We start from the raw sequence: 56,264 nt of genomic DNA, 5'->3' as shown, positions 1-56,264 counted from the left end.
GACGGCTGGGCGGTCGCGGGACCCGGCCCCTGGGCCGTACGGAACGAGGGCGTACTCGCCGGGCACGCGGAGCCCGAGCCGCTCACCGACGGCGAGGCCGTCCGGATCGCCACCGGAGCCCGCATCCCCCTCGACACCACAGCCGTCCTGCGCAGCGAGCACGGCCGCGCCGACGACAAGGGTCACCTCCATCCGACCCGCGAGATGGCGCACGGCCAGGACATCCGCCCGCGCGGGCAGGAGTGCCGCAGCGGCGACCAGCTTCTCCCGGCCGGCACCCTCGTCACCCCCGCAGTGCTCGGCCTCGCCGCGGCCGCCGGATACGACACCCTCGCCGCCGTACCCCGCCCCCGCGTCGAAGTCCTCGTCCTGGGCGACGAGTTGCTCACCGAGGGCAAGCCGCACGACGGCATGATCCGGGACGCGCTCGGCCCGATGCTCCCGCCCTGGCTGCACGCGCTCGGCGCCGAGGTCACCGGCGTACGTCGGCTCGGCGACGACGCCAAGGCTCTCCACAAGGCGCTCACCACATCCAAGGCCGATCTGATCGTCACCACCGGAGGCACCGCCTCCGGCCCCGTCGACCACGTCCACCCCACCCTTCAACGTCTCGGCGCCGAACTCCTGGTCGACGGCGTCAAAGTGCGCCCCGGCCACCCCATGCTGCTGGCCCGAACCAAGGAGAACCAGCACCTCGTCGGCCTGCCCGGCAACCCCCTCGCGGCCGTCTCCGGTCTGCTCACGCTCGCCGAACCACTGCTGCGCACCCTCGCGGCACGCCCCGCCCCGGAGCCGTACACGCTGCCCCTGCGGGACGAGGCGCACGGGCATCCGCACGACACCCGGCTCATCCCCGTGGTCCTGCGCGGCGACCATGCCGTGCCGCTGCACTACAACGGCCCGGCGATGCTGCGGGGCATCGCCGCGGCCGACGCCCTGGCCGTCGTACCACCAGGCGGTGCGCGGCCCGGGGAGGAGGCGGAGCTGCTCGACCTGCCCTGGGCCGCAGCCGGGATCGGGGTGTGTTTCACGTGAAACTTCCGGGCCATGACGCGATCGCCCGCCAGGCGGACGAACATCTCGTGACCCATCGGGTGCTGCTCCCCCGGAAGGTGGTGGAGCATCCGTTCCGGCAGGTCGCCAAGAGGGTGCTCATGGCCTTGTTCCTGCTCATGGCCACCGCGGTGATCGTCTACGCCGAGCACGACGGCTACAACGACAACTCCGACGGCTCCGTCGACTTCCTCGACGCCTGCTACTACGCGACCGTCACCCTCTCCACCACCGGCTACGGCGACATCACCCCGGTCAGTGACGCCGCCCGGCTCACCAACATCTTCGTCATCACGCCGATGCGCGTGCTGTTCCTGATCATCCTGGTCGGCACCACGCTCGAGGTCCTCACCGAACGCACGCGTGAGGAGTGGCGACTCAACCGCTGGAGGTCCACCTTGCGCGACCACACCGTCGTCATCGGCTTCGGCACCAAGGGACGCTCGGCGATCCAGACCGTCATCGCGACGGGCCTGGAGAAGGAGCAGGTCGTCGTGGTCGATCCCAGTTCCAAGGTGATCGACGCGGCGACCGCGGACGGGTACGCGGGGGTCGTCGGGGACGCGACGCGCAGCGACGTCCTGATGCGGGCCGAGGTGCACCGGGCCCGGAAGATCATCATCGCCACCCAGCGCGACGACACGGCCGTCCTCGTGACGCTGACGGCCCGGCAGCTCAACAAGGGCGCGAAGATCGTGGCCGCGGTGCGGGAGGAGGAGAACGCCCCGCTGCTGAAGCAGTCCGGCGCCGACGCGGTGATCACCAGCGCCAGCGCCGCCGGGCGGCTCCTCGGCCTGTCCGTGCTGAGCCCGGCGGCCGGCATGGTGATGGAGGACCTGATCCAGCAGGGCAGCGGCCTCGACATCATCGAACGGCCGGTCATAAAGGCCGAGGTGGGCAAGAGCCCGAGGGAGACGCACGACCTGGTGGTGAGCGTCGTACGCGGGCACCGGGTGCTCGGATACGACGATCCGGCCGTCGGCACGCTGGAGCTGACGGACCGGCTGATCACGATCGTGCGGGCGACGCCGGGCTCGCAGATCGCGCCCGACGTCCGCCCGCTGCCCCAGAATTGATCTCGGCAACGGGTCCGGTCACTTGCGGTTGTACAGCCGCATCGTGATCGGCCCGAAGACCAGCACGAACAAGCCCGCCCAACCCAGCGACCAGGCGACCTCGTCGGTCGGCCAGTCGCCCGCCATCAGGCCGCGCACCGCCGACGCCAGATGGGTCACCGGGCTGTTGTTGACGAACGCCTGCAGCCAGCCCGGCATGGTCTTCGGGTCGACGAAGACGTTGGACAGGAAGGTCAGCGGGAAGATCACCATCATGCTGACGCCCATCACCGACTTCTCGGTGCGCAGCATCAGCCCGAACATGGTCCAGATCCACGAGAACGCGAACGAGAACACGACGAGCAGCGCGATCCCCGCGAGCACGCCGCCGACCCCGCCGTCCGGGCGGTAGCCGAGGATCATGCCGACCGTGAGCATCACGACGGACGCGATCGTGTAGCGCAGCGCGTCGCCGAGCAGATAGCCGACCATGGTCGACGGCCGCCAGATCGGCAGGCTGCGGAACCGGTCGAAGACGCCCTTCTCGATGTCGGTGTTCACCGAGACGCCGGTGTACATCGTGATCATCACGACCGACATCACCAGGATGCCCGGCAGCAGGAACTGGATGTACTCCTTCGGGGACCCGGCCAGAGCGCCCCCGAACAGGTACGTGTACATCAGCACCATCATGATCGGGAACGCCGTGACGTCGAAGAGCTGCTCCGGCACGTGCTTGATCTTGAGGACGGCCCGCCAGCCGAAGGTCAGCGAGGCCGACAGGGCGCTCGGGCGCGGCGGCCGCTCCCCGGTGACGAGCAGCGCGGCGAGCGATTCGGCGCTGACGGGGGCGAAGTCCTTGGGCTCCGTGGTCGTCGCGGTGCTCATGCCGCCACCTCGTCCTTCGAGTCGTCAGAGTCGTTGGAGTCATTCGAGTCGTTGGAGTTCTTCGCGTCGTGGGTGTCATGTCCAGTGAGGGCGAGGAAGACCTCGTCCAGGCTGGGCTGGCCCAGGGAGAAGTTGTCGACGACGACGCCGGTGCGAGCCAGCTCGGCGAGCGCGCGGGCCGCCTGCTCGGCAGCGCCCTGCCCGTTCGCCGCCCCGCCCCCGACGCGGGCCGTCAGCGCCACCGGGTCGGGCTCCAGCTGCACGTCCGCGTCCAGAGTCAGCCGCAGCACCTCCTCGGCCTGCGGCCGCTGCTCGGGGTCCCGCAGTCGCAGATGTACGGAACCGGCGCCCACGGACGCCTTCAGCTCGCCCTTGGTGCCCTCGGCGATCACCTTGCCCTGGTCGATGACCGCGATCCGGGACGCCAGCTGGTCGGCCTCGTCCAGATACTGCGTGGTCAGCAGCACGGTGGTGCCCTGGGCGACGACCGCGCGCACGATGTCCCAGACCTGGTTGCGGCTGCGCGGGTCCAGGCCGGTCGTCGGTTCGTCCAGGAACAGCAGCTCGGGTGTGTTGAGGATGGAGGCGGCGATGTCGATACGGCGCCGCATGCCGCCCGAGTAGTGCTTGACCTGCTTTCCGGCAGCGTCGGTGAGGCCGAAGGCCTCCAGCAGCTGCGCGGCACGCTCCCGCGCGGCCTTCTTGTGGTGACCGAGCAGCCTGCCCAGCAGGACCAGGTTCTCGGTGCCGGTGAGGTCCTCGTCCACGGACGCGTACTGGCCGGTGAGGCTGACCCGGCCACGCACCTCGTCGGCGTCCCGTACGACGTCGTGCCCGAAGACATGGGCCTCCCCGCCATCCGGCCGGAGCAGCGTGGCGAGGATCTTCACCGTGGTCGTCTTTCCGGCGCCGTTCGGGCCGAGGACTCCGTAGACGGTGCCGGCCGGCACCGCGAGGTCGACTCCGTCGACGGCCCGGGTCTCGCCGAACGTCTTCACCAGGCCTGCGGTCTCAATGGCCAGGCCGGACGTGTGCTGGCTCATGGTCGGGTGTCCTTCCGCGCACTTGGGTTACGCATGAGAAGACCTTTACGGTCGCGCGAACTCATCGGTCGCGCACAGCGAATTTCCGGGGGATCGGTCGAAGGACCGACGAAGGTCAGCCCACGGACCGATGAGGATCCGCCCAGGGACCGAAGCGGGTCCGTGCAAGGACTGAACTGGGTCCGTGCAAGGACCGAAGGGGGCCGTCCAAGGACCGACCGAAGACCGACGAGGGTCCAACCGAGGACCGGCGGGTAGCGTCCCCCTCATGCATGCGATCACGATTCCCGAACCTGGTGGGCCCGAGGCGCTGGTGTGGGACGAGGTCCCGGATCCCGTGCCCGGCGAGGGCGAGGTGCTGGTCGAGGTGGTGGCCAGTGCCGTCAACCGCGCCGACATCCTGCAGCGGCAGGGCTTCTACGACCCGCCGCCCGGCGCCTCCCCCTACCCCGGCCTGGAATGTTCCGGACGGATCGCCGAGATCGGCCCCGGCGTCTCCGGCTGGGCTGTCGGCGACGAGGTGTGCGCGTTGCTCGGGGGTGGTGGTTACGCCGAGAAGGTCGCCGTCCCGGCCGGCCAGGTGCTGACCGTGCCCAAGGGCATGGACCTCAAGCAGGCCGCGGCGCTTCCCGAGGTGGTGTCCACGGTCTGGTCGAACGTCTTCATGATCGCTCACCTCCGCCCCGGCGAGACCCTGCTCGTGCACGGCGGTTCCAGCGGCATCGGCACCATGGCGATCCAGCTCGCCAAGGCCGTCGGCGCCAAGGTCGCCGTCACGGCCGGTACCAAGGAGAAGCTGGAGCGCTGTGCCGAGCTGGGCGCCGACATCCTGGTCAACTACCGCGAGCAGGACTTCGTCGCGGAGGTGGAGGAGGCCACCGACGGGGCCGGCGCCGACGTCATCCTCGACAACATGGGCGCCAAATACCTCGACCGCAACGTCAGGGCCCTCGCCGTCAACGGCCGGCTCGCGATCATCGGCATGCAGGGCGGCATCAAGGCCGAGTTGAACATCGGCGCGCTCCTGCGCAAGCGCGCCGCGATCAGCGCGACCTCCCTGCGCGCTCGCCCGCGGGAGGAGAAGGCGGCGATCGTCGCGGCCGTACGCGAGCACGTGTGGCCGCTGCTCGACGCCGGTCACGTACGCCCGATCGTCGACCGCGAGCTCCCCATGAGCGACGCCGCCGCCGCGCACCGGGTCGTGGAGGAGAGCGGTCACATCGGAAAGGTCCTGCTCGTCACGCCGTAGGACCTCAGGAGGCTGCCCGCCGCACCCGGAGCGCCACGAAGGCGAGCCCCAGCCCGAGCCCGACGAGGATCAGCCCGCCGCCGAGGAGCATGATCCGCAGTCTGGGATCGGCGGGGCGGGCGACGGTCTCCTTCGCGTGCCGCGGCGGGTTCGCTCGGGGTACGACCGCGGTCTTCCGCGGCGGTTCCGGTACGACGGTGAGGTCGCCGTCAGTCCCGCCGTCGAGGTCGGTGTCCGCGCCCTCGTCGGTGTCCGCGCCCTCGTCGGCGTCCGCCGCGCCCTCGTCCTGCGGCACCGCCGCTTCCGTGTCCACCGGTTCCGCCTCCTCCGCTTCCTCCCGCCGCCCCGGCCGCTGTCGCCCCTCGCCCGGGCGGCTCCCGGCCCGGGAGGGCTCGGTGGAGGCGGAGGCAGAGGCAGAGGCGGACCTGGGGGCGGAGGCGGACTCAGGGGCGGAGGCGGAGGCGGACGCAGGGGCGGACGCGGCCCTGGAGGCGGAAGGGGAGGGGGCCACCGCGTACGCCCACTCACCCCCGTACGACCGTCCACCACCCCCGTACGGCAGCACGACCACCCCCGCGCCCACGACGATCAGCACCCCCGTCACGCGCAGCGATCGCAGCCATGAAGTCACGGAACGAGCCTGACATTCTCTAATAATCCCGGCATTTCAGGTTGCTCCAGAGGATCGATGTCAAGGCCGATGCGTCCTAAACGGTGGATCAGCCTTTTCCGGGGGCACCACGCTGATGAGGTGTACGGGTACGAGAGAATGGCGGCATGGAGATGCCGAGGAACGAACGGTCGCCGGAGAATCCCCAGATCCTGGTCGTTGGCCAGGACGGGATGGCTCTCGGCGGTGGAGGAGACGAGGACTCCCGCGAGGTTCCCGTGACGGAGATGGTCGAGCAGCCGGCGAAGGTCATGCGGATCGGAAGCATGATCAAGCAGCTCCTCGAAGAGGTGCGCGCGGCTCCCCTGGACGAGGCGAGCCGGGTCCGGCTCAAGGAGATCCACTCCAGCTCGGTGAAGGAGCTGGAGGACGGTCTGGCCCCGGAACTCGTCGAGGAGCTGGAGCGGCTGTCCCTGCCCTTCGCGGACGAAGCCACCCCGAGCGACGCGGAACTGCGGATCGCGCAGGCCCAGTTGGTCGGCTGGCTGGAGGGGCTCTTCCACGGGATCCAGACCACCCTGTTCGCCCAGCAGATGGCCGCGCGCGCCCAGTTGGAGCAGATGCGCCGCGCCCTCCCGCCGGGCGTCGGTGGCCACGAGGAGGGCGACGACCTGCGTACGGGTGGCCGTTCGGCCGGCCGTTCGGGCGGCCCGTACCTGTAAGCCCGAACCGGACCACGGCCGAAACGGGCCCGGCAGCCCAAGCTGCCGGGCCTTTTCACGTCACGCCGGCGGGATGCCCGTGGAGACGGTCTTCAGGGCCTTGTCGGCGGATATCGCGCCGTACTGCCGTACGTCCGCGTTCAGCACCCAGCCGAGCGGCCGGCCCTCGACGTGCTCCATGACGATGTACGGCATCGTCGAGCCGTCCAGCTCGTCCTCGCCGGTGTCGAAGACGGAGACGATGTTGGTGTGCGTGAGCTTGGCCACGGTCTGGGTCTCACGAAGGAGCGCTCGCGGAAGGCCTGTTCGCGGCCCAGCACGGTGTGCAGGGTCTTGACCGCGACCTGCCGGTCGAGCACGGCGTCGTAGGCGAGGTGCACCGAGGCCATGCCGCCTTCGCCGAGCTGGTCGCGCAGCTGATGGCGGCCGCCGGCGAGTGCTCGCTCCGCGTACCGGCCCAGTGCGCCGACCTGGCGCATGTCTCTGCGTCCCCCGTAGGCCTTCAGGCGCCGTGCGTGCCATCGATCCAGAGCGCTGTTCCCGGCCAAGTCTGCCGGAGGGCACTGACACGTCCAGCGCGGTGCCCGTTCCGTGGCCGTACGCGAAAGAAAGGTCCCGCAAGCGTTACAGCGGGCGTACGGCCGGTACACAGAATTTGCACGCCTGCACGGATTCGAGGTTTGATGGCCGGTCCGTCTCGGGCCGGTTCCCGGGGTATTCCCGGATCGGCGGCTTGCGCTGAGGCTGTAGCGTGGCCGACGGAGACCGTAACAACACCGCGCGCACCGCGGGCAGAAACGACGGCGAGGACTGATGGCACAGCAGCAGCGCGCTCAGGGCCCGTCCGACCCCGAGGCGACTGGCGGCGGAATGTCAGATGCGCCGGAACTGTGGGGTAACGGCGGACTGGTCGGGGACGGCCGATATCGGCTGACCCGCAGACTCGGCCGGGGCGGCATGGCCGAGGTCTTCGCGGCCGAGGACGTGCGCCTCGGACGCACCGTGGCGGTCAAGCTGCTGCGCGCCGATCTTGCCGAGGACCCGGTCTCCAAGGCGCGCTTCACGCGCGAGGCCCAGTCGGTCGCCGGGCTCAACCACCACGCGATCGTCGCCGTGTACGACTCCGGCGAGGACTTCGTGGGCGGCCAGTCCGTGCCGTACATCGTGATGGAGATCGTCGAGGGGCGCACGATCCGCGACCTGCTCCTCAACGCCGAGGCGCCGGGCCCCGAACAGGCCCTGATCATCGTCTCCGGCGTCCTGGAAGCGCTTGCCTATTCGCACCAGCACGGCATCGTGCACCGCGACATCAAGCCGGCCAACGTCATCATCACCGAGAACGGTGCCGTGAAGGTGATGGACTTCGGCATCGCCCGCGCCCTGCACGGCGCGTCCACGACGATGACTCAAACCGGCATGGTCATGGGCACCCCGCAGTACCTCTCCCCGGAGCAGGCCCTCGGCAAGGCCGTCGACCACCGTTCCGACCTGTACGCCACGGGCTGCCTCCTCTACGAACTCCTCGCGCTGCGCCCGCCGTTCACCGGCGAGACCCCGCTGTCGGTCGTCTACCAGCACGTCCAGGACATCCCGACGCCTCCGTCCGAGGTCTCCGACGCGGTCCCGCCGGAGCTCGACGGTCTTGTCATGCGCTCGCTCGCCAAGGAGCCGGACGACCGGTTCCAGACGGCCGAGGAGATGCGCGGGCTGATCCAGTACGGCCTGCAGATGCTGTACGAGCAGGGCGGCCATACCGGCACCTGGAACACCGGGCCCGTCAATGTGCACGACGGCCGGCAGACCCCGGCGGCGGGCTTCGCGAGCACCAGCGTGCTGCCGCACCCCGGCGACTCCTCCGGCACCACGCAGATCCCGCAGCCGATCCTGCCCGGCGGCTACGGCGGCGGGGACGACGGCGGCTTCGAGGGGCACGGCAACAGGGGCAGCGGCCGCGGCAAGCTGTGGATCCTCGCCGTCCTCGCGGTGATCGCCATCGCGGCGGGCGTCGCGCTCGCGCTCAACGGCGGTGACGGGAACGGTGACGGCACCGGCACCACGAAGTCGCCGACCACCTCGCAGACCACCGACGACCGGACGACCAGCGAGACGCCGAGCGACGACACGAGCGAGCAGCCCACGGACACGTCGACGGACGACGGCACGAGTTCGGGCGGTTCGGGTTACACGCCGTCGTACACACCGTCGTACACGCCCTCGTACACGCCTTCGCCATCGGCGACGCAGCCCACCGAGACGGCGACGGAGCCGACGGACTCGGCCGAGCCGACCGAGACGGCGCCGCAGCCCTCGGACACGCCTGAACCGACGGACACCGCTGGGGGCGACACTGTGGGTGGCGTAGACGGCACCTGATCGACCTGCACCGACCGCACACCCCGCACGCGCGCCTGGGACCCGGAAACGGGCTCCACGCGCGCGTGCCTGTCGGGGACCCCAAAGCGGCTCAGTCCGCGAACGCGTCGCACACCGCGTCGTACTCCCGCGTCCACCACACCGCGAGTGCCGAGGCCGCCGGGAACTGGGGGTCGGCGCGGGTGTCGCCGCGCTCGTAGTGCCAGCGCAGCATCCAGAAGTCGTTGAGGCGCTCCCACCACACGCGGTGCACGGCCGCCGCCAGTTCGGACGGCGTGGCGCCGGCCGTACGCCGGTACGCGCGCGCGTAGGACCGTACCTTCGGCAGGTCGAGCGCCCCCGCGGGCCGTACGAAGAAGATCGCGGCGGCGCGTACGGCCTCTTCCGCACGAGGCTTCACGCCGAGCCGGTCCCAGTCGACGATCGCGGCGGGGGCGTCCCCCTTGTAGAGCAGGTTGAACGGGTGGAAGTCGCCGTGCACCCAGCCCACCGAACCGCCGCGCGGCGGACGCCGGTCGGCATGCTGCTCGAGGAGCGCGCGCCGTTCCAGGAGTCGGTGGCGGGCCAGTTCGTCGAAGGAGTCGGCGGGGCGATGGCGGCGTACGCGCGCGAGCAGGTCGTCGATGAGGGCGAAGGTGTCGGCGGGGTCGGGACTGGTGGCCGATCCCGCCGGCTCCACGGTCTCGGCCGCCTCCGACGATTGCGCGCGTGCCCGCGCCTGCGTCTGCATCACGCGCTCCAGGCTCGCGTGCACCATCCCCAGAAGCGCTCCGAGCCGTCCGCACTGGGCGCTGGTGAGCTGGCCGCCATGGCGGTGCCGGCCGTCGATCCAGGGGTGCAGGGCGTAGGCGTGGCCGCCGACGACGGCGACCGTGCGCCCGTCGCGGCCGGTCAGCGGGGGTGCGACCGGGACGCCCAGGTCCGCCAGGCGCTGGGTCGCCCGATGCTGGCGGGCGATCGCGGCGGGGTCGGCGGTCTCGGGGTCGAAGTGGTGCTTGAGGAAGTAGCGGCCGCGGGTCGTGCAGAGCCGGTAGCCGCGGTTGAGCAGCCCCTGGTCGACGGGCACGCAGGTGAGGGCGGACCCGGCGGCGTACTGGCGGAGAAGGGCGCCCAGCGGGGGCGCGTGGGGCATGCGGGGTGGTACACAAGAGCGCGGCACGCTGCCCGATGCTAGGGCACGAATCAGGCCGCCTGATCTGGGAGTTGTCACAGATAGTCGCTTTCGATCACGGCATGTGCCCGAAGCGGCTTCCAGGTCACCGTCCAGGAGTCGTACGTCGAGGAACGCGACGTTGGGCCGGATGGCTGGCATCCGCATGAGGGCGTCAGCTCTTCCCGTGACCTGGGTCACCGAGATAACGTGCCGTTGTTCCGGCCCCCTGCAAGGCTGTGACCAGGCACTGTTCCCGAATTCTCGGTTTTACTTGGAAATCCAAGCAAAATCGCAGGTCAGAAGGGGTTTCACAGAAATGTGGAGCACTGGGTAACGTGCCTACTGCAGGGCGCTCGCCGGGGCACCTGTCACGCCTGTCCCGAACGAGCCGCACCCACCCCGTGCGTCCGGAGGGCACAGGTGAGCCGTACTGGCACCCGGCGAACCCGGGTAGCCGGACCGACGGAGGAGCACACGTGACCGTGGAGAGCACTGCCCCGCGCACACCGCGACGCAGCGCAGGTACGACCGGTGCGAAAAGCACGGCCGGTAAGCGCCCGACCGCAAAGAAATCGCCAAGCGGCGAGCCCGAACTCGTTCAGTTGCTGACGCCCGAGGGCAAGCGCGTCAAGAGCGCCGCGTACGACAAGTTCGTCGCCGGCATCACCCCCGACGAGCTCCGTGGTCTGTACCGCGACATGGTGCTCACCCGCCGCTTCGACGCCGAGGCCACCTCCCTGCAGCGCCAGGGCGAGCTGGGCCTGTGGGCGTCGCTGCTCGGCCAGGAGGCCGCACAGATCGGCTCCGGCCGTGCCCTGCGCGACGACGACTACGTCTTCCCCACCTACCGCGAGCACGGCGTCGCCTGGTGCCGCGGGGTGGACCCGGCCAACCTGCTCGGCATGTTCCGCGGCGTGAACAACGGCGGCTGGGACCCGAACAGCAACAACTTCCACCTCTACACGATCGTCATCGGCTCGCAGACCCTGCACGCCACCGGCTACGCGATGGGCGTGGCCAAGGACGGCGCGGACTCGGCGGTCATCGCCTACTTCGGCGACGGCGCCTCCAGCCAGGGCGACGTCGCGGAGTCCTTCACCTTCTCCGCGGTCTACAACGCCCCCGTGGTGTTCTTCTGCCAGAACAACCAGTGGGCGATCTCCGAGCCCACCGAGAAGCAGACCCGCGTCCCGCTCTATCAGCGGGCACAGGGCTACGGCTTCCCGGGCGTCCGCGTCGACGGCAACGACGTACTGGCGTGCCTGGCCGTCACCAAGTGGGCGCTGGAGCGCGCCCGCAGCGGCGAGGGCCCGACGCTCGTCGAGGCGTACACCTACCGCATGGGCGCCCACACCACCTCCGACGACCCCACCCGTTACCGGCACGACGACGAGCGGGCCGCCTGGGAGGCGAAGGACCCGATCCTGCGCCTTCGCCGTTTCCTGGAAGCCTCAAACCACGCGGACGAGGGATTCTTCGCGGAACTCGAGGACGAGAGCGAGGCGTTGGGCAGGCGAGTGCGCGAAGCGGTCCGTGGCATGCCGGACCCGGACCACTTCGCCATGTTCGAGCACGCGTACGCGGACGGACATGCGCTGGTGGACGAGGAGCGGGCGCAGTTCGCCGCCTACCAGGCGTCGTTCGCCGACGAAGAGGGGGGTAACTGAGATGGCCGAGACGATGGCTTCGCAGCCGGTCAAGAGCATGGCGCTGGCGAAGGCGATCAACGAATCGCTGCGCACGGCCCTGGACACGGACCCCAAGGTCCTCGTCATGGGCGAGGACGTCGGCAAGCTCGGCGGCGTCTTCCGCGTGACGGACGGCCTGCAGAAGGACTTCGGCGAGAGCCGGGTCATCGACACCCCGCTCGCCGAGTCGGGCATCGTCGGCACGGCGATCGGCCTCGCCCTGCGCGGCTACCGCCCGGTGGTGGAGATCCAGTTCGACGGCTTCGTCTTCCCGGCCTACGACCAGATCGTCACGCAGCTCGCGAAGATGCACGCGCGCTCGCTGGGCAAGGTCAAGATGCCGGTCGTCGTCCGGATCCCGTACGGCGGCGGCATCGGCGCGGTGGAGCACCACTCGGAGTCCCCGGAGGCGCTGTTCGCGCACGTGGCGGGCCTGAAGGTGGTCTCCCCGTCGAACCCGTCGGACGCCTACTGGATGATGCAGCAGGCCATCCAGAGCGACGACCCGGTGATCTTCTTCGAGCCCAAGCGCCGCTACTGGGACAAGGGCGAGGTGAACACGGAGGCGATCCCCGGCCCGCTGCACAAGGCACAGGTCGTCCGCGAGGGCACGGACCTCACCCTCGCCGCCTACGGCCCGATGGTGAAGCTCTGCAAGGAGGTCGCCGACGCGGCCGCCGAGGAGGGCAGGTCCCTGGAGGTGCTGGACCTGCGCTCGGTGTCCCCCCTGGACTTCGACTCCATCCAGACCTCGGTGGAGAAGACCCGCCGCCTGGTGGTGGTCCATGAGGCGCCGGTGTTCTTCGGCTCGGGCGCGGAGATCGCCGCCCGGATCACCGAGCGCTGCTTCTACCACCTGGAAGCCCCGGTGCTGAGGGTCGGCGGCTACCACGCCCCGTATCCGCCGGCCCGCCTGGAGGAGGAGTACCTGCCGGGCCTGGACCGGGTACTCGACGCCGTCGACCGTGCCCTGGCGTACTGAGGAGAGGGTCGTGACGACGATGACGGAAGCTTCCGTACGCGAGTTCAAGATGCCGGACGTGGGCGAAGGGCTCACCGAGGCCGAGATCCTCAAGTGGTACGTCCAGCCCGGCGACACGGTCACCGACGGCCAGGTGGTGTGCGAGGTCGAGACGGCGAAGGCGGCGGTGGAACTGCCGATCCCCTACGACGGAGTCGTACGGGAACTGCATTTCGCCGAAGGCACCACGGTGGACGTGGGCACGTCGATCATCGCGGTGGACGTGTCGGGCGGGGGCGCGACTCCCGCGGAGGCGTCGGCGCCGACCCCCGCGGAGACGAAGCCCGAGGAGGCGAAGTCGGTGGGCTCCGGCCGCCAGCCGGTCCTCGTCGGGTACGGCGTGGCGACCTCCTCCACCAAGCGCCGCCCACGCAAGGGCCCGGAGATCCCGGCCCAGGAGGCGTCGACGGCGATCCAGGCGGAGCTGAACGGGCACGGTGCCGACACCGGGACCGGTGCCGCCGTCAAGTCCCGCCCTCTCGCCAAGCCGCCGGTGCGCAAGCTGGCGAAGGACCTGGGCGTGGATCTGGCGACCGTCGTACCGTCCGGCCCGGACGGCATCATCACGCGGGAGGACGTGCACGCGGCGGCGGCACCGGCGTCCGAGCCGACGATCCAGGCCCCGGTCACGGCACCGGCAACCGCGCCCACCGCGCTCTCCGCGCTCGCGGCAGCGCCCGCCCCTGTGGGTGTGGCGACGTACGACGCGGCCCGTGAGACCCGCATCCCGGTGAAGGGCGTCCGCAAGGCCACGGCCGCGGCGATGATCGGCTCGGCCTTCACCGCCCCGCATGTCACGGAGTTCGTGACGGTCGACGTGACCCGCACGATGAAGCTGGTCGAGGAGATCAAGCGGGCTCCCGAGAAACACGAGATGCAGGGCCTGCGCGTCAACCCGCTGCTCCTGGTTGCCAAGGCCCTGCTGGTCGCGATCAGGCGCAACCCGGACATCAACGCGTCCTGGGACGAGGCCAACCAGGAGATCGTGCTCAAGCACTACGTCAACCTGGGCATCGCGGCCGCGACCCCGCGCGGCCTGCTCGTGCCGAACATCAAGGACGCCCACGCCAAGACCCTGCCGCAACTGGCCGAGTCCCTGGGCGAGCTGGTGTCGACGGCGAGAGAAGGCAAGACGTCCCCCGCCGATATGCAGGGCGGCACCGTGACCATCACCAACGTCGGCGTCTTCGGCGTCGACACGGGCACGCCGATCCTCAACCCGGGCGAGTCCGCGATCCTCGCGGTCGGCGCGATCAAGCTCCAGCCATGGGTCCACAAGGGCAAGGTGAAGCCCCGCCAGGTCACCACATTGGCGCTGTCCTTCGACCACCGTCTGGTGGACGGGGAGTTGGGCTCGAAGGTGCTGGCGGACGTGGCCGCGATCCTGGAACAGCCGAAGCGGCTGATCACCTGGGCGTAGGGGGCGAAGGCCGGTCCCCGGACCTGTCACGGCCGACATGGTGAAGGGCCCTCCGCCGTCCGGCGGAGGGCCCTTCACTCACAGGTGCCGGCTGGTCGACGAAGGTCGGATCAGCCGAGCCTGGCGAAGCCGTAGTTGAGCAGCTTCGTCGCGTCCGTCGCGCGCTGGCTGGCGCTCGTGGAGGCTAGGACGGTGCCGATGACTGTCTTGCCGTTACGGGTGGCGGCGAAGACGAGGCAGTACCCGGCCTCGGAGCCTGAGCCGGTCTTGACACCGATCGTGCCGCTGTAGCTGCTGAGGAGGGTGTTGGTGTTCGTCCACGTCGGCATGGTGCGGGTGCTGCCGGTCTTGGTGATCGTCTTGGCGGTGTACGACTTGGTCTTGACGACCGTGCGGAACGTGGAGTTCTTCATCGCGCTGCTGGCGAGCTTCGTCAGGTCCTTCGGCGTCGAGTAGTTGGCGCCGTTGCCGATGCCGTCGAACGAGTCGAAGTGCGTGTTCGTCAGGCCGAGGTTCTTCGCCTGGGTGTTCATCTTGCTGATGAACGACTTCACGCGCGCCGAACGCGTCGTGCCCGAGCCGAACTTGTCGGCGAGCGCGTACGCGGCGTCGCAACCGGACGGCAGCATCAGCCCGTACAGCAGCTGGCGGACGGTGACCTTGTCGCCGACGATCAGGCGGGCCGAGGAGGCGCCCTTCGACACGATGTAGTCGCTGTACGCCTTCTGGATCGTGACCTTGGCGTCGAGGTTGAGGTTCGACTGCGCCAGCACGACCTTGGCGGTCATGATCTTCGTGGTGGAGCCGGTGGAGCGCTTGGTGTTCGCGTACTTGCCGTACAGCCCCGCGCCGTTCGCGTTGTTCATCACGTAGCCGCCCTTGGCGACGATCGTGGGCGCGGTGACGGCCTGCGCGGGTGCCGCGGCGAGGGCTCCGGACGCGAGCATGGCGCCTGCGGTCACGGTGACGGCGGCGGCTCGGCGGAAGCGGACAACCTGGAAGCCGTCCTTGATGACGGTTATCAACTGAGATACCCCGATTGTGTCGAATGCCCCTGAAGGTGCGGCCGAGTTGGGTGTGCGAAGAAGGTGGGGCCGCAGGTGTGTGACTCGTAACTAGCACAGATGGTTGTGCGGTTACTGAGGCAGGTTCCCGTTCTTTGCCGGCAGATGGCGTCCCGGCCGGCCCGACGTCCGCATGGTGGACGGTCGCCATCATGCGTACGTGTTGTATCTAAGCTGTGGGCATGAGCCTGGCCGTCAAGCACCCGCCCGCCGCCGACCGCGTGTATTCCCACGTCAAGCAGGGCGTCCTGGACCGCCGTTACGAGGGCGGCACCCTCCTGACCGAGGGTGAGCTCGCCGAGGCCGTGGGGGTCTCCCGCACGCCCGTGCGAGAGGCGCTGCTGCGGCTGGAGGTGGAAGGGCTGATCAAGCTCTACCCGAAGAAGGGAGCCCTCGTCCTGCCCGTCTCCGCCCAGGAGATCAAGGACGTGGTCGAGACCCGGCTGCTGGTCGAGGAGCACGCGGCGCGCAAGGCCGTACCGGCCCCCGCGAGGCTCATCGAACGGCTCGAGGAACTGCTCGCCCGGCAGAAGGAACAAGCCGCCGCCGGAGACCTCGCCGCGGCCGCCGTCACCGACCGCTGCTTCCATGCCGAGATCGTCCGCAGCGGCGGCAACGACATCCTCTCCCGCCTCTACGACCAACTCCGCGACCGCCAGCTGCGCATGGGCGTCGCCGTCCTGCACTCCCACCCCGACCGCATCGCCAAGACCCTCGTCGAGCACGAGGAGATCCTCGAGGCCCTGCGCTCCGGGGACGCGGAGGCCGCCGTCGGGATCGTCCACCGGCACGTCGACTGGTTCTCCCATCTGGCGCGGGGGGAGGTCCGATGAGCTCGTCGTCGGTCACCCTGCCGGGTGACCCTCCCCCAGAGGGGGCACCCCCAGGCGGGCGGCGCGCCATGGCCGTCTGGGGCATAGGCGTCTCGGTCTACTTCGTCGCCGTCATCTTCCGTACGTCCCTCGGTGTCGCCGGCCTCGACGCCGCCGACCGCTTCCACGTGGGCGCGTCCGCGCTGTCGACCTTCTCGATCCTCCAGCTCCTCGTCTACGCGGGCATGCAGATCCCCGTCGGCCTGCTGGTGGACCGGCTCGGCACGAAGAAGGTGCTGGGCCTGGGGGCCGTCCTCTTCACGGCCGGACAGCTCGGCTTCGCCTTCTCGCCGTCGTACGGCATGGCCCTCGCCTCGCGCGCACTGCTCGGCTGCGGGGACGCGATGACCTTCATCAGCGTGCTGCGCCTCGGCACCCGCTGGTTCCCCGCCCGGCGCGGCCCCATGGTCGCGCAGTTCGCCGGGCTCGCCGGCATGGCGGGCAACCTGGTCTCCACCCTCGTACTGGCACGGCTGCTGCACGGCGTCGGCTGGACGGCGGCCTTCGCGGGCAGCGCGCTCGCCGGTGTCGTCGTGTTCGTGCTGCTCCTGCTGTTCCTGAAGGACCACCCCGAGGGGCACGAGCCGGAGCCGTTCCCGCACCAGGGGGCGGCCTATGTACGGCGGCAGATCGCCGCGTCCTGGCGGGAGCCGGGGACGCGGCTCGGGCTGTGGGTGCACTTCACGACCCAGTTCCCGGCGATGGTGTTCCTGCTGCTGTGGGGCATGCCGTTCCTGGTCGAGGCGCAGGGGCTGTCGCGGGCCGTGGCGGGGGAGCTGCTGACGCTCGTCGTGCTGTCCAACATGGTCGTCGGGCTGGTGTACGGGCAGGTCGTCGCCCGGCATCACGGGGCGCGGCTGCCGCTCGCGCTGGGGACCGTGGGGGCGACGGCGCTGATGTGGGCCGTGACGCTGGGCTATCCCGGCGAGCGGGCGCCGATGTGGCTGTTGGTCGTGCTGTGCGCGGTGCTCGGTGCGTGCGGGCCGGCGTCGATGCTCGGCTTCGACTTCGCCCGGCCGGCGAATCCGCCGGAGCGACAGGGGACCGCGTCCGGGATCACGAACATGGGGGGTTTTGTCGCCTCGATGACGACGCTGTTCGCGATCGGGGTGCTGTTGGACGCGACCGGGGACGACTATCGCGTCGCGCTCTCCTCGGTGTTCGTGCTCCAGGCGGTCGGGGTGAGTCAGATTCTGCGGTTGCGGAAGCGGGCGGCCCGGCGGGAGCGGGAGCGGTTGGTTGCCAGTCGGGTGGAGACAGTGCACGTGCCTGCCTAGGCACCCGGCGTGCCGGAGTGCTTCTGGGGGCTCCGCCCCAGACCTCCGGGCCTACGCCCACCCACCACCCGACTCGGTTGGACAAAAGGTCCTCTTACGACGTCACCGTGAAGTTCCGCAGGATCGCCCCCGTCAGGGCCGGGTCCCCCTCCGCCTTCACCCGGTCCGCGACCGCCTCCGGCGTCACCCGGCCGCAGGCGAGGCGGACGTATGTCTCCCAGTCCAGGCTGAGCGTGGCGGCGGGGCCGAGGGCGGGGACCGTTTCGAGCGTGCCGCGGCCCTGGATGTCGACGCGGATCGTGCGCAGGAACTCTATGGGGCCGTGCACGTCGAAGACGATCGCCGAGCTGCGGGGGGCGTCGGCCTTGACCGCCACGATGTCGGGGAGCGCGGCGAGCAGCACGTCACGGGCGATGTGCGCGCCGGGGGAGTCCAGGTTGCCGGGGCGGCCGAGGGCGGTGCGCAGGTCCTGCTCGTGCACCCACACGTTGAACGCGTGGCCGCGCATGGCCTCTTCGAGGGTGACCTCGGTGCTGACGTGGCCGCGCACCTTCTTGCCGGGGTCGCGCGACTCGTTGCGCAGCTGGCGGTTGCGGCGGATGATCACGTACTCCAGCTCCGACGTCATCTCCGGCCCCGTGTGGTGACGGCGGACGTCGACCTGCATCTCCATGTAGCGCTGGTATTCGTTGGTGACGTGGAACAGGTCGCGCGGCAGCGTATGGATGGGGCGCGGATCGCCGAGCATCTCGCAGTCCAGGCCGATGACATGGGAGACGACGTCACGGACCGACCAGCCGGGGCAAGGGGTGCGTCGGTTCCACTCGCCCTCCACAAGCGGCTGCACCAGCTCGGATATCGCTTCGATGGAGTGGGTCCAGGCGTCGGCGTAGGGCTGGAGAGTGGGATGCAGACTCACGGAACGGGACCCCTCGGCGTTCGGTACTCGGGCGGTGGTGGCGGCGGCGTTGCCTGCGGGAGGTGGCTGTCGGCGGGTGTCTTGGGACGCTAAGTTACGCTGCTCTGAGGCACCCCGGCAGTGCTTTCGTGTGACGATCGTAGGCCCGTGTGGACGGCTCGAATGCCAGGACGGTGGTAGTGTGCGCGCCTCTCTGATCCAGATCGCCGTGGACGAGGGCGAATCCGTCGAGGCCCGTCGGCGGCGCGTGGCGTCGCTGGTACGGGATCAGGCCGGTGCCGGCCTGGTCGTACTGCCCGAATTGTGGACCACCGGGGCCTTCGCGTTCGAGGAGTTCGGGCGCGAGGCGGAGCCGCTTCAGGGGCCGACGTACGAGGCCATGGCGAAGGCGGCGAGCGACACGGGCGTGTGGCTGCACGCGGGTTCGATTCCGGAGCGCGCCCCGGACGGGACGCTCTACAACACCTCCCTCGTCTTCTCTCCCTCCGGCGACCTGGCCGCCTCCTACCGCAAGATCCACCGCTTCGGCTTCGACAAGGGCGAGGCCGTGCTGATGGGTGCGGGCGAGGAACTGGTGACGGTGCGTCTGCCGGATACGACCGTCGGCGTGGCGACCTGCTACGACCTCCGTTTCCCCGAACTCTTCCGCGGTCTCGTCGACGCGGGCGCCGAGACCCTTGTCGTCCCGGCGGGCTGGCCGGAGCGCCGCCGGGGGCACTGGACACTGCTGGCTCAGGCCCGGGCGGTGGAGAACCAGGCGTTCCTGCTCGCGTGTGGAACGGCTGGGACGCACGCCGGAGTTCCGCAGGCGGGTCACTCGATCGTGGTCGATCCGTGGGGTGATGTGCTGGGGGAGGCGGGTGCGGACGAGGAGGTCCTGACCGTGGAGTTCGATGCCGGGAAGGTCGCGGCGACCCGGCGGCAGTTCCCGGCGCTGAAGGACCGGGTGCTGGGGGTGGCGGCGCCGCGTCGGTGAAGGGGGCTGTGGTCCGCGCCCCTGGGTTTCGCCCCTGCCGCCCCTTCCCGCCCCTTCCCGTCCCGTCCCTGGGGGCTGCGCCCCCAGACCCCCGCTTTCGGCCCGAAGGGCCTCGTCCTCGAACGCCGGACGGGCTGAGTGGTCAGTCCTCCCGTTCCTTTTCCGCCAGGTGGATCACGCATACCGCCACCGCGATGAGCAGGGCCGGGTCCGCGTCCTCGCGGACGACGTCGACTCCGTACGTCTCCCGCACGTGCAGCCAACGGCGGGAGATGACGGCGAGTAGTTCGCCGTCGTACTCGATGGCGAACTCGCGGTCGAGGATCTTGCCGCTGACGTCGAGTTCGGTGCTGCCGTCCGCCAGGGCCACCCGGTAGTGGTTGCGCAGCAGGGAGAGCCGCTTGCGCCGGATCGTCGCGAGGGGCTCGCCCTCCCGTTCGATCACCATCGTGTCGCGCAGGGCGAACATCTTCTGGCGGATGTCGATGAGGACGCGCCCGTGCGGGTCCTTCAGCTCGAAGGTGTCGCGCAGGCGCATGGCCTTGCCGTCGACGAGGAAGACCTTGTTGCCGTGGTCGTCCTCGATCCAGTAGTCGTCACCGATGCCGAGGAGCCGGTCGCGTACGAGGAATCTCATACCGTCCTCATACCCTCACCGCTTCCCCGGGGGCCGGTCCGAAACGCCGTCGGTAGGCCGACGGGCTGAGGCCGGTCTCGCGCCGCACGCGCGCGCGTAGGTTGGCGGCTGTGCCCAGCCCGCTCCGGGCGGCCACCACGTCGAGCCGTTCCTCCCCACGTTCGATCAGCCGGCAGGCCAGCGCCACGCGCTCCCCCGTCAGCCAGGTCAGCGGTGTCGTGCCGAGCTGGGTGCGGAAGCGCCGGTGCAGCGTCGCGGGGCTGACCGCCGCCCGTGCCGCCAGGTCCGCCACCGTCACCGGCTCCCCCAGCCGCTCCTGCGCCCAGGCCAGCAGCGGGCCCAGCGACTCGTCGGGCACGTCCGGCACCGGCCGCTCCACGAACTGCCGCTGCCCGCCGTCCCGGTGCGCGGCGAAGACCAGCCGCCGGGACACCGCGTTGGCGATCTCGGCGCCGTGATCCCGGCGCCAGATGTGCAGCCCGAGATCGAGCGCGGCGGCGCTGCCCGCGGCCGTGAGGATGTCGCCCTCGTCCACGAACAGCACGTCGGGCTCCAGCAGGACCTTCGGGTGCAGGTCCCGGAAGGAGTCCGCCCACAGCCAGTGTGTGGTGGCCCGCCGCCCGTCCAGCAGCCCGGCCTCGGCGAGCGCGAAGCTGCCGGTGCACAGGCTGATGACGCGGGCTCCACGCGCGTGCGTGCGCCGGATCGCGTCGAGTACGGCGGCGCCGCGCGGTACGACGTTGTCCGGGCGCCCGGGCACGACGAGCGTGTCGGCGTCGTCCACGGCGTCCAGACCGGGCACCCGGGTCAGCGTGAAGAACCCGTGGTTCATCCGCACCTCGGACGCGGGCGCGCACAGCGTCACCTCGTACGGCGGGCGCTCCATCCCCAGTTCGGGCCGCGGCAGCCCGAAGATCTCGGTGGCCACCCCGACCTCGAACGGGTTCGTGCCCGCGTCGACGATCACGGCCACCCGGTGAGGGCGTTGAGAGGATCCTTGCGACATGTGCGATTTCTAGCACTCGTGCGGCGGTTCCACCACGCTCGACGATGAGCCCATGGATCCCATCTCGCTGTCCGCCGCCCTCGCCTCCTTCACCGACCAGTGGAGCCCCCGCATCGTCACCACCGTCAACGACTACGACGTCCGCGTCGCGAAGGTCGAGGGTGAGCACCTGTGGCACGTTCACGACCACACCGACGAGTTCTTCCTCGTCCTGGAGGGCGAACTCCACATCTCCCTGCGGGAGCCGGAGGGCGAACGTAAGGTCGTCCTGCCCAAGGGCTCGGTCTTCACGGTCCCGCGCGGAACGGAACACAAGCCGTACGCTCCGCGGGCCACCGAGATCCTCGTCCTCGAACCGGCCGGCACGTCCACGGTCGGCGACCGCCATGACGAGGTACCGGCCCATGTGGACGCGACGACGGGGCACGCGCTGGCGTGAGCCTTCATCGACGGGACGTCGCGGCGCGTTTCACCGCAGCGAGGAGGGCGGTCAGGGCGGTGGGGTGGGCGAGAGGATCGTGGCCGGGGTGCGCTTTCGCGGAGGCGGAGGGCGGCGGGGGTGGCGGCCATCTCCAGGCGGTCTCCGCCGCCCTCCCCGGTGGCGGGCCTGAAGCGCCGTCGGCATGGCCGCAGACCGGGGAGAGGTATCAACAGGCCTCGTACGACAGCCCCGCGCACCCGTGTCGGTCACCCGGAGACGGCACTCCTGGACCTGGCCCTTCCATTGGCCATGCGGCGGTCCATGCGGCGTCGCCTGATGGATGCCATGTACGTGACGAGGGATACGGCGACGATCGTGAGGGTGATGCCGAGCACGAGCTGGTCGACGGTCGCCACCTTGGTCACCGCGTAGGCGATGCCCGCGAGCACCGCCAAAGCCCCGAGGCCCCGGAGGGTGTTCATCTCTCTCCCTGCTCTACTTCCACGCGGACACGCGGGTCACGTAGGACTTGACGATGGACGAAATGAGCCAGTATGTCCGCACTACGGTGTATACGAGCTCGGGAATCAGTACGGCCTCGACGAGCATCGCCTTCCAGCCGAGACGCCGTACCCGGAGCGCCGGGTAGATGACCCAGAAGGCGAAGAGCGCCCAGAGGAGGGGCTGGTGGGAGAAGCCGTACATCGCGAGCAGGACGAGCTGCTTTGAACCCCAGCCCAGGATGTAGGCGAAGCCCAGGAGTCCCATGGCGATGGTGGTGATGGAGTGCCAGGTGAACTTCGTCCAGCCACGGCGGCGCAGGGTGTCCACGGTCCCGCGGCTCCAGCGCTCCCGCTGCTGGATCAGCTCACGCAGCGTGGGCATGAGGTCGGTGTAGGCGATGCAGAGCTGGTTGGCCGTCACCTTCCAGCCGGACTCCTTGAGGGCCAGAGTGGTCTCGTAGTCCTCGACCAGGTTCCTGTGGTCCTCCCAGAAGACCTCGCCCCGCCAGTCGATCAGACCCTGCAGAGCCTCGGCGCGGTAGAAGGAGCCGGCCCCGGACATGGTGTGGACGTCCCGGCGGTACCGCGCGTTGGCGGCCCTGCCGTACTCGATGATCTGCATGCCGAGGAGGAAGCGCTGCCAGGGGCTGCGCCACAGGTCGGTGCGGCCGAAGCAGGCGGCGCTGACCCCTCCGAGTTGCGGGTCGGACGCGATGACGTTCGCGGCCCGCTCGATGAACCTCGGGTGGAGCTCGGTGTCGGCGTCCATGACGAGGACGTGCCGTACCCGGTTGTTCAGCCGTCCTCCGACGGACTCCCGGAGCCAGCGGAGGCCGAAGTTGAGGGCGCCGGCCTTTTTGTGCGGGTTGTCGTCGAAGGTCAGGACGACCGTCGGCGGTGTGCTCTCGTCCTCGGCGAACCGGCGCGCGTATTCCTCGGTGCGGTCGGTCGAGTTGTTGACCACGACGACGATGAGGTCGGGCCGCCGGGTCTGCCCGGCCAGGGACTCCAGTGACGTGAGGACACCCACCTCCTCGTTCCGTGCAGGAACGAGGACCACGGTCCCGTAGGCCACCGCGCTCCGCGTCTCGACGTGCGGCGTCTCGACGTAGGAGGCACGGCCTCTTCGGTGTCTGCTGCGCGATGCGCGCTGCGGTTCGACGCGCTCACCGCGCGCCGTAGTACCGGCCAATGCCAGCTACCCCCACCAGTTCTTCACACAACACCCAAAGATGTGTGCGAGGCGTGAAAGCGCCCCCTAAAAAATACCGCACTGATATCCCATCAGCCCATACCGGGCCACCAGTCACCTGCGGCACAGTGCTCACGCAGGTGCATCAAATGGAGATGCGAGGCGACCTGTTTGTGTGACGAAGAGATGATAATTCGGGTGTTGGGGCCCATAAGTCGTGTCGGGCGACAGTAAGGGATAGTGAGGAAGACCACACCGGACTGGAGTGTCTGGTGGAGTATGCCTACGATGCTCGGCGATGATCAGCCATAACTCCGGGGAGATTTCGTGAGCCGCCGCCGCGACTCCCCTCGCCGTGCACGGAAAGCGCTCATATTCGTCCTGCTCGTCGGCGTTCTCGCCGCGGGTGGCACCGTGCTCTGGTTCAAGTGGTGGCCCGCCGATTCCGAGCCCCCCATGCTGACGGTCCGCTACCGGACCGGTGCCCCGGCCACGACCGCCGTGGCGAAGCCATGGTTGGAAGTCATCAACACGTCCGACAGGACCGTGGACCTGAGTGACGTGACGCTGCGGTACTACTACACGGCGGACGGCGACTCCGCGTACGGTTCCAACTGCGTCCAGTCCGCCCTCGGCTGCTCGAACGTCACCCAGAAGGCCGTCCCGGCGGACGATCCGGCCCCGAACGCCGACCACTACCTGCGGATCGGCTTCACGGCGGCGGCGGGCAGCCTGGCGCCCGGAAAGACCAGTCAGGGGATCGGGCTTCAGCTCTACCGCGGCGACCACAAGACGCTGAACCAGGCGGACGACCGCTCGTTCGACGCCGAGGACACCACGTACACGCCGTCGAAGCTCGTGACCGCGTACCTCGACGGCGCACTCGTCTGGGGTCAGGAGCCGAACGGCGCCACCCCCTCACCCCGGCCGAGCACGTCCTCCCCCCCACCGAACCGTGCCGGGGCCGAGCTGCCCGACGGGGTTCTCTTCGACAACTTCGACTACAGCGGTCCCGACGACCCCGCGCTCGCCGCGAACGGCTGGGAGGTCCGCAGCGGCGCAGGCGGCCCGGGAGTCAAGGGCACCTGGACGACGGACGGCGTCAGCTTCCCCGCCGGGGAGGACGACAAGGGGAGTGCCCTCCAACTACGGGCGGGCACCGACGGGACCCGGAAGGGCACGCAGCAGTCCGAGTTCCACAGCACCCGGCCGGCCTTCTTCACCGGCACCCTCGTCGCCCGGGTGTACCTCAGCGACGAGCCTGCGAGCGGCAGCGACGGCGACCACATCTCGGAGTCCTTCTTCACCATCTCGCCCGACCACGACTCGCCTAAGTACAGCGAACTCGACTACGAGTACATGCCCAACGGCGGATGGGGCAGGTACGGGCCGCGGCTGGACACCACGAGCTGGCGCAGCAGCGTGGAGGGGGACCGGGTCACCAGCTCCCGCACGACGAAGCTCGGTGGCTGGCACACCATGGTGATCACTGCGGTGGACGGCAAGGCCACCTACTCCGTGGACGGCGACAAGCTGTTCACCAGCGACAGCCGTTACTTCCCGCGTGAGCCCATGAGCGTCAACTTCAGCACGTGGTTCATCGACCTTCCCTTCAAGGGCGCGTCGCGCACCTGGGACATGAAGGTCGACTGGCTCTACTACCAGGCCGGCAAGTCCGTCTCCGCGAAGACCGCCCGGAAGGCCGTGGCCGGCTTCACCGCCGACGGGACCCAGTACCTCGACACGCTGCCGAGTTCCTGAGCCGGACGGCGCTGAAGCCGACCCGCCGTGCGCTACACGCCGTAGCCGTCGCTGTATCCGTCGCGCCCGCTGTGGTGCCGTTCCCCTTCGACGACCGGCGTGTTGGGCGGCATCACGACACGCCTGCGCCGCGCGATGCTGCTGAAGGTGCTGACGCCGATCAGTCCGACGACCATCAGGATGATGCCGACGAGGTCGAGGTTGACCCCCTGCATGTCCCAGTCGGTCGCGAACGTGAGGATGGCTCCCGCGGCGATGAGGATGATGCACCCGCCGAGGCCCATGAGTGTCGCCTCCCTGTCCCGGTCCGGTCCGGTTGATCCGGTCCGTGGCTGCGGGTACCCCGGCTGTCAACCCCCATGCCGCAAGGAACCGTTCGAGGCCGGAGGCTAGCCCGCCAGGAACGCCACCAGCGAGTTCGCCAGCAGGTGCGGGTCGTCGGCGCCGCACAGCTCCCGTGCGCTGTGCATCGACAGGATCGCCACGCCGATGTCGACGGTCATGATGCCGTGGCGGGCCGCGGTGATCGGGCCGATCGTCGTGCCGCACGGCATGGAGTTGTTGGAGACGAAGGACTGGAACGGCACGTCCGCCTTCTCGCAGGCGGCGGCGAACAGGGCACGCCCCGAACCGTCCGTGGCGTAGCGGTTGTTGACGTTGACCTTCAGGATCGGGCCGCCGTTGACGCGCGGGTGATGTGTCGGGTCGTGCCGCTCCGCGTAGTTGGGGTGGACCGCGTGGCCCGTGTCGGAGGACAGACAGACGGTCCCCGCGAAGGCCCTCGCCCGGTCCTCGTACGATCCTCCGCGCGCGAACACCGAACGCTCCAGCACGCTGCCGAGCAGCGGCCCGTCCGCGCCGGTGTCCGACTGCGAGCCGTTCTCCTCGTGGTCGAAGGCGGCGAGGACGGGGATGTACGGCAGGTCGCCCCCGGCGAGCGCGGCCAGCGCTGCTACGCCGGAGTGCACGGACAGCAGGTTGTCCATGCGCGGCCCGGCGAGCAGCTCGTTGTCCCTGCCCAGGTAGGCGGGCGGTTCCACGGAGTGCGTCATCAGGTCCCAGCCGGTGACCTCGCCCGCGCCGATCCCGGTCTCCTCCTCCAGGAAGGCGATGAGATCGCCGTCCCGGACGTCGTTGCCCAGCCCCCAGATGGGCTGCAGGTGGCGCTGCTTGTCGAGCTTGAGTCCCTCGGCCGACACCGAACGGTCCAGGTGGATGGCGAGTTGGGGCACCCGCAGCAGCGGCCGGTCGACGTTCACCAGCCGCGTCGAACCGTCCCGCAGCGTCAGCCGGCCCGCCAGGCCCAGATCGCGGTCCAGCCAGGAGTTCAGCAGCGGCCCGCCGTAGATCTCCACGGCGACCTGCCGCCACCCGTGCGCCCCGGTGTCGGGCCGCGGCTTGACCCGCAGGTTCGGCGAGTCGGTGTGCGCGCCGACGATCCGGAAGGGGGTGTGCGGCTCGGCGCCCTCGGGCACGTACCAGGCCACGATTGCCCCACCGCGCAGCACGTACCTGCCGCCGGTCGTCCCGTCCCACGCGTCCGTCTCCGCGACCTGTCGGAATCCGGCCTTCTCCAGGCGCTCGGCCGCGTTGGCCACCGCGTGGTACGGCGAGGGGCTCGCCGTGAGGAAGGACATCAGGTCGTCGGTGTGGCCGCGATCGAAGCGGGAGGGTGCGCTCATGGGGTTCACCTTAACGACGTACGAAGGCCCGCTCCCGACGATGGGGAGCGGGCCTTCGTGTGGACGATGTGGAGCTGCGTACGGCTCGTCTGATGTGTCCTAGAACGCGGCCTCGTCCAGCTCCATCAGGTCCAGCTCGACGCCCTCGGCGATCTTGCGGGCCAGGGTGACGCCCGGCAGGACGTTGACCGCGAAGAACTTCGCCGCCGCGATCTTGCCGGTGTAGAAGGCCACGTCCTTGGAAGAGGCCGTCTCCAGCTTCTCGGCGGCGATCGCGGCGCCCTTCAGGAGCAGGTAGCCGACGACCACGTCACCGGAGGCCATGAGCAGGCGGGTGGTGTTGAGGCCCACCTTGTAGATGTTCTTGACGTCCTGCTCGGTCGCCGCGAGGTCGGTCAGCATCAGGCCGACGATCGCCTCCAGCTCGACGGCCGCCTTGGCGAGGTGCTCGCGGGCGCCGGCCAGCTCCTCGCCGCCCGTGCCCAGCGCCAGGAACTTCTTGATGTCCTCGGCGAGCGAGTTCAGCGCGGCGCCCTGGTTGCGGACGATCTTCCGGAAGAAGAAGTCCTGGCCCTGGATCGCGGTCGTGCCCTCGTAGAGGGTGTCGATCTTGGCGTCGCGGATGTACTGCTCGATCGGGTACTCCTGCAGGAAGCCGGAGCCGCCGAAGGTCTGCAGGGACTGGGCGAGCTGCTCGTAGCCCTTCTCGGAGCCGTAGCCCTTGACTATCGGCAGGAGCAGGTCGTTGAGCGCGTGCTCGGTCGAGCTGTCCTCGCCGTTCGCCTCCTTGACCGCGATCGCGTCCTGGATCGAGGCGGTGTAGAGAACGAGGGCCCGCATGCCCTCGGCGTACGCCTTCTGCGTGATCAGCGCGCGGCGTACGTCCGGGTGGTGCGTGATGGTGACCTTGGGCGCGGTCTTGTCCATGAAGTTCGCGAGGTCGGGACCCTGGACGCGCTCCTTGGCGTACTCCAGCGCGTTCAGGTAGCCCGTCGACAGCGTGGAGATCGCCTTCGTGCCGACCATCATCCGCGCGAACTCGATGATCCGGAACATCTGGCGGATGCCGTCGTGCTTGTCGCCGATCAGCCAGCCCTTGGCGGGGTGCCGGTCGCCGAAGGTCATCTCGCAGGTGTTGGAGGCCTTCAGGCCCATCTTGTGCTCGACGTTGGTCGCGTACACGCCGTTGCGCTCGCCCAGCTCGCCGGTCTCGAAGTCGAAGAGGTACTTCGGGACGAGGAAGAGGGACAGGCCCTTGGTGCCGGGGCCGTGGCCCTCGGGGCGGGCGAGGACGTAGTGGAAGATGTTCTCCGACATGTCGTGCTCGCCGGACGTGATGAAGCGCTTGACGCCCTCGATGTGCCAGGTGCCGTCCTCCTGCTGGACCGCCTTGGTGCGGCCGGCGCCGACGTCCGAGCCGGCGTCCGGCTCGGTGAGGACCATGGTGGAGCCCCACTGCTTGTCGACGGCGATCTGCGCGATCTTCTTCTGCGTCTCGTTGCCCTCGTCGAAGAGGATGCCCGCGAAGGCGGGACCGGACGAGTACATCCACACGGCCGGGTTGGCGCCGAGGATCAGTTCCGCGTACGACCAGATCAGCGACGGCGGGGCGGTCGTGCCGCCGATCTCCTCGGGCAGGCCGAGCCGCCAGTACTCGGAGTCCATGAAGGCCTGGTAGCTCTTCTTGAAGGACTCCGGGACGGGAGCGGTGTTCGTCTCGGGGTCGAAGACCGGCGGGTTGCGGTCGGCGTCCGCGAAGGACTCCGCCAGCTCGTTCTCCGAGAGGCGGGTCAGCTCCTCGAGGATGCTCTTGGCGGTCTCGACGTCCATCTCCGCGAACGGGCCGGTGCCGTACAGCTTGTCGCGCCCGAGCACCTCGAAGAGGTTGAACTCGATGTCGCGGAGATTCGACTTGTAGTGCCCCATGGCGACGGCTCCGTAGAGAGATCGGCGAGGGACTTGCTCCTCGCACCTAGTTCGTTCACGTACCAACAAGTAGCTACGATGATGCTACCCGTCGGTAATAAGAAGCAACCCCGATCCGACATCTGTGACAGGTCACACCGGGACCGTCAGCGTCGCCGTGTAGCCCTTCTCGACACTGCCCGTCACGGTCGCCAGCTGCTGTTCGTGGCCGTCGCCGAAGACGAGGTCGTCCTCCAGGGAGAGCCGTCCGAGGTTCGGGACGCTCTGACCGTAGCCGTCCGTTGTGTACACCGTGTCGCAGACGTCCTGAGGAAGGGCGAGCTGCGAGGTGTTCGTGATGGACGTGGCCGCCGTGGCGTCGTCCAGGCTGCCGTACACCTCGAAGTGGATGTGCGGCCAGCGGCCCGGGTAGCAGCCCGGGAAGACGCTCCTGAAGGTGACCTGGCCCTTGTCGTCGGTCTCCTGGACGCCACGCAGGTAGTTCTCCTCGGTGACGCCCTCCGAGTACAGGGAGTAGTTGCCCTCCCGGTCGCACTGCCAGACGTAGACGGCGGCGCCCGCCTTCGGGGTGCCGCAGCCGGAGGCCGCGTCCACGACGGTGAGCGTGATGGTCAGCGGCACGCCGTCGGCGGTGCCGCCCGCGAAGTCGCCGAAGCTGGAGGTGATGTCGCCGCGGACGACACCGCTCTCCTTCAGGACGTTCACGCCGTTCGAGCCGTCGCCGGGGAAGGGGCCGGCGGTCTCGTCGGGGATGGTCGCGCACTCGGCGGAGGACGAGGAGGAGGCGCCGGTGGAGCTTCCGGAGGGGGAGGCCGCCGAGGATGACGGGGACGCGGACGAGGACTCGTCGGAGCTGCAGCCCACCAAGGGGACCAGGCTCGCCCCGGCCATCAACCGGATCATCCGGCGGCGGGCGAGGACCGGCAGGTCGTAGGAGAGACCTCTGTCGTGCTCGTGGATCCCGCCGTCGTGGTGGTGTCCGCTCATGGCCTGTCCGTCTCCTTGCGAGGGCAACCCTGTGAACTGCTCAGGGAAGTGTGCACCCACTACTGCCCCGCCCGGCCCGGTCCTCTCGGTACGCTTGCGTCCATGTACGGCTACGACCAGAACGTCGGTGCACAGCAGGGGTACGCCCCGCCGCAGCAGCCCATGTCCGGCGGCGGCTACGGCCAGCAGCCGCCGCTCTACCCCGAGCCGTCCCCGCCCTCGCTCGCCGACGCGGTGCGGGCCTTCACCACCGGCCAGCTGTCCGCCGAGGATTTCCAGCAGGTCTTCGCGACCTCCAAGGTCTACTGCCCGCGCGGTGACAACCCGGGCTTCCTCGCCCTGCACAACACCCAGCAGCCGGTGATCCCCATGTTCACCTCGCTCAAGGAACTGCGCCGGTACGCGGGCAAGGAGTCCAAGTACTTCGTCATCACCGGCGCCGAGGTCATCGACCTGCTCCCCACCGGCTACGGCTTCGTCCTCGACATGGAGGGCGAGCACCGCATGGTCTTCGACGCGAAGGCCGTGGAGCAGATGGTCGAGTTCGCGATGCGCCGGATGTACGGCTGAGTGCGCAGGGTGTACGGCTGACGCCTACCGACCAGAGCCCGGAGGGAATGCCCTCCGGGCTTTCTCTGTTCTGGGTGGCAGAAAGTTCAACACTCAACTAAACTGGACGCACCAAGGAGGTACCGACATGCCTGCAGTGACCGTCGAGAACCCGCTGACGCTGCCCCGCGTCGCCGCGCCCGCCGACGCCGTGGCCCGTCCCGTGCTCGCCGTCACGACCGCGCCGAGCGGTTTCGAGGGCGAGGGCTTCCCGGTGCGCCGAGCGTTCGCCGGGATCAACTACCGCCATCTGGATCCGTTCATCATGATGGACCAGATGGGTGAGGTGGAGTACGCGCCGGGCGAGCCCAAGGGCACGCCCTGGCACCCGCACCGTGGCTTCGAGACCGTCACCTACATCGTCGACGGCATCTTCGACCACCAGGACTCCAACGGCGGTGGCGGCACCATCACCAACGGCGACACCCAGTGGATGACGGCCGGCTCGGGCCTCCTCCACATCGAAGCGCCGCCGGAGTCGCTGGTCATGTCCGGCGGACTCTTCCACGGCCTCCAGCTGTGGGTGAACCTCCCGGCCAAGGACAAGATGATGGCGCCGAGGTACCAGGACATCCGCGGCGGCAACGTCCAGCTGCTCACGTCCCACGACGGCGGTGCCCTGATGCGCGTGATCGCCGGTGAGCTGGACGGCCACGCCGGTCCCGGCATCACGCACACGCCGATCACCATGATCCACGCGACGCTGGCGCCGGGTGCGGAGATCACGCTGCCGTGGCGCGAGGACTTCAACGGTCTGGCGTACGTGATGGCGGGGCGGGGCGCGGTGGGCGCGGAGCGCCGTCCGATCCACCTGGGGCAGACGGCGGTCTTCGGTGCGGGTTCCTCGCTGACGGTCCGCGCGGACGAGAAGCAGGACTCCCACACGCCGGACCTGGAGATCGTCCTCCTCGGCGGCCAGCCGATCCGCGAACCGATGGCGCACTACGGGCCGTTCGTGATGAACACCCGTGAGGAACTGCAGCAGGCGTTCGACGACTTCCAGAAGGGACGGCTGGGAACGATCCCCGCCGTGCACGGGATGTCCGAGGGCGGCCTGTAGGGGCCGAGGAGACGGATACGGTACGACGAGGCCCGAAGCCGCAAGTTTGGGTTGCGGCTTCGGGCCTGTCTCATTGCGTGGGTGCTACGGCAGTACGTAGATGGGCGCTCCGTCCGCAGCGCAGCCCGTCTGCCGCATGCAGCCGCGCTTCAGCAGCGTGCGTAGGCAGTCGTGGACGCGGGTGTGGGAGAGCCCCGTACGAGTGGCGATCTCCTCCATGCGGTAACTGGCCTCGCCCCGAACGAGTGCGGGCGCCAAGTAGGCGGCCACTGCGTGGATGTCATCGGTGAAGACGAGGTTCTCCGCCTTCCAGGTGGCGAGGAGTTGCTGGGGCGTCAGCTCCGGATATGGGTGGCGGTGCCTGAGAGCCTGGGCGATGTCCTGCAGCGCCTCGGCGATCATGCGTTGGCTGCGGGCCATCGTGGTCTGATCGCGGGCGATCGTGCTCTGGCTGCGGCTCATCTCTCGTAGGAGCTCGGTTTGCTCCCTCTGGAAGGCCACCATCATTTCGTCGGCCTGGATGTTCCTCACTTCGAGCCGGACGATCGCGTCAGCTACCTGTTTGGGCATGACGTAGGTGGCTGCGCCGGTGGCGGGGGTTGGTGCGGGCGACGGTTCCAGAGAGTAGGAGCCGTCGCGCTGGATAGTGGCGATGACGTCGGAGACCCACGCCTTGAAGGGCTGGGACTCCGGCTTTGTTCAGCCGTTCACCAACCGGATCAGGCCTTGGAGGTTGACGAGGTTCATGTCTCGTCGCCACTCTCGACCTGCGGGAATGCCGAGAGTGTGCTTCTGAAGCACACTCTCGGCACTTGCGAAGTTGGTCGCGTCCGCGACGTTTCGCAGCGCGGATCCCACATGTGCGTACCCCAGTTGCTTGCAGACGTCGACGGCCGGGAACCAGTGCGTCCCGTCCGGCGTGGTCAGCCTCCGTACCCGCGCCCCCGTCGCCGCATACACGAAGTCACTGATCTCGATCGCGTCCTGCTTCTGTCCCGCCGGCTGCTCCGGCGCAGTGTTCTTCTGCTCGTACATCGAGCATCACCTCCGCCTCGGAAACTAGGCAGACGTGGGACCAACACGCGTGAATAGCAAGGACGTTCATCCGAACGTGGACAGATGCATCGATTCTGCACACCGACCTTCTCTAGGACGTCCCGTCCGCAGACGCCTCCCCCGTCGGTTCGCACAGCTCGAACCAGATGCTCTTCCCCTCGCCCCTCGGATCCACTCCCCACACATCCGCGAGCAGCTCCATCAGCACCAGTCCGCGGCCGGACGAGGCCAGCTCCCCCGGTCTGCGCTTGTGCGGGAGGTCGTCGCTGGTGTCCGTGACCTCGATGCGTATCCGGCGTCCGCCGGGCTCGCCGTGCACCTCGGCCAGCAGCAGCGCGTCGGCGTCGGTGTGGACGAGGACGTTGGTCAGCATCTCGGAGAGGAGCAGTACCGCCGAGTCCACCTGGTCCGCCGAGGCCCAATCGTGCAGGAGCTCGCGCAGGTGCTGACGGGCCACCGCCACCCGTTCCGGTTCGGCCTGGGCCACCGAGAGCATCGTGCGGCGGACGCGGGGGCGTACGACGACGGGGCCGCCGGCGCCCTCGCCCTGCCGGGACAGCAGCAGAACGGCGATGTCGTCCTCGCGGCGGTCGGCCAGCGGGCCGGTGGTGTGGTGGGAGGAGGGTCCGTGCACGGCCTGGACCAGGGCGTCGGCGAGGCCCTCCAGGTCGCCTTCGTGGTCCTCCAGGATGGTGCGGATGCGCTTCCAGCCGGTCTCCATGTCGTGGCCGCCGGTCTCGATGAGGCCGTCGGTGCACAGCAGCAGGGTCTCGCCGGGTTCGAGGACGATCCGGGTGGTGGGGTAGTCGGCGTCGGGGTCGATGCCCAGGGGGAGGCCGCCGGCCGTGGGCCGGGTCAGCACCGTGCCGTCCGCCATGCGGATCGCGGGGTCGGGGTGGCCGGCGCGGGCGACGTCCAGGATGCCGGTCGTGGGGTCGGCCTCCACGTAGAGGCAGGTCGCGAAGCGGGGGTCGGCCGCGTCGGTGTCGCCGTACGTCATGCCGTGCAGGAAGCGGGATGCGCGGGAGAGGACCGCGTCGGGGCGGTGGCCCTCAGAGGCGTACGCCCTGAGCGCTATGCGGAGCTGGCCCATCAGGCCCGCCGCGCGCACGTCGTGGCCCTGGACGTCGCCGATGACCAGGGCGAAGCGGCCGTTGGGCAGGGGGATCATGTCGTACCAGTCGCCGCCCACCTGGAGGCCGCCGCCGGTGGGGACGTACCGCGCGGCGATGCTCATGCCGGGTATCTGAGGGCCGAGGGTGGGGAGCATCGAGCGCTGGAGGCCGTCCGTGAGCTCACGCTCCGACTCCGCCACCCCCGCCCGGGAGAGGGCCTGCGCGAGCATGCGGGCCACCGTCGTGAGGACCGACCGTTCGTCCGGCGTGAACGCCACCGGATACGCGAAGGCCGCCATCCACGCGCCCATCGTGTGGCCGGCCACCGTCAACGGCAGGAACGCCCAGGACTGGCGGCCGAAGCGCTGGGCGAGCGGCCAGGTGACGGGGTAGCGGGCCTTGTAGTCGCCGGGGGAGGAGAGGTAGACGGCGCGTCCGGTGCGGACGACCTCGGCGGCCGGGTAGTCCGTGGCGAGGGCCATGTGGGAGAAGGGGCCCTCGTCGCCGGGCTGGTGGCCGTGGTGGCCGATGATCGTCAGGCGGTCGCCGTCCACGCCGAACACGGCCAGGCCGTCCGGGGAGAACCCGGGCATGGACAGGCCGGCGGCGACCCGCAGGACCTCGGCGGTGGAGCGGGCCTCGGCCAGGGCGCGGCCCGCGTCCAGCAGGAAGGCCTCGCGGGAGCGGCGCCAGTCGCCTGTGACGGCGGTGCGTCCGGCGGGCGTGCCGGGCCTGGGCTCGGTGACCTCCTGGAGGGTGCCGATCAGCTCGTAGACCTTCTTCGCCGGGTCGAAGGACGGCTTGGAGCGGCTGCGGGCGACGCGGACGACCTGCCCCTGGTCGTCCATGATCCGGACGCGCACTTCGGCGAGGGTGTCCTCGGCGACGGCGAGCTGGATCACTCCGGTGATCTCGTTCCAGTCGACGGGGTGCAGTCGGGCCCGGGTCTGGGCTTCCGTGAGGACGGTCCCCTCGGCGGGCAGCCCGAGCAGCCGGGCTGCCTCGGCGTCGACCGTGACCAGTCCGGTGGCGGTGTTCCAGTGCCACAGGCCGGTCGCGAGGGCGGCGAGAACCTCCCCCACGGCGGGCAGAGGCTCGCCAGTGCGCATTGACCCACTCTAAGAAGAGGAGGACGCAGAGTGCCACTGATCACCCCGGCTGCCGGTCGGTCTTAATGGTGGGGAGGCGATCCCGGGGTGGCCGGTACCCTTGGGAGGTCCGGGCACCGGGCCCCGGAGATCCCCGATCAGCGAAGGCTGGATGAACGACGATGCATCGGTACAGGTCCCACACCTGCGGCGAGCTCCGCGCCTCTGACGTCGGCACCGACGTCCGGCTGAGCGGCTGGCTGCACAATCGGCGCGACCTGGGCGGCATCCTCTTCATCGATCTGCGCGACCACTACGGCATCACGCAGCTGGTCGCCCGCCCTGGCACCCCCGCGTACGAGGCCCTGGACAAGGTCTCCAAGGAGTCGACGGTACGTGTAGACGGCAAGGTTGTTTCACGTGGAACCGAGAACGTGAACCCGGACCTTCCGACCGGCGAGATCGAGGTCGAGGTCGGCGAGGTCGAGCTGCTCGGCGCGGCCGCCCCACTGCCCTTCACGATCAACGCCGAGGACGGCGTGAACGAGGAGCGGCGCCTGGAGTACCGCTTCCTGGACCTGCGCCGCGAGCGCATGCACCGCAACATCCTGCTGCGTACGTCGGTCATCTCCGCGATCCGCCACAAGATGACGGCCCTGGGCTTCAACGAGATGGCGACCCCGATCCTGTCCGCCACCTCCCCCGAGGGCGCCCGCGACTTCGTGGTCCCCTCCCGGCTGAACCCCGGCAAGTTCTACGCCCTCCCTCAGGCGCCGCAGCAGTTCAAGCAGCTGCTGATGATCTCCGGCTTCGACCGCTACTTCCAGATCGCGCCCTGCTTCCGTGACGAGGACGCCCGCGCGGACCGCTCGCCGGGCGAGTTCTACCAGCTCGACGTCGAGATGAGCTTCGTCGAGCAGGAGGACGTGTTCCAGCCGATCGAGAAGCTCATGACGGAGCTGTTCGAGGAGTTCGGGAACGGCCGTCATGTGACGTCCCCCTTCCCGCGCATCCCGTTCCGCGAGGCGATGCTGAGGTACGGCTCCGACAAGCCGGACCTGCGGGCCCAGCTGGAGCTGGTGGACATCACCGACATCTTCGAGGGCTCGGAGTTCAAGGCCTTCGCGGGCAAGCACGTACGCGCGCTGCCGGTGCCGGACGTCTCCGCGCAGCCCCGCAAGTTCTTCGACCAGCTCGGTGACTTCGCCGTTTCTCAGGGCGCCAAGGGCCTGGCCTGGGTGCGCGTGGCGGAGGACGGCTCGCTGACCGGCCCGATCGCCAAGTTCCTCACCGAGGACAACGTCGCCGAGCTGACCAAGCGGCTGTCGCTGGCCGCCGGTCACGCCGTGTTCTTCGGCGCGGGCGAGTTCGACGAGGTCTCGAAGATCATGGGCGCGGTGCGGGTCGAGGCCGCCAAGCGCGCCGGGCACTTCGAGGAGAACGTCTTCCGGTTCTGCTGGATCGTCGACTTCCCGATGTACGAGAAGGACGAGGAGAGCGGCGCGATCGACTTCTCGCACAACCCGTTCTCCATGCCACAGGGCGGCCTCGAGGCCCTGGAGACCCAGGACCCGCTGGACATCCTGGGCTGGCAGTACGACATCGTCTGCAACGGCGTCGAGCTGTCCTCCGGCGCGATCCGGAACCACGAGCCGGAGATCATGCTCAAGGCCTTCGAGATCGCGGGCTACGACCGGGAGACCGTCGAGGAGAAGTTCGCCGGCATGCTGCGCGCCTTCCGCTTCGGCGCCCCGCCGCACGGCGGCATCGCCCCCGGCGTCGACCGCATCGTCATGCTGCTCGCCGACGAGCCGAACATCCGCGAGACGATCGCCTTCCCGCTCAACGGCAACGCCCAGGACCTGATGATGGGTGCGCCGACGGAGCTGGAGGAGGCGCGGCTGCGGGAGCTGCACCTGTCGGTGCGCAAGCCGCAGCCGAAGTAGTCCGCTTCATGGTCTGCTTCGTGGTTCGCTGAGTAGTTCGCTTCGCGAGGGGCTCGAAACCGACGTCGGTTTCGAGCCCCTTCGCATTGGCTTGGGAAACCACAGTCCGCTCCCACGCCTTTGACAGCCTCCTTACCTAACTTCCCTGCCCATGACGGGAAACCAGAAGGCCCAAGGGCCGAAACACAAGCAGGACCTGACGCGTCGGAAGGTCGTCGTGGCGGGCGGCGCGGCGGTGGCCGCCGTGGGGGTGGGCGGTGCCCTCGCCATGACGGCTTCCGCGGACGAGACCACGGCGACGGCGTCGACGACCGCGACCGCGTCGAGCACCGCGGAGGTCTGCTACCAGCTGACCTCGGAGACCACCGAGGGCCCCTACTACATCGACGCCGACAAGATCCGCCAGGACATCACCGAGGACAAGGAGGGCATCCCGCTCACCCTCACCCTCAAGGTGATCGACTCCGAGACCTGCAAGCCGATCGGCAACGCGGCCGTCGACATCTGGCACTGCGACGCACTGGGCGTCTACTCCGGATACGAGAGCATGTCGACCGGAGGCGGCGGCACACCCCCGACCGACGCCCCCTCGGGCACGCCCACCGGCACCCCGACGGGTGAACCGCCGTCGGGAGCGCCGACCGGCGGCACCGGGGGCGGGCACCAGGAGCCCACCGACGACGAGCGCTATCTGCGTGGCACCTGGAAGACCGACAAGCAGGGCCGGGTCACCTTCAAGACGATCTTCCCGGGCTGGTACCAGGGCCGCTGCGTCCACATCCACACCAAGGTGCATGTGGACGGCGAGTGGACCGACGCCGGTTACGAGGGCGGGCACACCTGCCACACCGGCCAGTTCTTCTTCGACGAGGACTCCGTGCTCGCCTCCGCCGAGGTCGAGCCGTACTCCACCAGTACCACCGAGCGCACCACGCTCACCGAGGACACCATCTACGACCAGAGCGGCACCAAGGGCGGTCTCCTCAAGCTGAAGTACAACAAGAAGAACATCGCCAAGGGAGTCACCGGCTCCCTCACGATGGGCGTCGCGCCGGACGAGACCCACGACAGCACCTGATTCCGACACTGTCCGGGTCGATGGGCGGTTCACGTACATGTACCTGTGCGCAACCCATTGACCCGGAAGATCGGCCTCCGTAACGTCCCTCGGAGCCCGTGTACGTGATTGCAGTTCACGTATGTGTACACGAGGGAGACAACGATGTCAGAAGTCGGGTCGGAAGCCGTGACGCCCGACGCCGAACGCCGAGCAGTGGGCAAGTTCCTGCGCCGCATGCTGCCGATCCTGGTCCTGATGCTGCTGGTCAACCAGATGGACCGGACGAACGTCGGTTTCGTGCAGGACGAGTTGCGGGCCGATGTGGGGGTGAGTGCCACCGCGTACGGTCTCGGCGCTGGCCTGTTCTTCATCGGGTACGCGCTGTTCGAGGTGCCGAGCAACATGCTCATGGAGCGGTTCGGCGCCCGCCTCTGGCTCACCCGCATCATGATCACCTGGGGTCTGGTGATCGTGGCGATGTGCTTCATCCACAACGTCACGATGTTCTACGCCCTCCGCTTCCTCCTCGGCGTCGCGGAGGCCGGCTTCTTCCCCGGTGTGCTCCTCTACTTCACCCAGTGGCTGCCCGACTCCAGCCGCGGCCGGGCGAGCGCGGTCTTCCTCGGCGGCTCGGCCACGGCGTACATCGTCACCGGTCCCATCACCGGGGCACTGCTCGAACTGCACGGGGCGGGCGGATTCGCCGGCTGGCGTTGGATGTTCGCGTTGGAGGGCGCCTTCTCGATCCTCGTCGGGTTCATCGCCGGGTTCTTCCTGGTCTCCCGCATCGAGGACGCCCGCTGGCTCACGCGGGAGGAGAAGGCGGCGCTGAGCGCGGCGGTCGACCGTGACAAGGAGGCCCGCAGCCGCGCCCCCAAGGTCTCGCGGCTCAAGCTCCTGTTCCATCCCCAGGTGGCCCTGCTGACCGGCGTCTTCTTCGCGATGGCACTCACCGGCTACGCGATCACCTTCTGGCTGCCGAGCCTCGTCGACGACATCGGCGGGCTGTCGCCCTTCCAGGTCGGACTGCTCACGGGCCGTACCGTGGATCTGCGCCGTGATCGCGATGTACACGGTCAGCCACTTCACCGACGGCGCCCCGGACCGGCGCCCCTACCTGGCGATCGCCCTGGTCCTGTCGGCCGTGGGCACCTTCCTCGCCACCCTGGGCTCCCCCTGGTTCGGGCTCGCCGCCCTCACGCTCGCCGCCGTCGGCGGGAAGTGCGCGGCCACCCTGTACTGGCCGCTGGCCCAGTCCGGACTCGACCTGAAGATCGCCGCACCGGGGCTCGCCGTGGTCAACTCCCTCGGAAACCTGGGCGGCTTCGTCTCCCCCACGCTCTTCGGCTACCTCAAGGACACGACCGGCAGCACGAACGGCGGCCTGTACACGCTCTCCGCCGCGTCGCTGCTCGCGGTGGTCGGGGTGGTCTACGTCAGGAACACCCGGGGGACGTCCGGCGCCTTGCCGCGGACCGCGCGCGAGGCGAGTGCGGAGCGGCCTGTGGTGTCCTGAGAAGCGCGAAGGCGCCCGGGGCGGAACACACCCCGGGCGCCCTGTGCACGACTCGCCGGTCAGGTGAGGGACTTGTACCCCTGCCAGCCGGTGGCGATCTTCGCCCGGGCCCCGAACGACCCCTTGCCGTCCCCGCTGTTGCGCCAGACGTTGCCGCTGGTGTCGCGGGAGACGAGGTCGGCCTTGCCGTCGTCGGTGATGTCGCCGACGCCGACGACCACGTTGTACGAGCCGCCCCACGCACCGAACAGCTTGACGCGGGCCTTGAAGGTGCCGGTGCCGGTGCCGTTGTAGCGGTAGAGGTTGTCGGACGAGTCCTGGGCGAGGAGGTCGCCGATGCCGTCGCCGTTGAGGTCGCCGACGCCCACGATCTTCTTGTACGTCTTCCAGTTGTCGTAGAGCTTCACGCGCGCCGACAGTTTCCCGGTGCTCGTGCCCTTGTAGAGGTAGACGGCCCCGGTCGACGCGTTCCGCGCGATCAGGTCCGGGCGTCCGTCGCCGCTGACGTCGCCGGGGGAGGTCAGGACGTCGTACTGGGTCCAGCCGCTGGCCCCGAGAGTCGTGTACGACGTCGAGGGCGTGACCGCCTTGCCGCAACCCGGCTTGTACAGGCGGAGTGCTCCGCTGCTGTACCGCACCAGGACGTCGTTGCAGCGGTCCCCGCTCAGGTCGCCGATCGGCACCGCCTTGACCGACGTCGCCCAGCCGCTCCCGCTGACCTTGCCCGAGAAGGTGCCCGTGGACGCCTTGCCGAACTGGAAGGTCAGGGCCCCTGAGGAGTTGAGGGTGAGCAGGTCGCCGGTGCCGTCCGGGGTGGCGGAGGCGCCGCCGAAGTCGCGGAACACGGCCGCGCCGCCGGTGACGGTGACCGTGCCCGAGGCCAGCTTCACGGCGGAGGACGCGCCCTCCTGGGTGGCGCGCAACGTCCAGGTCAGAGGGCCGTTGGGGGCATAACTGCCGGACGCCGTACGCCCGTTCCAGCTCGCCGTGACCTTCAGGGTGTCGGTCGTGCCGGTGAGCGTACGGACCGTCCGGCCGGCCCGGTCGCTGATCGTCACCGACCAGGACGAGGTGGGCCGGCTGAGCGTCCAGGTGGGTGCCCAGGCGGTGCTGGTCGCAGTGGTGCCCTTGAGCGCGGCCGTGCTCGGGACGGTGGAGCCGCTGACGGCGAGGGCGGGCCAGGCGGTCCGGGAGCCGTACAGCCGGTCGGCACTGCTCTCGCTCGCGGCGCCGGACCAGACGGCGGTGGCGGTGCCGTCGGCGCCGACGCTGACCTGACCGCGGACGAAGGCGTTGGCGGAGCCGGGCAGTTGGGCGGCGGTGGTCCACGCGCCCTCGCTGCGGACGGACTGCATCAGCACCCGGCCGCTGCCGCTGCTCTGCGTCCACAGGGTGTGGACGGTGCCGTCGGCGCCGATGGCGGAGTCGTACTGCTCGGAGACGTACGACGTCGACAGCGTCCGTACGGCCGACCAGGCGCCGGTGTCGGCCTCCCGGGTGGCGGTGCGGGTGCCGAACATGGAGGTGTAGTCGACCCAGACGAGGGTGACGTCGCCGTCGGGCGCGATGAGCGGCTCGGGGGTCTCGGCGAGGTTGTCGGTGGCGGTCACGGTCTCGGGCGCGGACCAGGTGCCGTCGGCGGAGCGGGTGGCCGTGAGGATCGACCCGTTCTCGGACTCGTCGGTGCCCTGCCAGGCGACGGTCAGGGTGCCGTCGTCGGAGGCCGTCGCCTCGGGGTCGCCGACCGACTGGTAGCTGCCGGTCGCGGCGACGGGAGCGCTCCACTCGGCGGCGCCGGCCGCACGGGAGACCGCGCGCAGCGAGGCGGACGGACCGACCCGTTGCCTGTAGACGACGACCGCCGTGCCGTCGGAGGTGATCACGACGCTTGGGTTCGACGCCGAGTCCGCCCCCTCCGTGGCCGCGGTGCTGACCTGCACGGGCACCGACCAGGTGCCGTCGCCGCCGCGGGTGGCGGCGTAGACCTCGTTCGTGGCACCGGAGTTCGTCCGGGTGCCCCAGGCCGCAGTGAGCGTGCCGTCGGGTGCCTCGGCGACGTCGATGCCGGCGTCGCCCCAGGCCGCGTCGGTGCCGACGAGCTCGACGGGCGCGGACCAGGCGGACCGGTCGGCGGCGAGCACGGAGCTGACGAGCCGGATGTCGAAGGGGCCGGTCCCGGGTGAGGGCGCGTCCGGCATCTCCACCCACAGGGCGGTGACCGTGCCGTCCGCGGAGGCGTGCAGTTCGGCGCTGCCGGCCTCGGTCGGGGTCGTCGCCAGCAGCGTCGGCGTCCCCCACGCGTCGCTGCCCGCGGCCCGTACGGCGGCGTACAGCTTGCGCTCGTTGCTGCTGGTGCTCGCGAACTGGTTCCACAGCGCGACGGCCGAGCCGTCGGCGGCGGTGACGACGTCGAGCACGGAGGCGTCGACGTCGGTGCCGGTGATGGCGGTGGCCGTCGCCCAGGGGGCGACCGGCGCCGCGACGGCCGCCGTCGGAAGAACGGCGCCGCCCGCCACGGCGAGTGCCACAGAGGAGATCGCGACCGCGAGACGGCGGCGCGACAGGGCGTATCTGCCCACGTGTGTTGTTCCTCCCCGCGAGGGCGCACGCCCTCGCACAAGTGAGCGGATGTTAGCAAGCGGGTCTGTTGCCGGACGCGGGCGGTCCGTCAGATCACCCAGAGCAGCCCGTTGCCCCCGAGCAGCGTGCCCACCGTCAGGCCTGCGGCCACGAACGCGGCCAGAACCCATCTGCGCATCTGAACGTCCCGTCTAGGAAAGACCCTTGTAGCCCTGCCAGCCGGTGGCGATCTTCGCCCGTGCCCCGAACGACCCCTTGCCGTCGCCGCTGTTGCGCCAGACGTTGCCGCTGGTGTCACGGGAGACGATGTCGGCCTTGCCGTCGTCGGTGATGTCGCCGACGCCGACGATCACGTTGTACGAGCCACCCCAGTTCGCGAACAGCTTGGTGCGGGCGGAGAAGGTGCCGTTGCCCTTGCCGTAGTAGCGGTAGAGGGTGTTGGCCTTGTCCTGGGCGAGGAGGTCGCCGATGCCGTCGCCGTTGAGGTCGCCGACGCCGACGATCTTCTTGTACGTCTTCCAGTTGTCGTAGAGCTTCACGCGCGCGGAGAGCTTGCCGGTGCTGGTGCCCTTGTAGAGGTAGACCGTGCCGGTGGACGTGTTGCGGGCGATCAGGTCCGGGCGGCCGTCGCCGCTGACGTCACCGGGTGCGGTCAGGACGTCGTACTGCGTCCAGCCGCTGCTCGAGAGAGTCGTGTACGACGTCGACGGCTTGACCGCGGTGTTGCAGCCCGGCTTGTACAGGCGGAGCGCTCCGCTGCTGTAGCGGACGAGGACGTCGTTGCAGCGGTCACCGCTCAGGTCCCCGAAGGGGATCGCCTTCACCGAAGTCGCCCAGCCCGTGCCGGTCGTCTTCTCACTGAACCTGCCCGTTCCGGTGCCGCTGTGGAACGTCAGGCCGCCGGAGGAGTTCAGGGTGAGCAGGTCGCCGCGGCCGTCCGGGCCGTCGGGGCTGGTGAAGTCGCGGAGTACGGGCGCGCCCCGGGTCAGAAAGCCCTCACCGGACTTCACCGTGACCGGGACCGAGGTGCCCAGGCCGGTTGCCTTCAGCGTCCAGGTGAACCAGCCGTTGGCGAAGTAACCGCCGCTCGCCGTCTTGCCGTTCCAGTTCGCCGACACCCAGGCCGAGGCCGCCGCGCCGGTGATCGTGCGGGTTGTCCGGCCGGTCGCGCCGCTCTGGACCGAGGTGAAGGTGAGGGACCAGGACGTGACGGGGCGGGACAGGAGCCAGTGGCCGGTCCAGGCGGTGGACGAGGAGGTCGGTGAGACGTAGTTGGCGGCCTCCGTCTCGAAGGCCGTCGGAGCGGACGGCGTGACGCCGGTCGTGGCGACGTGCGTCTGCTCGAACGAGTCGAACCAGGCGACCAGGCCCGTGTACTCGTCGACCGTCCACCGGTAGCGGCGGTCCACAGCGAGCCCGCTGTCGGGCAGGCCGGAGGCGATCACGCGGGTGGTGCCGGTGGCCGCGTCGGAGAGGACCAGCCGGTCGCCCTCGTGGTCGTGGCGGACGGTGAAGCCGTCGCCGAGCAGCACGTCACCGGGCTGTACGGCGACCGACGTACCGGCCTTGGTGTCGTACACGCCCGCCGAGGCGGTCCCGCAGGACCAGTACACCCAGCGGCCCGCCGCCTGGAGCTCGCTCGGCAGGCAGCCGAGTGAGGGGACCGTCACCGTGGCGAGAGCCTTGTCCTCGCTGAGGCTGTAGGAGGTGAGCTTGCCGGTGTCGGCGGCACTCCACAGAGTGGAGCCGTTCAGGGCGGCGGCGCGTATGGTCCGCTTCAGCTTCTGTCCCTGGTTGAACTCGCCGACGTACTGCGCCGGGGTGGCGCCGCCCGAGTTGTAGACGGCGTAGTCGTCGGAGACGTCGACGATGGAGCCGCCCTCGGTGGAGAACTCCAGGGAGTTGTTGCCGATGGACATCAGCCGGTCGGCGTTCCCCAGCCCGCTGCCGCCCTCGTCGCCGTCGGAGTACGTGTTGAGGTAGACGTCCCTGGGACCGTCGCCGTAGTTGCCCCACATCGCCGAGCAGGTCGTGTTCGCGTACGGGCACGTCGCGTAGACCTGAGAGCTCTCCGTGGCTGCGGACGGGGTCAGCTCGGTGCTGCCGTTCGTGGTGAGCGTACGGACGGACGAGGTGTCCGAGCCGCCGCTCGGGTTGTCCTCCGCGACGCGCAGGCTGCCGCGGCTGAGCGCGAGCCCGGTCTTGGCGTTCTCGTACGGGGGGACCTTGGTCAGCTTCTTCAGCTGCGGGGTGCCGTCGGGGCCCACGTAAACGCGCTGTACCCACCAGTCGGCCGCGGTGGTGCCGCCGGTGACGAGGGCGCCGCCGTCGGGGGTGGCCAGCGGGGTGCCGTACGAAGCGGGCAGCAAGGTCTTGGTGGTGCCGTCGGTCAGGGAGACGCCCTTGACACCGGGGGCGCCGGTCAAAACCAGCCAGTTGCCGACGAGGACGGGAACGGGGGAGACGGTGGTCTCCTCGCCGGCCACCGGGACCGTCTCCTCGGCGGTGAGGTCGGCGCGCGGCTTGAGGTGCAGGCCGGCGGCCTGCGTGTACCAGCCGACGCGGTCGTCGGTGAGCACGAGCTCCGGCAGCGCCTCCAGGCCGGAGAAGACCGGGGTGAGCTGCGCGGTGGCGAAGTCCAGGTAGCCGACGGTGTACGACGACGACAGGTCACCGTTCTCGTCGCGGACGCGGTAGGCCAGCAGGGAGCCGTTCTCGTCGCCGGTCCGCGCGGTGCCCCAAGCCGGGTACCCGTCGGCCGGGAAACCGGTGACCAGGCGGTCGCGCTGCTTGCCGTCGACGAGGTCGACGAGGTGCAGCCAGTAGCCCTCCAGCGTTGTGCCGTCGACGACGCCGTTCGACTCGACCGTGACGGTCGTCTCGCCGTACGTGCCCACGCGGCCGGCCGACTGCCTCAGGTCGACGGTCCGCAGGGCGCTGCCGTCCGGGCGCCACAGCGACACCGGGTCACCGTAGGTCCGGTCCGGCAGTGCCACCGTGTCGGCGGCCTGCCCGAACACGCCCGAGGCGCAGCGCACGGAGATGTCGTAGCAGCTGGTGGTGGTCGGCTTGTAGACCCCGGACGGTCCCTCGACGGTGACGGTGCTGCCGTCCTCGTAGTCCGTCCAGAGCAGGCCCGCGACCGCCGCCTGCCGGTGCAGGAAGCCGGTCTCGCCCGCCGCCAGCAGCCGGTCGCTGCGCCGCGTCTCGATGCGCGGGTCGTCCAGGACGATCTCGGCGGTGCCGGCCGCGGCGGCCGTGGTGGCGGCCTGTGCGGCGCCGCCGCCGTCCTCCGTACCGGAGAACAGAGTGATGGATCCGGCCGCCACGGCGACCGCGAGCGCGGAGACGAGCGCGGCACGACCGCCCCGTCTCGGGGCGTGTCTGCCCACGTGAAGTTCCCTCCCCAACGAGGGCCCCCGCCCTCGCACAAGTGGCCGGATGTTATCAAGAGCGCTCAGCCCTCCGCGCGTCCCTCACCTCGCCGTTCATCTTGGCGTTCACTCACCGAGGCGTCCCGTACTTCTCAAAGTCGCTTAAGGGAACTCGAAGCGACCTCACAGGCCACTGGCGGACTGTCATCTCATGTCCACAACCGCCCTGCACCAGCTGGCACTTGTCGCCGCCGACCTCGTCGCGGTCTTTGTCCTCGTCTTCGGTGTCTACTTCCCGCGCCACCACCGCCGGGACCTGGTCACGGCCTTCCTCGGCGTGAACGTAGGCGTGCTCGCCGTGGCGATGACGCTCAGCTCCGCGTCCGTGGGGATCGGGCTGGGGATGGGCCTGTTCGGGGTGCTGTCGATCATCCGGCTGCGGTCGTACGAGATCACGCAGCACGAGGTCGCGTACTACTTCTCCGCGCTGGCCATCGGGCTGCTCGGCGGGCTTCCCGAGCGTGTGAACCCGCTGACCACCTCGCTGACCGTGCTGATCGTCGCCGTGCTGTACGTGGGCGACCACCCGCGCCTCTTCCCCCGCCACCGCCGGCGCAGCCTGCGCCTCGACTCCGCGCACACCGACGAGGACGCCCTGCGCGCGCACCTCGAGATGCTGCTGGGCGGGCGGGTGGTGAACCTGTCGGTCAAGAGCATCGACCTCGTCAACGACACGACCCAGGTCGATGTCCAGTACGTCGTGAACGACGCCGCGCGGTCCCCCAAGAACGCCGACATACCGCTTGAACAGGGCGTACGGGCATGACCGCCCTCGACTCCCTCGGTACGGCCGTCGGCGCGCTGCGGCCGATCGGGCTGGACGAACTCGTCGCCCGGGCCGAACTGCTGACCCGCCTGGACCGCAAGTACATGCTGCCGGTCGCGGACCTGCCCTTCGTGTTGGGCGGTCTCGGCTTGGGCGGTCTCGGCTCCGGCGGCCTCGACGAGGACGTACAGGTTCTGGAGATCGACGGACGGCGGGAATTCGGCTACCGGTCCGTGTACTTCGACACCCCCGGCCTGGACGGCTACCTCGCCGCCGCACGGCAGCGCCGGCGCCGCTTCAAACTCCGGGTACGCACCTACCTCGACTCCGACCAGCACTTCTTCGAGATCAAGACCCGTGGCCCGCGCGGCACCACGGTCAAGCACCGCATGCCCTACGAGGGCGACCCGCACCGCCTGGACGCGGGGGCCCGCGCGTACGCGGCCGCCGTGCTGGCGCAGGCCCGGATCGACACCGCGGGCCTGCCCTGGCAGCCGGTACTGACCACCTCCTACCGGCGCACCACCCTCTTCCTGCCGGCCACCGCGAGCCGACTGACCCTCGACATTGGCCTGACCTGGTCCCTCCCCGACGGCACCGCCACCCTGCGCACTCCGGAGCGGGCGATCGTCGAGACGAAGGCCGGCCGGGCCGGGTCCGGCGCCGACCGGCTGCTGTGGTCGCTGAAGCACCGCCCGTGCCCGGTCTCGAAGTACGGCACCGGTCTGGCCGCCCTGCGTCCCGACCTTCCCTCCCACCGTTGGCTGCCCGTACTGCGGCGCCACTTTCCCACCGCACTCGACAGGAGTCCGGCATGAGCAGAAGACCATTTCGTACGAGGGCCGCGGGGGCCTTCGCCTCCGCGGTGCTCGGCGCGGCGGCACTGGCCGGGTGTTCGGCGGACTCCGAATCCACCGCCGGTTCCTCCGAGGAGAGTTCGGCCACGTCGTCCGCCGCCGTGGCCGGCGCCCAGGACGCCGCCGCCGTCCTCGCGGACAACGAGAAGGCGCATGCCGCGGCGGATGACGTGGACGCCTCCGGGGCTGTGGAGATCGCCCTCGACGGCGACTCGGCCGCCGTGAAGGGCGAGGGGGCGAAGGCCGACGGCGCCACCGTCACCATCAGTTCGGGTGGGACGTACCGGATCAGCGGGAAGCTCACCGACGGGCAGATCCTCGTCAACTCCCCTGACCAGATCGTCACGTTGATCCTCGACGGCGCCGACATCTCCAGTTCCTCCGGTGCGGCGATCGCGGCGACCGAGGCGGAGGAGCTGGTGGTCGTCCTGGCCGACGGAAGCGAGAACACCCTCTCCGACGCCGACTCGTACGCCGAGTCCACCGAGAAGGACGAGGCCGACGCGGCGCTCTTCAGCGCCGGGAACCTGACGATCGGGGGCGGCGGCTCGCTCACCGTGCGCGGCAATGGCAACGACGGGATCGTGAGCAAGGACGGCCTGGTCATCGCCTCCGGCACGGTCACCGTCGAGGCCGCCGACGACGGCATCCGCGGCAAGGACTACCTCGTCGTGCACGGCGGCACGGTCACCGTCACCGCCCAGGGCGACGGGCTGAAGGCCGACAACGCCGAGGACACGGACGCCGGTTACGTCGCGGTCGACGGCGGCACGGTGAAGGTGACCTCCGCGGGCGACGGCGTCGACGCGGCCACCGACCTCGTCGTCACCGGCGGCACGCTGGACGTGCACAGCGAGGCCACCGACGACAGCTCCGCGCACGGACTGAAGTCGGGGGTCATCACCGTCCTGGAGGACGGCACCATCGCCGTCGACTCCTCCGCCGACGGCCTGCACAGTGACGCCGCCGTGCACCTGGGCGGGGCCACGCTGACGATCGCCGCCGGGGACGACGGCGTGCACGCCGAGGGCGACCTGCTCGTCGACGGCGGCACGGTGAAGGTCACGCGGTCCAACGAGGGGCTGGAGGGCAAGGACATCACGGTCGGCGGTGGTTCGACGGCGATCACCTCCTCCGACGACGGGGTGAACGCGTCCGGCGGGACGACGACCGAGGAGGGCACCGGCGGTGGCCGGGGCGCGGGCGGCGGTGGCGGCGAGTCCGCGGGTGACTACACCCTGAAGGTCTCCGGCGGCACCCTGGTCATCAACGCCGACGGCGACGGCTTCGACTCCAACGGCACCGCCGAGATCACCGGCGGCACCCTCGTCGTCAACGGCCCCGAACAGGGCGGCAACGGCGCGCTCGACGTCAACGGCGGCTTCGGTGTCAGCGGCGGTGTGCTGCTCGCCGCGGGCAGCGCGGGCATGGCCGTCGCGCCCGACACCGAGTCCGCGCAGGGCTGGGTGGCGGCGACGCTCGACTCGGCGGTCACGGCGGGGACCACGCTGCACGTCGTGGACGCCGACGGGAAGGTCGTGGCGACGTACGTCACCTCCAAGGCGATCCAGAACGTCGTCTTCTCGTCCTCCGCAGTCAAGAGCGGGGAGGAGTACCGGATCTACTCGGGCGGCTCGGCGTCGGACGGCACCACGGGAGGCCTGGCGAAGTCCGGCGACCTCGGCTCGGCCGAGGAGATCGCGACGGTGACGGCGGGGGAGGCGCCGGAGGGCGGGTTCGGGGGCGGGCGGAGGTAGGAGGTGTCAGGGGCTGCCGTGAGCCTGACGTTTCATCAATTTCCTTTTCCCCGGCAACCCTTGTGATCCCGGCGGCCACTGAGGAGTCGGAAGCCCCGTTCACCGGAGCTTCACGGACAACACGTGCGGCATACAACATGTGCGGCACACGAACACATAAGGACTCCTCCGTGGCAGCCACCTCCCACCGCCGGTCACTCCGCTCGCGGCGCACGCTCGTCGTCTCCGCCGCCGTCCTGGCGGCCGGGGCCGGCGCCGGTGTCTTCGTGATGAACGCGAACGCCGGTGCCTTAGACCTGTACCACCAGACGCTCGCCGCCAAGGACGGCTGGGCGTCCTCCGGGACCGGTACGACCGGTGGCGCGAAGGCCGACGCCGCGCACACCTTCACCGTCTCCACCCGCGCCCAGCTCGTGAAGGCGCTCGGCTCCGCCTCCGACACCACCCCCCGCATCATCAAGATCAAGGGCACGATCGACGCCAACACCGACGACACGGGCAAGAAGCTGACCTGCGCGTCCTACGCGGCGGGCACGGGCTACTCGCTCTCCGCCTACCTGAAGGCGTACGACCCGGCCACCTACGGCCGCTCCAAGCTGCCCTCGGGCACCCAGGAGAAGGCTCGCGCCGCAGCCCAGGCCAAGCAGTCGAAGAACATCGTCTTCAAGGTGCCCGCCAACACGACGATCGTCGGCGTCCCCGGCACCCAGGCCGGCCTCACCGGCGGCAGCCTCCAGGCGAAGAACGTCGACAACGTCATCGTCCGCAACCTCGCCTTCGCCGCCACCGAGGACTGCTTCCCGCAGTGGGACCCGACCGACGGCAGCACCGGCAACTGGAACTCGGCGTACGACTCGGTCACCCTGCGCGGAGCGACGCACGTCTGGGCCGACCACAACACGTTCACCGACGGCCCCCACTTCGACAACGCCAACCCGAAGTACTACGGCCGCGAGTACCAGATCCACGACGGCGCCCTCGACATCACCAACGGCTCGGACCTGGTGACCGTCGAGCGCAACCAGTTCACCAACCACGACAAGACGATGCTGATCGGCAGCAGCGACACCGACAGCGTCGGCAAGCTGCGCGTCTCCATCCACCACAACGTGTGGAAGGGCATCGTCCAGCGTGCCCCGCTGGCCCGCATCGGCCAGATCCACATCTACAACAACGTGTACGACACGACGTCGCTGAACGGCTACGCCGCCAAGTACAGCATCGACTCCCGGGCCAAGGCCCAGGTCGTCGCCGAGCACAACTACTTCAAGCTGCCGTCCGGCGCGAAGGTCGCGAAACTCCTCAGCGGCGACGGCACGGGTTCGGTCGCGGGCGGCGGCAACCTGGTCAACGGGACGGCGACGGATGTCGTGGCCGCGTACAACGCCGCGAGCTCGAAGAAGCTGAAGACGACGGTGAACTGGAAGCCGGCGCTCACGGCGGGGCTGGAGACGTCGGCGAAGAATCTGCTGACGGGGCTGGTGACGACTGCGGGGGCGGGAGCGCTGAAGTAGGGCGCAAGCTGAGGGCAGCGGGGCCGGGAGCGTTCTGCTTCCCGGCCCCGCCTGCTCTCCTTCTGTACTCTCTCGACCTTGCCCGAGAGGTCAGCCACGCCAGGCCGAGACCACGTCCCGCGCCCCCCACCTGAGCCCGACCGAGTCCTCGGTCACCGCCCCGGTCGAACCGGAGAGCGATACGACGGCGAGGCCGGTGGTGCCCGGTGTGAAGCCGGATACCTGGGCGGCACCCTGCACGAGGGCGGTCAGGTCGTGCTGGTCGAAGGGGGAGGCGAGCCACTTCACGGAGCCGGCGAAGAAGACCGTGCCCGCCACGGGCGAGCGGTCGGCACCGATGAGATCGATCTCCGGTGAGAACTGCCGGTTCCACCAGCCGCCGACGACCTCCGTGTCGGGCCAGGGGAACTCTCCCGTAGCCGCTGCCAGTTCCAGCGCCTGTCGGACCAGGGGCTCGACGGCCCGTCCCCGCCAGGCCGCCCACCGTCGCTCGACCACCCGGTACGCGGACTCGGGACGACCGCGCCGGGACAGCTCCTGCGCGGAGCGCATCGCGGCGAGGTAGAGACGCAGATTGCTGTCGGCCACGCGGTAGAGAGCCGGTTTGCCGGGCTGGGTGGAGAGCGGTGAGTCCGATACGAGGGCCCGCTTCTCGTCGGTGAGGCGTCGCAGCAGCGGGGACAGTATGCCGGAGGGCAGGGCGCCGCTCTGGCTGCCGGCTGTCGCGGCGATGTTGGCGTGCGTGCGGTCGCCGCTGCCCACCGCCTCAAGGACACGGCGCGCCTGGTCCGGCGCCGGGAACTCGGCCATGAGCGCCGCTTCCGGGACACCGAAGAGCGGCGAGGCCGGGTCGGCGCACTCCCTCCTGACGAAGTCGAGCGCCGGGGTGCCGTGCGGCCAGGCCCGCAGGATGCCCGGCAGTCCGCCGGACACCAGGTGCGCGTCGATGGCCTCTGCCGCGTCCAGCCCGAGCGCGCTTCCCACCTCGGCCGGATTGAGCGGACCGAGCACGAAGGAGTCGGCCCGGCCGTAGAAGGGTCGGTCGTACGCGGTGAAGCGCTCCATCATGTGCAGATCACTGCCGAGCAGCAGCAGGAGCACGGGCCGACCGGACAGCAGCCGGTCCCAGGCGGTCTGCAGCGCGCCGTCGAACACGGTGTCCTGCTCCGAGAGCCAGGGCAGTTCGTCGATGACGACGATGCTGGGCGAGGCGGGCAGCACGGCGGCGAGGGTGCGGAAGGCATCGGGCCAGTTCGTGGGGGCGGTGTCGGGTACGAGTTCCGGATCGGTCGCGAGGGAGGACTCACGCAGCTCCGCCATGAAGTCGGCGATGCCTTCCACGGGGGACGCGCCCTTGGTCGCGGTGAAGAAGACGTACGGCCGCCCGGCCCGGTCGCAGAACTCCTGCACGAGCCGTGACTTCCCGACCTGACGCCGTCCCCTTATGGCGACCGCGACCCCGGCGCCGTCGGCGGCGACCCGATCGAGACGCTTGTGGAGGAGGGCCAGCTCGGCTTGGCGGCCGACGAAAGGGGTGGGCATGGCACCTCCGGAGGTTATGTAGATGCATTCTACGTAGATCCATTCTAGGTATGCTCGGCGAGGCGGTCGGATCGGAGCGTCCGCAGGCCGGCTTCCAACAGCTCGCCCAGGTATAGAGCGGTGTCCCTGTCGAGTGACCGCATAGCGCGGGTCAGGATCTCCAGCCTGGCGCTCTCGACGCTTTCACCGTGTGCGATGGCCGCGAGCGTTGCCGGCATCGGCTGCCTTGCCGCCGTCGACGCGTCGACGATCTCCGGAAGGGTGTCCGGCCCCAGGCGCAGCGGGCGCAGGATCTGGGACGTCCAGGAGCCGACCCGGGACTCGAACGGTCCGGTAGCCCAGGACGCGGTGGGCTGGTCCCGGCAGACGACGGGGCGACCTCGCCGCCCTCCTGCAACAGCTGCGCCTCAGGTGACGTACCGGCCGTCCCACGGTTCGCTGAATTCGAGGCGGTCCGGGTAGAGCTCGGCCCAGGTCTCGCCCTCGTCCTTGCGGATCAGCAGGCCGAAGCGGACGCCGTCGAAGGTGAGCTGGAAGGGGCGGATGGCGATGTCCGTGTAGGAGCGGCGGGGGAGGCTGCGCAGGAGTTTCGCCAGGTGGATGCGGGCGCGGCCGAGGACGGAGTCGTTGCCGTCGGGGGCGCGCTGCTGGTCGGCCCAGGTGCCCGCGCACCAGATCTCCGAGTCGCGGTAGTGGCCGTCGGCGTCGAAGGTGTGGAGCGCGACGTAGAGACGTTTGTGTTCTTCCCAGCCCTCGTCGGGACGGAAGCCTTCGGGGAAGGCGTACGTGATCGACGCGAGGAACTGACCGTCCGCGTACCAGCCGATCGACTCGGTGTGACGCCTGGGCACGTAGGCGATCGGAATCACCTCGGGCACTGCCTTTGCCATGGCGGAAACCATACGGGTGGACGTGGACATGCAGGTAGGGGGTACGGGTAGGGCGAGGGCCCGGGAAGCAGCCTTTAGCTTCCCGGGCCCTGTGCCGTGCGTGTGCGCTACGCCGTCGGCTTCTCCTCCAGGCGGGGAAAGAGGACCGCGCCCTTGGTGACCGTCGTGCCGACCGGGAGCCTGCCCCACTCGGCCGCCTCCTGGACCTTCTGGTCCGCGAGGGCGCCGAGGGAGGTCTCCGCGCCGAGCGAGTCCCAGAGCTTCTGGGAGGTGTCCGGCATGATCGGGTTCAGGAGGACCGCGACCGCGCGGAGGGACTCCGCGGCCGTGTAGAGGATCGTGGCGAGGCGGGCCTTGCCCTCGTCAGTCGTGTCCTTGGCGACCTTCCACGGCTCCTGCTCCGTGATGTAGCCGTTGACCTGCTTGACGAAGTCGAAGACGGCCAGGATGCCGCCCTGGAAGTCCAGCTCGTCACCGATCTTGCGGTCGGCTTCCGCGACCGCCTTCGCCAGGCCGTCCTGGATCGCCTTCTCCGCCTCGCCGGACGCCGTCGCCTCGGGCAGGGCGCCGCCGAAGTACTTGCCGACCATCGCCGCGACGCGGGACGCCAGGTTGCCGTAGTCGTTCGCCAGCTCGCTGGTGTAGCGGGCCGAGAAGTCCTCCCAGGAGAAGGAGCCGTCCTGACCGAAGGCGATCGCGCGCAGGAAGTACCAGCGGTACGCGTCCACACCGAAGTGCGAGGTCAGGTCCTGCGGCTTGATGCCGGTCAGGTTCGACTTCGACATCTTCTCGCCGCCGACCATCAGCCAGCCGTTCGCGGCGATCTTCCCGGGCAGGGGGAGGCCCTGGGCCATCAGCATGGCGGGCCAGATGATCGCGTGGAAGCGGAGGATGTCCTTGCCGACGAGGTGGACGTCGGCAGGGAAGGTGCTCTCGAACTTCGCCGGGTTCTCGTTGTAGCCGACCGCCGTCGCGTAGTTCAGCAGCGCGTCGATCCACACGTAGATCACGTGCTTGTCGTCCCACGGGACCGGGACACCCCAGTCGAAGGTGGAACGGGAGATGGACAGGTCCTGCAAGCCCTGGCGTACGAAGTTCACGACCTCGTTGCGTGCCGACTCGGGCTGGATGAAGCCGGGGTTCGCCTCGTAGTGGGCGAGGAGCTTGTCGCCGTACTCGCTGAGCTTGAAGAAGTAGTTCTCCTCCTTGAGGATCTCCACCGGCTTCTTGTGGATGGCACACAGCTTCGTGCCGTCCTCGGCCTCGATGAGGTCGCCGGGGAGCTTGTACTCCTCACAGCCCACGCAGTACGGGCCCTCGTAGCCGCCCTTGTAGATCTCGCCCTTGTCGTGGAGATCCTGGACGAACTCCTGGACGCGGTCCGTGTGACGCTTCTCCGTCGTACGGATGAAGTCGTCGTTCGCGATCTCGAGGTGCTCCCAGAGGGGCTTCCAGGCTTCGGTGACGAGTTTGTCGGCCCACTCCTGCGGGCTGACGCCGTTCGCCTCCGCGGTGCGCATGATCTTCTGACCGTGCTCGTCCGTGCCGGTGAGGTACCACACCTTCTCGCCGCGCTGACGGTGCCAGCGCGTGAGCACGTCCCCTGCGACGGTCGTGTAGGCGTGGCCCAGGTGAGGAGCGTCGTTGACGTAGTAAATGGGGGTCGAGACGTAGTACGCCTTCGCCCCCTGCTTCTCGGTTTCTGTGGCCGCCATGCCCGAAATCCTACTGGGCGCGCGAAGATCGACTCACATGCGTTTCGGGGGGTGGACCGGCCGTCCACCCCCCGAAGGGCACAGTGTGGTGCTACGGGCGCCAGGCGGCCAGTACGCCCTCGTAGAGCTCGGCGTCCGTGAGCTCTCGGGGCGTCGGGCCCGCGAGGAAGTAGGACGTGTTGTCGGTCTTCAGTTTGCGGAGGTAGTCGAAGGCCTTGTTGTCGGGCTCACCGAAGGCGACGAAGGAGAAGAAGACGCTGGGGTGGTTCTTCGCGGCGTCCGTGAGGGACTGGGTGGCGGGGGTCTTGGCGTCGGGGGCGCCGTCGGTCTGGAAGACGACGAGGGCGGGGGTGCCGGGGGCTTCCTTGTCGTGGTGGGTCACGACTGCCTCGACCGCGGCGTGGTAGCTGGTACGGCCCATGCGGCCGAGGCCGGCGTGCAGCTCGTCGATCTTGTTCTCGTGGTCGGTGAGGGTCAGCTCGCCGGTGCCGTCGAGTTCCGTCGAGAAGAAGACGACGTGGACCTTGGCTTCCGGGGCCTCGGGGTCGAGGTGGGCGGCGAGGGCGAGGGTCTGCTCGCCGAGGGCCTGGGCGGAGCCGTCCTTGTAGTACGGGCGCATGGACGCGGAGCGGTCGAGGACGAGGTAGACCTTGGCACGGGTGCCGGTGAGGTTCTTGGCGGTGAGGGTGGCCTCGGCTGCGTTGTACGCCGTGCGGAGGGTGGTGGGCACCCGGCCTTCGGCCGGGTTGTCGTTCCCACCCGCACCACCCGTGACGCCTTCGTCGTCGACTGCGGGTGACCCCTGTGGGGCGTCCTCGCCGTCGGCGGCCAGCGGTTCGGGGGTGGGGAGCGGCTCGTGGGCCGGCTCGGGCTCGGGGGCCGGGGTCACCTCTGCCTCGGGTTCGGGAGTGACCTCCGCGACTGCTTCGGGCTCCGGCTCCGGTTCGATGACGGGTTCGGGTTCGATGGTCGGTTCCGGTTCGGGGGTGACCTCCGCCACCGGTTCCGGCTCGGGGTCGACTACCGGCTCGGGCTCGGGCGTGACCTCGGCGGTCGGTTCCGGCTCGGGTTCGACGATCGGCTCGGGCTCGGGCTCGGGTTCCGGGGTGACCTCCGCCACCGGCTCCGGCTGGGGTTCGACGACCGGCTCGGGCTCGGGTTCCGGGGTGACCTCGGCGGTCGGCTCCGGCTCGGGCTCGGCGACCGGGGCGGGCTCGGGCTCGGGGGTGGCCTCCGCGACCGGTTCCGGGTCGGGCGTCACCTCGATGACCGGTTCGGGCTCGGGAGTCACCTCCGCGACCGGTGCCGGCTCCGGGGCCGGCTCTTTCGCCGCCGGCGTCTCCGCCGGCTCGCCCGGATTCGGCACTGCCACCTTGTCGAAGGCTGCCGCGACCAGGTCGTGCTCGTCCTTCGTGGAGAGCGTGGACTGGGGGGTGGACGGTGTCGAGGGGCGGGGTTCCGGGACGGTTGCCGTCGGCTCGGGGGCCGGGGTCGGCTCCGTTGCCGGGGCGGGGACCTTTGGTGCGGTCTCCGGTGCGGCGGTCTCGGCAACCTCGGCAACCTCGGCAACCTCGGTTTCCTGCGAAGGGGACGTGGTGTGCCCCTTGCGTGACCGGCCGAACGCGTTCCGCAGGAGAGTGAGAATGCCCATGTGCGCAACCCTTCGCATGAGTTGATGCCCGTAAATCCCTGGCCAGGACGGACACGTAAGGTTAGCGGCCCCGGAGGGTGATCTTTGGCGGGGGCGGGTCACACGGCGCACTGGACGTCAAGGGCCACATCAAGCCTTCCCCCGCCCGCCCGTCCGGCGAAGCCAACTGGCCTACGGCCACCTCAGGTTCACCCTTCGTTCGTCGGTGCGCCCCGCTCCCGAACGAACGTGCCCATAGCGTCCGTCACGCCGGACTCAAGGGGAAGCAAGGGGAGAGCAAAGTGCGCATGCAGTTGCCGTTGATCAGGACCTCGAACGAGTCACACCCCGGTGGGCGGTCTGCCCTGACTTGCCGGTTCCGGTGTGGTAACGCCTGCTTCCACGAGGTGCCGAACACCTCCGCCAACCCGTACGTCGGTGACGTCATCGCCGGTGCGCTCAGTCGCCGCTCGATCATGCGAGCCGCGGCCGTCGTCACCGTGGCCGGTGCCGCGGGGGCGGGGCTCGCCTCGCCGGTCGCGGCGGCCGAAAACAGCACCACGACCCACAAACCCGGCACCTCCAAAGGTGCCCGCGGCCTCCGGTTCACCGCCGTCGCGCCCAACACGGC

General features: G+C 69.7%; 47 protein-coding genes and 2 pseudogenes (2 of these 49 only partly in view). 25 read left to right on the top strand and 24 right to left on the bottom strand.

Going from position 1 to position 56,264, the window contains the following annotated elements; all coding sequences use genetic code 11:
* Together ACFYO2_RS16105 and ACFYO2_RS16100 are read left to right on the top strand one after the other, a co-directional pair.
* Window positions 1-1,035: the 3' portion of a molybdopterin molybdotransferase MoeA gene (locus ACFYO2_RS16105; protein WP_388348993.1), read on the top strand. The gene continues 342 nt to the left of window position 1, outside the view; only the last 1,035 of its 1,377 coding nucleotides appear in the window; its start codon lies off the left edge, out of view; its stop codon occupies window positions 1,033-1,035.
* Window positions 1,032-2,129: a potassium channel family protein gene (locus tag ACFYO2_RS16100; RefSeq protein WP_388348991.1), complete on the top strand. Its 1,098-nt coding sequence runs from the start codon at window positions 1,032-1,034 to the stop codon at window positions 2,127-2,129. Before ACFYO2_RS16105 ends, ACFYO2_RS16100 begins: the two co-directional genes overlap by 4 nt.
* 18 nt (window positions 2,130-2,147) lie before the next feature.
* Here the strand turns inward: ACFYO2_RS16100 and ACFYO2_RS16095 are convergent, their stop codons facing one another.
* On the bottom strand, window positions 2,148-2,996 hold the full coding sequence (locus tag ACFYO2_RS16095) for an ABC transporter permease (protein WP_388348989.1): 849 nt from the start codon (window positions 2,994-2,996) through the stop codon (window positions 2,148-2,150).
* Window positions 2,993-4,039, bottom strand: a complete 1,047-nt coding sequence (locus tag ACFYO2_RS16090; protein WP_388348987.1) for an ATP-binding cassette domain-containing protein — start codon at window positions 4,037-4,039, stop codon at window positions 2,993-2,995. Before ACFYO2_RS16090 ends, ACFYO2_RS16095 begins: the two co-directional genes overlap by 4 nt.
* Before the next feature lie 268 nt (window positions 4,040-4,307).
* Here ACFYO2_RS16090 and ACFYO2_RS16085 point away from each other — a divergent pair, with 268 nt between their 5' ends.
* Window positions 4,308-5,288: an NAD(P)H-quinone oxidoreductase gene (locus ACFYO2_RS16085; protein ID WP_388348985.1), complete on the top strand. Its 981-nt coding sequence runs from the start codon at window positions 4,308-4,310 to the stop codon at window positions 5,286-5,288.
* Window positions 5,289-5,292: 4 nt separating this feature from the next.
* Here the strand turns inward: ACFYO2_RS16085 and ACFYO2_RS16080 are convergent, their stop codons facing one another.
* Entirely contained in the window at window positions 5,293-5,601 is a 309-nt protein-coding gene (locus tag ACFYO2_RS16080) for a hypothetical protein (RefSeq protein ID WP_388348984.1), read from the bottom strand.
* Here ACFYO2_RS16080 and ACFYO2_RS16075 point away from each other — a divergent pair.
* Together ACFYO2_RS16075 and ACFYO2_RS16070 are read left to right on the top strand one after the other, a co-directional pair.
* Window positions 5,594-5,932 carry a hypothetical protein gene (locus tag ACFYO2_RS16075; RefSeq protein ID WP_388348982.1) on the top strand — a complete coding sequence of 113 codons (339 nt, stop codon included), beginning with the start codon at window positions 5,594-5,596 and terminating at the stop codon, window positions 5,930-5,932. The genes ACFYO2_RS16080 and ACFYO2_RS16075 overlap by 8 nt on opposite strands.
* Before the next feature lie 133 nt (window positions 5,933-6,065).
* Window positions 6,066-6,620 carry a bacterial proteasome activator family protein gene (locus ACFYO2_RS16070; protein ID WP_388348980.1) on the top strand — a complete coding sequence of 185 codons (555 nt, stop codon included), beginning with the start codon at window positions 6,066-6,068 and terminating at the stop codon, window positions 6,618-6,620.
* A gap of 90 nt (window positions 6,621-6,710) precedes the next feature.
* Here ACFYO2_RS16070 and ACFYO2_RS16065 read toward each other — a convergent pair.
* Window positions 6,711-7,099: pseudogene (locus tag ACFYO2_RS16065) on the bottom strand (protein kinase); the annotation flags it as partial.
* 334 nt (window positions 7,100-7,433) lie between these two features.
* Between ACFYO2_RS16065 and ACFYO2_RS16060 the strand changes: the two are divergent.
* Complete coding sequence (locus ACFYO2_RS16060; protein WP_388348978.1) at window positions 7,434-8,993, top strand: protein kinase; 1,560 nt, start codon at window positions 7,434-7,436, stop codon at window positions 8,991-8,993.
* Window positions 8,994-9,084: 91 nt separating this feature from the next.
* On the opposite strand, the gene ACFYO2_RS16055 is transcribed toward ACFYO2_RS16060, so the two are convergent.
* The gene (locus tag ACFYO2_RS16055) at window positions 9,085-10,125 is read right to left on the bottom strand and encodes a phosphotransferase (protein ID WP_388348976.1); all 1,041 of its coding nucleotides are present in this window, start codon (window positions 10,123-10,125) and stop codon (window positions 9,085-9,087) included.
* Between the two features lie 497 nt (window positions 10,126-10,622).
* Here ACFYO2_RS16055 and pdhA point away from each other — a divergent pair, with 497 nt between their 5' ends.
* Genes pdhA through ACFYO2_RS16040 form a run of 3 tightly spaced genes read left to right on the top strand, consistent with a single transcriptional unit; the run spans window position 10,623 to window position 14,275 of the window.
* A complete protein-coding gene (gene pdhA / locus ACFYO2_RS16050; RefSeq protein WP_388348974.1) occupies window positions 10,623-11,813 on the top strand; it encodes a pyruvate dehydrogenase (acetyl-transferring) E1 component subunit alpha in 1,191 nt (396 codons plus the stop codon).
* Between the two features lies 1 nt (window position 11,814).
* Window positions 11,815-12,816, top strand: a complete 1,002-nt coding sequence (locus ACFYO2_RS16045) for an alpha-ketoacid dehydrogenase subunit beta (protein ID WP_388348972.1) — start codon at window positions 11,815-11,817, stop codon at window positions 12,814-12,816.
* Between the two features lie 10 nt (window positions 12,817-12,826).
* Window positions 12,827-14,275, top strand: coding sequence for a dihydrolipoamide acetyltransferase family protein (locus ACFYO2_RS16040; protein ID WP_388348970.1), 1,449 nt, complete (start codon window positions 12,827-12,829; stop codon window positions 14,273-14,275).
* Between the two features lie 110 nt (window positions 14,276-14,385).
* Here the strand turns inward: ACFYO2_RS16040 and ACFYO2_RS16035 are convergent, their stop codons facing one another.
* Complete coding sequence (locus tag ACFYO2_RS16035) at window positions 14,386-15,288, bottom strand: D-alanyl-D-alanine carboxypeptidase family protein (RefSeq protein ID WP_388349602.1); 903 nt, start codon at window positions 15,286-15,288, stop codon at window positions 14,386-14,388.
* A gap of 233 nt (window positions 15,289-15,521) precedes the next feature.
* Between ACFYO2_RS16035 and ACFYO2_RS16030 the strand changes: the two genes are divergently transcribed.
* The gene (locus tag ACFYO2_RS16030) at window positions 15,522-16,172 is read left to right on the top strand and encodes a GntR family transcriptional regulator (RefSeq protein ID WP_388348968.1); all 651 of its coding nucleotides are present in this window, start codon (window positions 15,522-15,524) and stop codon (window positions 16,170-16,172) included.
* Window positions 16,169-17,488, top strand: coding sequence for a nitrate/nitrite transporter (locus ACFYO2_RS16025; RefSeq protein ID WP_388348966.1), 1,320 nt, complete (start codon window positions 16,169-16,171; stop codon window positions 17,486-17,488). Before ACFYO2_RS16030 ends, ACFYO2_RS16025 begins: the two co-directional genes overlap by 4 nt.
* Before the next feature lie 94 nt (window positions 17,489-17,582).
* Here ACFYO2_RS16025 and ACFYO2_RS16020 read toward each other — a convergent pair whose 3' ends face one another.
* Window positions 17,583-18,407 (bottom strand): maleylpyruvate isomerase family mycothiol-dependent enzyme, encoded by an 825-nt coding sequence (locus ACFYO2_RS16020; RefSeq protein ID WP_388348964.1) that lies wholly within the window; start codon window positions 18,405-18,407, stop codon window positions 17,583-17,585.
* Window positions 18,408-18,588: 181 nt separating this feature from the next.
* Here ACFYO2_RS16020 and ACFYO2_RS16015 point away from each other — a divergent pair, with 181 nt between their 5' ends.
* Complete coding sequence (locus ACFYO2_RS16015; protein ID WP_388348962.1) at window positions 18,589-19,383, top strand: carbon-nitrogen family hydrolase; 795 nt, start codon at window positions 18,589-18,591, stop codon at window positions 19,381-19,383.
* Between the two features lie 142 nt (window positions 19,384-19,525).
* Here ACFYO2_RS16015 and ACFYO2_RS16010 read toward each other — a convergent pair whose 3' ends face one another.
* Window positions 19,526-20,020 (bottom strand): LURP-one-related/scramblase family protein, encoded by a 495-nt coding sequence (locus ACFYO2_RS16010; protein WP_388348960.1) that lies wholly within the window; start codon window positions 20,018-20,020, stop codon window positions 19,526-19,528.
* Between the two features lie 7 nt (window positions 20,021-20,027).
* Window positions 20,028-21,026: a GlxA family transcriptional regulator gene (locus tag ACFYO2_RS16005; protein ID WP_388348958.1), complete on the bottom strand. Its 999-nt coding sequence runs from the start codon at window positions 21,024-21,026 to the stop codon at window positions 20,028-20,030.
* Between the two features lie 52 nt (window positions 21,027-21,078).
* Between ACFYO2_RS16005 and ACFYO2_RS16000 the strand changes: the two genes are divergently transcribed.
* A complete protein-coding gene (locus tag ACFYO2_RS16000) occupies window positions 21,079-21,465 on the top strand; it encodes a cupin domain-containing protein (protein ID WP_388348956.1) in 387 nt (128 codons plus the stop codon).
* Between the two features lie 248 nt (window positions 21,466-21,713).
* Here ACFYO2_RS16000 and ACFYO2_RS15995 read toward each other — a convergent pair whose 3' ends face one another.
* Both ACFYO2_RS15995 and ACFYO2_RS15990 read right to left on the bottom strand, forming a co-directional pair.
* Window positions 21,714-21,929, bottom strand: coding sequence for a hypothetical protein (locus ACFYO2_RS15995; protein ID WP_388348954.1), 216 nt, complete (start codon window positions 21,927-21,929; stop codon window positions 21,714-21,716).
* A 13-nt stretch (window positions 21,930-21,942) separates the two neighbouring features.
* Window positions 21,943-23,025 (bottom strand): glycosyltransferase, encoded by a 1,083-nt coding sequence (locus ACFYO2_RS15990; protein WP_388348952.1) that lies wholly within the window; start codon window positions 23,023-23,025, stop codon window positions 21,943-21,945.
* A gap of 444 nt (window positions 23,026-23,469) precedes the next feature.
* Here ACFYO2_RS15990 and ACFYO2_RS15985 point away from each other — a divergent pair, with 444 nt between their 5' ends.
* The gene (locus ACFYO2_RS15985) at window positions 23,470-24,903 is read left to right on the top strand and encodes a cellulose binding domain-containing protein (protein ID WP_388348951.1); all 1,434 of its coding nucleotides are present in this window, start codon (window positions 23,470-23,472) and stop codon (window positions 24,901-24,903) included.
* 32 nt (window positions 24,904-24,935) lie between these two features.
* On the opposite strand, the gene ACFYO2_RS15980 is transcribed toward ACFYO2_RS15985, so the two are convergent.
* The 4 genes from ACFYO2_RS15980 to ACFYO2_RS15965 form a co-directional block, all read right to left on the bottom strand.
* Window positions 24,936-25,187 carry a DUF6458 family protein gene (locus ACFYO2_RS15980; protein ID WP_388348949.1) on the bottom strand — a complete coding sequence of 84 codons (252 nt, stop codon included), beginning with the start codon at window positions 25,185-25,187 and terminating at the stop codon, window positions 24,936-24,938.
* 105 nt (window positions 25,188-25,292) lie between these two features.
* On the bottom strand, window positions 25,293-26,585 hold the full coding sequence (locus tag ACFYO2_RS15975) for a M18 family aminopeptidase (RefSeq protein ID WP_388348947.1): 1,293 nt from the start codon (window positions 26,583-26,585) through the stop codon (window positions 25,293-25,295).
* A gap of 99 nt (window positions 26,586-26,684) precedes the next feature.
* On the bottom strand, window positions 26,685-28,511 hold the full coding sequence (locus ACFYO2_RS15970; RefSeq protein WP_388348945.1) for an acyl-CoA dehydrogenase: 1,827 nt from the start codon (window positions 28,509-28,511) through the stop codon (window positions 26,685-26,687).
* A gap of 132 nt (window positions 28,512-28,643) precedes the next feature.
* Window positions 28,644-29,498: an intradiol ring-cleavage dioxygenase gene (locus ACFYO2_RS15965; RefSeq protein WP_388348943.1), complete on the bottom strand. Its 855-nt coding sequence runs from the start codon at window positions 29,496-29,498 to the stop codon at window positions 28,644-28,646.
* A 102-nt stretch (window positions 29,499-29,600) separates the two neighbouring features.
* Here ACFYO2_RS15965 and ACFYO2_RS15960 point away from each other — a divergent pair, with 102 nt between their 5' ends.
* Both ACFYO2_RS15960 and ACFYO2_RS15955 read left to right on the top strand, forming a co-directional pair.
* Entirely contained in the window at window positions 29,601-30,068 is a 468-nt protein-coding gene (locus ACFYO2_RS15960) for an SseB family protein (RefSeq protein WP_388348941.1), read from the top strand.
* A 127-nt stretch (window positions 30,069-30,195) separates the two neighbouring features.
* Window positions 30,196-31,167, top strand: coding sequence for a pirin family protein (locus ACFYO2_RS15955; RefSeq protein ID WP_388348939.1), 972 nt, complete (start codon window positions 30,196-30,198; stop codon window positions 31,165-31,167).
* Window positions 31,168-31,251: 84 nt separating this feature from the next.
* On the opposite strand, the gene ACFYO2_RS15950 is transcribed toward ACFYO2_RS15955, so the two are convergent.
* The 3 genes from ACFYO2_RS15950 to ACFYO2_RS15940 all read right to left on the bottom strand — a co-directional run bounded on the left by ACFYO2_RS15950 (window position 31,252) and on the right by ACFYO2_RS15940 (window position 34,447).
* Window positions 31,252-31,737 (bottom strand): DNA-binding protein, encoded by a 486-nt coding sequence (locus tag ACFYO2_RS15950; protein WP_388348937.1) that lies wholly within the window; start codon window positions 31,735-31,737, stop codon window positions 31,252-31,254.
* Between the two features lie 129 nt (window positions 31,738-31,866).
* Window positions 31,867-32,202, bottom strand: a complete 336-nt coding sequence (locus tag ACFYO2_RS15945; protein ID WP_388348935.1) for a Bro-N domain-containing protein — start codon at window positions 32,200-32,202, stop codon at window positions 31,867-31,869.
* Between the two features lie 112 nt (window positions 32,203-32,314).
* The gene (locus ACFYO2_RS15940) at window positions 32,315-34,447 is read right to left on the bottom strand and encodes a SpoIIE family protein phosphatase (RefSeq protein WP_388348933.1); all 2,133 of its coding nucleotides are present in this window, start codon (window positions 34,445-34,447) and stop codon (window positions 32,315-32,317) included.
* Window positions 34,448-34,608: 161 nt separating this feature from the next.
* Between ACFYO2_RS15940 and aspS the strand changes: the two genes are divergently transcribed.
* The 4 genes and pseudogenes from aspS (at window position 34,609) to ACFYO2_RS15920 (ending at window position 38,948) form a co-directional block, all read left to right on the top strand.
* Window positions 34,609-36,372, top strand: coding sequence for an aspartate--tRNA ligase (aspS, locus tag ACFYO2_RS15935; RefSeq protein WP_388348931.1), 1,764 nt, complete (start codon window positions 34,609-34,611; stop codon window positions 36,370-36,372).
* Window positions 36,373-36,523: 151 nt separating this feature from the next.
* On the top strand, window positions 36,524-37,450 hold the full coding sequence (locus tag ACFYO2_RS15930; RefSeq protein ID WP_388348929.1) for an intradiol ring-cleavage dioxygenase: 927 nt from the start codon (window positions 36,524-36,526) through the stop codon (window positions 37,448-37,450).
* A 144-nt stretch (window positions 37,451-37,594) separates the two neighbouring features.
* Window positions 37,595-38,404: pseudogene (locus ACFYO2_RS15925) on the top strand (MFS transporter); the annotation flags it as partial.
* An 85-nt stretch (window positions 38,405-38,489) separates the two neighbouring features.
* Entirely contained in the window at window positions 38,490-38,948 is a 459-nt protein-coding gene (locus tag ACFYO2_RS15920) for a hypothetical protein (protein ID WP_388348927.1), read from the top strand.
* 59 nt (window positions 38,949-39,007) lie between these two features.
* Here ACFYO2_RS15920 and ACFYO2_RS15915 read toward each other — a convergent pair whose 3' ends face one another.
* Window positions 39,008-41,527 (bottom strand): FG-GAP-like repeat-containing protein, encoded by a 2,520-nt coding sequence (locus tag ACFYO2_RS15915; protein WP_388348925.1) that lies wholly within the window; start codon window positions 41,525-41,527, stop codon window positions 39,008-39,010.
* A gap of 192 nt (window positions 41,528-41,719) precedes the next feature.
* Entirely contained in the window at window positions 41,720-44,920 is a 3,201-nt protein-coding gene (locus ACFYO2_RS15910; RefSeq protein WP_388348923.1) for an FG-GAP repeat domain-containing protein, read from the bottom strand.
* A 193-nt stretch (window positions 44,921-45,113) separates the two neighbouring features.
* Between ACFYO2_RS15910 and ACFYO2_RS15905 the strand changes: the two genes are divergently transcribed.
* From ACFYO2_RS15905 to ACFYO2_RS15890, 4 genes are all read left to right on the top strand, one after another.
* Entirely contained in the window at window positions 45,114-45,728 is a 615-nt protein-coding gene (locus ACFYO2_RS15905; protein WP_388348921.1) for a DUF4956 domain-containing protein, read from the top strand.
* Window positions 45,725-46,546 carry a VTC domain-containing protein gene (locus ACFYO2_RS15900; RefSeq protein ID WP_388348919.1) on the top strand — a complete coding sequence of 274 codons (822 nt, stop codon included), beginning with the start codon at window positions 45,725-45,727 and terminating at the stop codon, window positions 46,544-46,546. The genes ACFYO2_RS15905 and ACFYO2_RS15900 overlap by 4 nt, the downstream gene beginning before the upstream one ends.
* Complete coding sequence (locus tag ACFYO2_RS15895) at window positions 46,543-48,342, top strand: carbohydrate-binding domain-containing protein (RefSeq protein WP_388348918.1); 1,800 nt, start codon at window positions 46,543-46,545, stop codon at window positions 48,340-48,342. Before ACFYO2_RS15900 ends, ACFYO2_RS15895 begins: the two co-directional genes overlap by 4 nt.
* Before the next feature lie 170 nt (window positions 48,343-48,512).
* Window positions 48,513-49,856 carry a polysaccharide lyase family 1 protein gene (locus ACFYO2_RS15890; protein WP_388348916.1) on the top strand — a complete coding sequence of 448 codons (1,344 nt, stop codon included), beginning with the start codon at window positions 48,513-48,515 and terminating at the stop codon, window positions 49,854-49,856.
* Between the two features lie 90 nt (window positions 49,857-49,946).
* Here the strand turns inward: ACFYO2_RS15890 and ACFYO2_RS15885 are convergent, their stop codons facing one another.
* From ACFYO2_RS15885 to ACFYO2_RS15870, 4 genes are all read right to left on the bottom strand, one after another.
* Window positions 49,947-51,398, bottom strand: a complete 1,452-nt coding sequence (locus tag ACFYO2_RS15885; protein ID WP_388348914.1) for an ATP-binding protein — start codon at window positions 51,396-51,398, stop codon at window positions 49,947-49,949.
* Between the two features lie 407 nt (window positions 51,399-51,805).
* A complete protein-coding gene (locus ACFYO2_RS15880; protein ID WP_388348912.1) occupies window positions 51,806-52,288 on the bottom strand; it encodes a hypothetical protein in 483 nt (160 codons plus the stop codon).
* A gap of 107 nt (window positions 52,289-52,395) precedes the next feature.
* Window positions 52,396-54,003 carry a methionine--tRNA ligase gene (metG, locus tag ACFYO2_RS15875; protein WP_388348910.1) on the bottom strand — a complete coding sequence of 536 codons (1,608 nt, stop codon included), beginning with the start codon at window positions 54,001-54,003 and terminating at the stop codon, window positions 52,396-52,398.
* Between the two features lie 91 nt (window positions 54,004-54,094).
* Complete coding sequence (locus ACFYO2_RS15870) at window positions 54,095-55,654, bottom strand: VWA domain-containing protein (RefSeq protein WP_388348908.1); 1,560 nt, start codon at window positions 55,652-55,654, stop codon at window positions 54,095-54,097.
* A gap of 281 nt (window positions 55,655-55,935) precedes the next feature.
* Between ACFYO2_RS15870 and ACFYO2_RS15865 the strand changes: the two genes are divergently transcribed.
* Window positions 55,936-56,264, top strand: partial view of a PhoX family protein gene (locus ACFYO2_RS15865; RefSeq protein ID WP_388348906.1) — the start only. It continues 1,735 nt past the right edge of the window; 329 of the gene's 2,064 nt are visible here — the first part of the coding sequence; the start codon lies at window positions 55,936-55,938; its stop codon lies off the right edge, out of view.

The sequence above is a fragment of the Streptomyces sp. NPDC006602 genome, from assembly GCF_042870385.1.
GTDB lineage: Bacteria > Actinomycetota > Actinomycetes > Streptomycetales > Streptomycetaceae > Streptomyces.
This window is presented reverse-complemented; position numbering and strand designations above follow the sequence as displayed.

What these genes read in the sequence shown, in the direction of transcription:
- ACFYO2_RS16095 (WP_388348989.1), bottom strand. Translation starts at nt 2,996, where the DNA reads ATGAGCACCGCGACGACCACGGAGCCCAAGGACTTCGCCCCCGTCAGC.
- ACFYO2_RS16090 (WP_388348987.1), bottom strand. Translation starts at nt 4,039, where the DNA reads ATGAGCCAGCACACGTCCGGCCTGGCCATTGAGACCGCAGGCCTGGTG.
- ACFYO2_RS16085 (WP_388348985.1), top strand. Translation starts at nt 4,308, where the DNA reads ATGCATGCGATCACGATTCCCGAACCTGGTGGGCCCGAGGCGCTGGTG.
- ACFYO2_RS16070 (WP_388348980.1), top strand. Translation starts at nt 6,066, where the DNA reads ATGGAGATGCCGAGGAACGAACGGTCGCCGGAGAATCCCCAGATCCTG.
- ACFYO2_RS16060 (WP_388348978.1), top strand. Translation starts at nt 7,434, where the DNA reads ATGGCACAGCAGCAGCGCGCTCAGGGCCCGTCCGACCCCGAGGCGACT.
- ACFYO2_RS16055 (WP_388348976.1), bottom strand. Translation starts at nt 10,125, where the DNA reads ATGCCCCACGCGCCCCCGCTGGGCGCCCTTCTCCGCCAGTACGCCGCC.
- ACFYO2_RS16045 (WP_388348972.1), top strand. Translation starts at nt 11,815, where the DNA reads ATGGCCGAGACGATGGCTTCGCAGCCGGTCAAGAGCATGGCGCTGGCG.
- ACFYO2_RS16030 (WP_388348968.1), top strand. Translation starts at nt 15,522, where the DNA reads ATGAGCCTGGCCGTCAAGCACCCGCCCGCCGCCGACCGCGTGTATTCC.
- ACFYO2_RS16025 (WP_388348966.1), top strand. Translation starts at nt 16,169, where the DNA reads ATGAGCTCGTCGTCGGTCACCCTGCCGGGTGACCCTCCCCCAGAGGGG.
- ACFYO2_RS16010 (WP_388348960.1), bottom strand. Translation starts at nt 20,020, where the DNA reads ATGAGATTCCTCGTACGCGACCGGCTCCTCGGCATCGGTGACGACTAC.
- ACFYO2_RS16005 (WP_388348958.1), bottom strand. Translation starts at nt 21,026, where the DNA reads ATGTCGCAAGGATCCTCTCAACGCCCTCACCGGGTGGCCGTGATCGTC.
- ACFYO2_RS16000 (WP_388348956.1), top strand. Translation starts at nt 21,079, where the DNA reads ATGGATCCCATCTCGCTGTCCGCCGCCCTCGCCTCCTTCACCGACCAG.
- ACFYO2_RS15995 (WP_388348954.1), bottom strand. Translation starts at nt 21,929, where the DNA reads ATGAACACCCTCCGGGGCCTCGGGGCTTTGGCGGTGCTCGCGGGCATC.
- ACFYO2_RS15980 (WP_388348949.1), bottom strand. Translation starts at nt 25,187, where the DNA reads ATGGGCCTCGGCGGGTGCATCATCCTCATCGCCGCGGGAGCCATCCTC.
- ACFYO2_RS15975 (WP_388348947.1), bottom strand. Translation starts at nt 26,585, where the DNA reads ATGAGCGCACCCTCCCGCTTCGATCGCGGCCACACCGACGACCTGATG.
- ACFYO2_RS15970 (WP_388348945.1), bottom strand. Translation starts at nt 28,511, where the DNA reads ATGGGGCACTACAAGTCGAATCTCCGCGACATCGAGTTCAACCTCTTC.
- ACFYO2_RS15965 (WP_388348943.1), bottom strand. Translation starts at nt 29,498, where the DNA reads ATGAGCGGACACCACCACGACGGCGGGATCCACGAGCACGACAGAGGT.
- ACFYO2_RS15960 (WP_388348941.1), top strand. Translation starts at nt 29,601, where the DNA reads ATGTACGGCTACGACCAGAACGTCGGTGCACAGCAGGGGTACGCCCCG.
- ACFYO2_RS15955 (WP_388348939.1), top strand. Translation starts at nt 30,196, where the DNA reads ATGCCTGCAGTGACCGTCGAGAACCCGCTGACGCTGCCCCGCGTCGCC.
- ACFYO2_RS15950 (WP_388348937.1), bottom strand. Translation starts at nt 31,737, where the DNA reads ATGCCCAAACAGGTAGCTGACGCGATCGTCCGGCTCGAAGTGAGGAAC.
- ACFYO2_RS15945 (WP_388348935.1), bottom strand. Translation starts at nt 32,202, where the DNA reads ATGTACGAGCAGAAGAACACTGCGCCGGAGCAGCCGGCGGGACAGAAG.
- ACFYO2_RS15940 (WP_388348933.1), bottom strand. Translation starts at nt 34,447, where the DNA reads ATGCGCACTGGCGAGCCTCTGCCCGCCGTGGGGGAGGTTCTCGCCGCC.
- aspS (WP_388348931.1), top strand. Translation starts at nt 34,609, where the DNA reads ATGCATCGGTACAGGTCCCACACCTGCGGCGAGCTCCGCGCCTCTGAC.
- ACFYO2_RS15930 (WP_388348929.1), top strand. Translation starts at nt 36,524, where the DNA reads ATGACGGGAAACCAGAAGGCCCAAGGGCCGAAACACAAGCAGGACCTG.
- ACFYO2_RS15905 (WP_388348921.1), top strand. Translation starts at nt 45,114, where the DNA reads ATGTCCACAACCGCCCTGCACCAGCTGGCACTTGTCGCCGCCGACCTC.
- ACFYO2_RS15900 (WP_388348919.1), top strand. Translation starts at nt 45,725, where the DNA reads ATGACCGCCCTCGACTCCCTCGGTACGGCCGTCGGCGCGCTGCGGCCG.
- ACFYO2_RS15895 (WP_388348918.1), top strand. Translation starts at nt 46,543, where the DNA reads ATGAGCAGAAGACCATTTCGTACGAGGGCCGCGGGGGCCTTCGCCTCC.
- ACFYO2_RS15885 (WP_388348914.1), bottom strand. Translation starts at nt 51,398, where the DNA reads ATGCCCACCCCTTTCGTCGGCCGCCAAGCCGAGCTGGCCCTCCTCCAC.
- ACFYO2_RS15880 (WP_388348912.1), bottom strand. Translation starts at nt 52,288, where the DNA reads ATGGCAAAGGCAGTGCCCGAGGTGATTCCGATCGCCTACGTGCCCAGG.
- metG (WP_388348910.1), bottom strand. Translation starts at nt 54,003, where the DNA reads ATGGCGGCCACAGAAACCGAGAAGCAGGGGGCGAAGGCGTACTACGTC.
- ACFYO2_RS15870 (WP_388348908.1), bottom strand. Translation starts at nt 55,654, where the DNA reads ATGGGCATTCTCACTCTCCTGCGGAACGCGTTCGGCCGGTCACGCAAG.